This is a genomic window from Pseudomonas sp. ICMP 3272, assembly GCF_001466905.1.
GTDB lineage: Bacteria > Pseudomonadota > Gammaproteobacteria > Pseudomonadales > Pseudomonadaceae > Aquipseudomonas > Aquipseudomonas amygdali.
On the sequence record NZ_LKEK01000040.1, the window covers coordinates 55,862 to 113,532 of the forward strand.

General features: G+C 56.5%; 48 protein-coding genes, 1 tRNA gene and 6 pseudogenes (2 of these 55 running past the window's edge). 29 read left to right on the top strand and 26 right to left on the bottom strand.

Annotated elements, in window-relative coordinates; genetic code table 11:
• Together AO068_RS07360 and AO068_RS07365 are read left to right on the top strand one after the other, a co-directional pair.
• On the top strand, positions 1–335 hold the 3' portion of the coding sequence (locus tag AO068_RS07360; protein ID WP_058408008.1) for a GDP-mannose 4,6-dehydratase. The gene continues 562 nt to the left of window position 1, outside the view; only the last 335 of its 897 coding nucleotides appear in the window; its start codon lies off the left edge, out of view; it ends in the stop codon at positions 333–335.
• Positions 336–450: 115 nt separating this feature from the next.
• A complete protein-coding gene (locus AO068_RS07365) occupies positions 451–1,563 on the top strand; it encodes a glycosyltransferase family 4 protein (protein ID WP_080394949.1) in 1,113 nt (370 codons plus the stop codon).
• A 64-nt stretch (positions 1,564–1,627) separates the two neighbouring features.
• On the opposite strand, the gene AO068_RS07370 is transcribed toward AO068_RS07365, so the two are convergent.
• Positions 1,628–3,685 carry a methyl-accepting chemotaxis protein gene (locus AO068_RS07370; RefSeq protein ID WP_058408009.1) on the bottom strand — a complete coding sequence of 686 codons (2,058 nt, stop codon included), beginning with the start codon at positions 3,683–3,685 and terminating at the stop codon, positions 1,628–1,630.
• Positions 3,686–4,023: 338 nt separating this feature from the next.
• On the opposite strand from AO068_RS07370, the gene AO068_RS07375 reads away from it, so the two are divergent.
• The 6 genes and pseudogenes from AO068_RS07375 to AO068_RS07400 all read left to right on the top strand — a co-directional run bounded on the left by AO068_RS07375 (position 4,024) and on the right by AO068_RS07400 (position 8,028).
• Positions 4,024–5,184, top strand: coding sequence for a J domain-containing protein (locus tag AO068_RS07375; protein WP_058408010.1), 1,161 nt, complete (start codon positions 4,024–4,026; stop codon positions 5,182–5,184).
• Between the two features lie 117 nt (positions 5,185–5,301).
• A tRNA-Met gene (locus AO068_RS07380) sits at positions 5,302–5,378 on the top strand.
• A 140-nt stretch (positions 5,379–5,518) separates the two neighbouring features.
• A pseudogene (locus tag AO068_RS07385) lies at positions 5,519–6,410 on the top strand (DUF927 domain-containing protein); the annotation flags it as partial.
• A 92-nt stretch (positions 6,411–6,502) separates the two neighbouring features.
• Positions 6,503–7,446, top strand: a pseudogene (locus AO068_RS28740) (chromosome segregation protein SMC).
• On the top strand, positions 7,409–7,597 hold the full coding sequence (locus tag AO068_RS07395; protein WP_058408011.1) for a hypothetical protein: 189 nt from the start codon (positions 7,409–7,411) through the stop codon (positions 7,595–7,597). Before AO068_RS28740 ends, AO068_RS07395 begins: the two are co-directional and overlap by 38 nt.
• 65 nt (positions 7,598–7,662) lie before the next feature.
• Entirely contained in the window at positions 7,663–8,028 is a 366-nt protein-coding gene (locus tag AO068_RS07400; protein WP_058408012.1) for a histone-like nucleoid-structuring protein, MvaT/MvaU family, read from the top strand.
• A 414-nt stretch (positions 8,029–8,442) separates the two neighbouring features.
• Here the strand turns inward: AO068_RS07400 and AO068_RS07405 are convergent, their stop codons facing one another.
• From AO068_RS07405 to AO068_RS07415, 3 genes are all read right to left on the bottom strand, one after another.
• Positions 8,443–9,915, bottom strand: coding sequence for a DNA/RNA helicase domain-containing protein (locus tag AO068_RS07405; protein ID WP_058408013.1), 1,473 nt, complete (start codon positions 9,913–9,915; stop codon positions 8,443–8,445).
• Between the two features lie 77 nt (positions 9,916–9,992).
• The gene (locus AO068_RS07410) at positions 9,993–11,120 is read right to left on the bottom strand and encodes a DUF4238 domain-containing protein (protein WP_058408014.1); all 1,128 of its coding nucleotides are present in this window, start codon (positions 11,118–11,120) and stop codon (positions 9,993–9,995) included.
• Between the two features lie 252 nt (positions 11,121–11,372).
• Positions 11,373–13,985 (bottom strand): AAA family ATPase, encoded by a 2,613-nt coding sequence (locus AO068_RS07415; protein ID WP_058408015.1) that lies wholly within the window; start codon positions 13,983–13,985, stop codon positions 11,373–11,375.
• Positions 13,986–14,785: 800 nt separating this feature from the next.
• Here AO068_RS07415 and AO068_RS07420 point away from each other — a divergent pair.
• The gene (locus AO068_RS07420) at positions 14,786–15,748 is read left to right on the top strand and encodes an HNH endonuclease signature motif containing protein (protein ID WP_017704921.1); all 963 of its coding nucleotides are present in this window, start codon (positions 14,786–14,788) and stop codon (positions 15,746–15,748) included.
• Positions 15,749–16,173: 425 nt separating this feature from the next.
• On the opposite strand, the gene AO068_RS07425 is transcribed toward AO068_RS07420, so the two are convergent.
• Together AO068_RS07425 and AO068_RS07430 are read right to left on the bottom strand one after the other, a co-directional pair.
• Positions 16,174–18,258, bottom strand: coding sequence for a hybrid sensor histidine kinase/response regulator (locus tag AO068_RS07425; RefSeq protein WP_058408016.1), 2,085 nt, complete (start codon positions 18,256–18,258; stop codon positions 16,174–16,176).
• Positions 18,248–19,747, bottom strand: coding sequence for an ATPase domain-containing protein (locus AO068_RS07430; RefSeq protein WP_058408017.1), 1,500 nt, complete (start codon positions 19,745–19,747; stop codon positions 18,248–18,250). The genes AO068_RS07425 and AO068_RS07430 overlap by 11 nt, the downstream gene beginning before the upstream one ends.
• Positions 19,748–20,047: 300 nt before the next feature.
• Here AO068_RS07430 and AO068_RS07435 point away from each other — a divergent pair, with 300 nt between their 5' ends.
• The gene (locus AO068_RS07435; protein ID WP_058400541.1) at positions 20,048–20,311 is read left to right on the top strand and encodes a hypothetical protein; all 264 of its coding nucleotides are present in this window, start codon (positions 20,048–20,050) and stop codon (positions 20,309–20,311) included.
• Positions 20,312–20,462: 151 nt separating this feature from the next.
• Here AO068_RS07435 and AO068_RS29645 read toward each other — a convergent pair whose 3' ends face one another.
• Together AO068_RS29645 and AO068_RS29650 are read right to left on the bottom strand one after the other, a co-directional pair.
• Positions 20,463–21,323 (bottom strand): methyl-accepting chemotaxis protein, encoded by an 861-nt coding sequence (locus AO068_RS29645; RefSeq protein WP_369812069.1) that lies wholly within the window; start codon positions 21,321–21,323, stop codon positions 20,463–20,465.
• A 45-nt stretch (positions 21,324–21,368) separates the two neighbouring features.
• A pseudogene (locus AO068_RS29650) lies at positions 21,369–22,343 on the bottom strand (cache domain-containing protein); the annotation flags it as partial.
• A gap of 513 nt (positions 22,344–22,856) precedes the next feature.
• On the opposite strand from AO068_RS29650, the pseudogene AO068_RS29655 reads away from it, so the two are divergent.
• Positions 22,857–23,741: pseudogene (locus AO068_RS29655) on the top strand (methyl-accepting chemotaxis protein); the annotation flags it as partial.
• 198 nt (positions 23,742–23,939) lie between these two features.
• A complete protein-coding gene (locus AO068_RS29660; protein WP_404944461.1) occupies positions 23,940–24,644 on the top strand; it encodes a methyl-accepting chemotaxis protein in 705 nt (234 codons plus the stop codon).
• A 138-nt stretch (positions 24,645–24,782) separates the two neighbouring features.
• Here the strand turns inward: AO068_RS29660 and AO068_RS07450 are convergent, their stop codons facing one another.
• Positions 24,783–25,547 carry an SDR family NAD(P)-dependent oxidoreductase gene (locus tag AO068_RS07450; RefSeq protein WP_058408019.1) on the bottom strand — a complete coding sequence of 255 codons (765 nt, stop codon included), beginning with the start codon at positions 25,545–25,547 and terminating at the stop codon, positions 24,783–24,785.
• Between the two features lie 464 nt (positions 25,548–26,011).
• Between AO068_RS07450 and AO068_RS07455 the strand changes: the two genes are divergently transcribed.
• The 8 genes from AO068_RS07455 to AO068_RS07490 all read left to right on the top strand — a co-directional run bounded on the left by AO068_RS07455 (position 26,012) and on the right by AO068_RS07490 (position 34,116).
• Positions 26,012–27,280 carry an OprD family porin gene (locus AO068_RS07455; protein ID WP_058400537.1) on the top strand — a complete coding sequence of 423 codons (1,269 nt, stop codon included), beginning with the start codon at positions 26,012–26,014 and terminating at the stop codon, positions 27,278–27,280.
• A 191-nt stretch (positions 27,281–27,471) separates the two neighbouring features.
• Complete coding sequence (locus AO068_RS07460) at positions 27,472–28,299, top strand: NAD-dependent epimerase/dehydratase family protein (RefSeq protein WP_058408020.1); 828 nt, start codon at positions 27,472–27,474, stop codon at positions 28,297–28,299.
• Positions 28,300–28,354: 55 nt separating this feature from the next.
• Positions 28,355–29,254: a glucurono-1,5-lactonase gene (locus AO068_RS07465; RefSeq protein WP_058408021.1), complete on the top strand. Its 900-nt coding sequence runs from the start codon at positions 28,355–28,357 to the stop codon at positions 29,252–29,254.
• A 56-nt stretch (positions 29,255–29,310) separates the two neighbouring features.
• The gene (locus tag AO068_RS07470) at positions 29,311–30,336 is read left to right on the top strand and encodes a TRAP transporter substrate-binding protein (protein WP_058400534.1); all 1,026 of its coding nucleotides are present in this window, start codon (positions 29,311–29,313) and stop codon (positions 30,334–30,336) included.
• A gap of 61 nt (positions 30,337–30,397) precedes the next feature.
• Positions 30,398–30,925: a TRAP transporter small permease gene (locus AO068_RS07475; protein ID WP_058408022.1), complete on the top strand. Its 528-nt coding sequence runs from the start codon at positions 30,398–30,400 to the stop codon at positions 30,923–30,925.
• Positions 30,926–32,206, top strand: coding sequence for a TRAP transporter large permease (locus AO068_RS07480; RefSeq protein ID WP_058400532.1), 1,281 nt, complete (start codon positions 30,926–30,928; stop codon positions 32,204–32,206).
• 82 nt (positions 32,207–32,288) lie between these two features.
• Entirely contained in the window at positions 32,289–33,272 is a 984-nt protein-coding gene (locus AO068_RS07485) for an EamA family transporter (RefSeq protein ID WP_058408023.1), read from the top strand.
• The gene (locus tag AO068_RS07490; protein ID WP_058408045.1) at positions 33,247–34,116 is read left to right on the top strand and encodes an aldose 1-epimerase; all 870 of its coding nucleotides are present in this window, start codon (positions 33,247–33,249) and stop codon (positions 34,114–34,116) included. Before AO068_RS07485 ends, AO068_RS07490 begins: the two co-directional genes overlap by 26 nt.
• 33 nt (positions 34,117–34,149) lie before the next feature.
• On the opposite strand, the gene AO068_RS29205 is transcribed toward AO068_RS07490, so the two are convergent.
• Positions 34,150–34,719 carry a hypothetical protein gene (locus tag AO068_RS29205; protein ID WP_161936578.1) on the bottom strand — a complete coding sequence of 190 codons (570 nt, stop codon included), beginning with the start codon at positions 34,717–34,719 and terminating at the stop codon, positions 34,150–34,152.
• A 334-nt stretch (positions 34,720–35,053) separates the two neighbouring features.
• On the opposite strand from AO068_RS29205, the gene AO068_RS07495 reads away from it, so the two are divergent.
• Both AO068_RS07495 and AO068_RS07500 read left to right on the top strand, forming a co-directional pair.
• Positions 35,054–35,563: a sigma-70 family RNA polymerase sigma factor gene (locus AO068_RS07495; protein WP_031595881.1), complete on the top strand. Its 510-nt coding sequence runs from the start codon at positions 35,054–35,056 to the stop codon at positions 35,561–35,563.
• Between the two features lie 2 nt (positions 35,564–35,565).
• Entirely contained in the window at positions 35,566–36,228 is a 663-nt protein-coding gene (locus AO068_RS07500; RefSeq protein WP_058400528.1) for a ChrR family anti-sigma-E factor, read from the top strand.
• A gap of 21 nt (positions 36,229–36,249) precedes the next feature.
• Here the strand turns inward: AO068_RS07500 and aroA are convergent, their stop codons facing one another.
• The 3 genes from aroA to AO068_RS07515 all read right to left on the bottom strand — a co-directional run bounded on the left by aroA (position 36,250) and on the right by AO068_RS07515 (position 39,093).
• On the bottom strand, positions 36,250–37,506 hold the full coding sequence (gene aroA, locus AO068_RS07505; RefSeq protein ID WP_004663868.1) for a 3-phosphoshikimate 1-carboxyvinyltransferase: 1,257 nt from the start codon (positions 37,504–37,506) through the stop codon (positions 36,250–36,252).
• 96 nt (positions 37,507–37,602) lie between these two features.
• Positions 37,603–38,085, bottom strand: a complete 483-nt coding sequence (locus tag AO068_RS07510) for a PAS domain-containing protein (RefSeq protein ID WP_002556144.1) — start codon at positions 38,083–38,085, stop codon at positions 37,603–37,605.
• 3 nt (positions 38,086–38,088) lie between these two features.
• Positions 38,089–39,093: a response regulator gene (locus AO068_RS07515; RefSeq protein ID WP_011167792.1), complete on the bottom strand. Its 1,005-nt coding sequence runs from the start codon at positions 39,091–39,093 to the stop codon at positions 38,089–38,091.
• Between the two features lie 267 nt (positions 39,094–39,360).
• On the opposite strand from AO068_RS07515, the gene AO068_RS07520 reads away from it, so the two are divergent.
• Positions 39,361–39,810, top strand: a complete 450-nt coding sequence (locus AO068_RS07520; RefSeq protein ID WP_054071259.1) for a DUF2384 domain-containing protein — start codon at positions 39,361–39,363, stop codon at positions 39,808–39,810.
• Positions 39,807–40,268 carry an RES family NAD+ phosphorylase gene (locus tag AO068_RS07525; protein WP_058408024.1) on the top strand — a complete coding sequence of 154 codons (462 nt, stop codon included), beginning with the start codon at positions 39,807–39,809 and terminating at the stop codon, positions 40,266–40,268. Before AO068_RS07520 ends, AO068_RS07525 begins: the two co-directional genes overlap by 4 nt.
• A gap of 69 nt (positions 40,269–40,337) precedes the next feature.
• Here AO068_RS07525 and mltA read toward each other — a convergent pair whose 3' ends face one another.
• The 7 genes from mltA to AO068_RS07560 all read right to left on the bottom strand — a co-directional run bounded on the left by mltA (position 40,338) and on the right by AO068_RS07560 (position 47,772).
• Positions 40,338–41,540: a murein transglycosylase A gene (gene mltA / locus AO068_RS07530; RefSeq protein WP_058400527.1), complete on the bottom strand. Its 1,203-nt coding sequence runs from the start codon at positions 41,538–41,540 to the stop codon at positions 40,338–40,340.
• A 170-nt stretch (positions 41,541–41,710) separates the two neighbouring features.
• Positions 41,711–42,196: a GNAT family N-acetyltransferase gene (locus tag AO068_RS07535; protein ID WP_058400526.1), complete on the bottom strand. Its 486-nt coding sequence runs from the start codon at positions 42,194–42,196 to the stop codon at positions 41,711–41,713.
• A 114-nt stretch (positions 42,197–42,310) separates the two neighbouring features.
• On the bottom strand, positions 42,311–43,552 hold the full coding sequence (locus tag AO068_RS07540) for a phospholipase D-like domain-containing protein (protein WP_058408025.1): 1,242 nt from the start codon (positions 43,550–43,552) through the stop codon (positions 42,311–42,313).
• Positions 43,553–43,615: 63 nt separating this feature from the next.
• Positions 43,616–44,266: a MotA/TolQ/ExbB proton channel family protein gene (locus AO068_RS07545; RefSeq protein WP_058408026.1), complete on the bottom strand. Its 651-nt coding sequence runs from the start codon at positions 44,264–44,266 to the stop codon at positions 43,616–43,618.
• A 25-nt stretch (positions 44,267–44,291) separates the two neighbouring features.
• Positions 44,292–46,574: a TonB-dependent receptor gene (locus AO068_RS07550; protein WP_058408027.1), complete on the bottom strand. Its 2,283-nt coding sequence runs from the start codon at positions 46,572–46,574 to the stop codon at positions 44,292–44,294.
• A 20-nt stretch (positions 46,575–46,594) separates the two neighbouring features.
• Positions 46,595–47,362: an energy transducer TonB family protein gene (locus AO068_RS07555; protein WP_058408028.1), complete on the bottom strand. Its 768-nt coding sequence runs from the start codon at positions 47,360–47,362 to the stop codon at positions 46,595–46,597.
• A gap of 2 nt (positions 47,363–47,364) precedes the next feature.
• Positions 47,365–47,772, bottom strand: a complete 408-nt coding sequence (locus tag AO068_RS07560; RefSeq protein WP_002552107.1) for an ExbD/TolR family protein — start codon at positions 47,770–47,772, stop codon at positions 47,365–47,367.
• Positions 47,773–47,960: 188 nt separating this feature from the next.
• Between AO068_RS07560 and AO068_RS07565 the strand changes: the two genes are divergently transcribed.
• The 3 genes from AO068_RS07565 to ycaC all read left to right on the top strand — a co-directional run bounded on the left by AO068_RS07565 (position 47,961) and on the right by ycaC (position 50,874).
• Complete coding sequence (locus AO068_RS07565) at positions 47,961–48,524, top strand: GNAT family N-acetyltransferase (RefSeq protein WP_058408029.1); 564 nt, start codon at positions 47,961–47,963, stop codon at positions 48,522–48,524.
• A complete protein-coding gene (locus tag AO068_RS07570; protein ID WP_058408030.1) occupies positions 48,521–50,092 on the top strand; it encodes an alkaline phosphatase D family protein in 1,572 nt (523 codons plus the stop codon). The genes AO068_RS07565 and AO068_RS07570 overlap by 4 nt, the downstream gene beginning before the upstream one ends.
• 155 nt (positions 50,093–50,247) lie before the next feature.
• Positions 50,248–50,874, top strand: coding sequence for an isochorismate family cysteine hydrolase YcaC (gene ycaC / locus AO068_RS07575; protein ID WP_005746486.1), 627 nt, complete (start codon positions 50,248–50,250; stop codon positions 50,872–50,874).
• A 10-nt stretch (positions 50,875–50,884) separates the two neighbouring features.
• On the opposite strand, the gene AO068_RS07580 is transcribed toward ycaC, so the two are convergent.
• The 4 genes and pseudogenes from AO068_RS07580 to AO068_RS29670 all read right to left on the bottom strand — a co-directional run.
• Positions 50,885–51,745 (bottom strand): SH3 domain-containing protein, encoded by an 861-nt coding sequence (locus AO068_RS07580; RefSeq protein ID WP_058408031.1) that lies wholly within the window; start codon positions 51,743–51,745, stop codon positions 50,885–50,887.
• A 25-nt stretch (positions 51,746–51,770) separates the two neighbouring features.
• On the bottom strand, positions 51,771–53,036 hold the full coding sequence (locus AO068_RS07585; protein ID WP_058408032.1) for a hypothetical protein: 1,266 nt from the start codon (positions 53,034–53,036) through the stop codon (positions 51,771–51,773).
• A 174-nt stretch (positions 53,037–53,210) separates the two neighbouring features.
• Positions 53,211–53,765 carry a methyl-accepting chemotaxis protein gene (locus AO068_RS29665; protein WP_369812071.1) on the bottom strand — a complete coding sequence of 185 codons (555 nt, stop codon included), beginning with the start codon at positions 53,763–53,765 and terminating at the stop codon, positions 53,211–53,213.
• Positions 53,766–53,807: 42 nt separating this feature from the next.
• Positions 53,808–54,701 (bottom strand): annotated as a pseudogene (locus AO068_RS29670) (PAS domain-containing protein); the annotation flags it as partial.
• Positions 54,702–54,823: 122 nt separating this feature from the next.
• Between AO068_RS29670 and AO068_RS07595 the strand changes: the two are divergent.
• Together AO068_RS07595 and AO068_RS07600 are read left to right on the top strand one after the other, a co-directional pair.
• Positions 54,824–56,017, top strand: coding sequence for a GGDEF domain-containing protein (locus tag AO068_RS07595; protein WP_058408033.1), 1,194 nt, complete (start codon positions 54,824–54,826; stop codon positions 56,015–56,017).
• An 83-nt stretch (positions 56,018–56,100) separates the two neighbouring features.
• Positions 56,101–56,538, top strand: coding sequence for a GNAT family N-acetyltransferase (locus tag AO068_RS07600; protein ID WP_058400514.1), 438 nt, complete (start codon positions 56,101–56,103; stop codon positions 56,536–56,538).
• 8 nt (positions 56,539–56,546) lie between these two features.
• Here the strand turns inward: AO068_RS07600 and AO068_RS29675 are convergent, their stop codons facing one another.
• Both AO068_RS29675 and AO068_RS29680 read right to left on the bottom strand, forming a co-directional pair.
• Positions 56,547–57,431: a methyl-accepting chemotaxis protein gene (locus AO068_RS29675; protein ID WP_404944462.1), complete on the bottom strand. Its 885-nt coding sequence runs from the start codon at positions 57,429–57,431 to the stop codon at positions 56,547–56,549.
• Positions 57,405–57,671 (bottom strand): annotated as a pseudogene (locus tag AO068_RS29680) (MCP four helix bundle domain-containing protein) (its annotated part continues 516 nt past the right edge of the window); the annotation flags it as partial. The gene AO068_RS29675 and the pseudogene AO068_RS29680, both read right to left, overlap by 27 nt.

Consider the following 57,671-nt stretch of genomic DNA (forward strand, 5'->3'; position numbering starts at 1 on the left):
AGGCCAGCACTATCGAGCTGGGCAACCTTGATGTGTGGCGTGACTTCAGCGATGTGCGTGCGGTTGTCAGTGCCTACCGTGGCCTGCTGGAAGCCTGCCCGGTGGGACAGACGATCAACGTCAGTTCCGGTGTGACGCACTCGCTACGTGAGGTGATCGACATGTGCAGGGAGATCACTGGTCAGGATATCGACGTTCAGGTAAACCCTGCGTTTGTCCGGGCCAACGAGGTCAAAACCCTGTGTGGGAACAACGCTCGCCTGCGAGCGCTGGTCCACGACTGGGAGACCCCGCCGCTTCGCGACACCCTTGGCTGGATGTTGCGTGCCGATTGAATCGTTGGTAGTTACAAAATAAGGCCTGTCTACCCGGTAGACAGGCCTTTCCTTTTTACACACCCTTAAAGCCCGTGGTGAAAGACTCAGCACGCATGGCTGAATCAGGCAGACGATGATCAAGGTTCTTCACTTCTTCAAAACCTACTACCCGGACACGACAGGCGGGATAGAACAGGTCATTTTCCAGCTCGCACAAGGCTGCCGGGCTTTCGATGTGGAAAGTCAGGTGCTGACGCTAAGTCCGTCTCCCTCCCCCGCTCGCCTCCAGGTCGGCGACCATCAGGTCACGCGGGTGAAGGAGAACTTCAATCTGGCGTCTACCGGCTTTTCCGCCAGGGTCTTCAGTCAATTCAGGGAAATGGCCGGAGAGGCTGATCTGGTTCACTTTCATTTTCCGTGGCCATTGATGGATCTTGTGCATTTCGCCACTGGTCATGGCCGACCGACGGTGCTCAGTTATCACTCGGACATCATCAAGCAGCGCACATTGCTGAAGCTGTACGGCCCGCTGATGAACCAGTTTCTCAAGCGCATGGACCGCATTCTGGTGGCCTCGCCCAATTACTTGCGGACCAGCGAAACCCTGAAGCCTTTCGCTGACAAGACGGTGGTCGTTCCTTACGGGCTCGATCAGTCGGCGTATCCGCTGGTCCCGAGTCAGAAGCGAGCAGAATGGCAGCAGCGTGTGCCCGCCAGGTTCTTCCTGTTCGTCGGTGTGCTGCGTTATTACAAAGGCCTCCATACCTTGCTCAGTGCTCTGGAGGGCGTTGATTACCCGGTGGTTATTCTGGGTGGCGGGCCTCAGGAGGCAGAGCTCAAGGCGCAGGCCGAGAAGCTGCAGCTACGCAATGTGCTGTTTCTCGGCCGACTGGATGATGAAGACAAGGCGTGCCTGCTACAGATGTGTTACGCGCTGGTCTTCCCTTCCCACTTGCGCTCGGAAGCGTTCGGTATCTCGCTGCTTGAAGCGTCGATGTACGGCAAGCCGATGATCTCCTGCGAGATTGGCACGGGCACTACCTACGTGAACATTGACGAAGAAACCGGCCTGGCAGTACCACCAGAAAATCCGCTGGCCTTGCGCGAAGCGATGCGTCGCCTGTGGGAAGCCCCGGACGAAGCTTCAGGTTTCGGGGAAAACGCTTTTGCACGGTTCCAGCAGCTGTTCACTGCCGAGCGAATGTGCGCGTCAACCGTGCAGGTTTATCAAGACCTGCTGAAGTGAATGCCTCTCGCGCCATTCTATGAAAAGCCCCATCAATGGGGCTTTTCATTGATAGCGCGATGCATCACCCCAACCGGAACCGCGCCGTATTGTCATTCAACGCCCGGCTGCCCTGGCTCAGGGTATCCGCCGCCTGATTGACCGCTCGCGCACCTTCGAGCAAACGCCCGGCTGCCTGATCGACCTGCTGGATGTTGCTGCTGACCTCGTCGGCAGTCGAGGCCTGTTCTTCCACCGCCGTCGATATTTGCGCCAGCGTATCGGCAACGCCCTGCACTGCCGTGGCGATTTCACCCAGACGAACCCCCAGGCCGGTTACCGATTGCGCATCGTTGACGGCTTGTCCGCAGGCGGCTTCCATCAGGTTCACTGCCTGAGTCACGGTGGAGCGCAAGCTGTCGACCGTCCCGGCGATCTGAGCGGTCGAGGCCTGAGTACGTTGCGACAGGCTGCGCACTTCATCGGCAACCACCGCGAACCCGCGCCCTTGCTCACCTGCCCGCGCCGCTTCGATCGCTGCGTTGAGCGCCAGCAGGTTGGTCTGCTCAGCGATACCGCGAATGGCGTCCACCACCGATTGAATCTGTTGACCCTGCTCGCTGACCCGGCCCAGGGCAGCGGCGGTTTCGGTCAGGCGCTGATTGAGCTGCTGGATGCTGTCGGTGGTGCGCTGGCTGTCCTGGCTGCTTTGCTCGGCGATACGCCGGGTATGCCTTGCGCTTTCAGATGCCTGCTCACAGCTTCTGGCCACACCTTGAGAAGTAGCGGCCAGCTCGGTTGCTGCCGCAGCGATCTGGCTGATCTGCTGTTGCTGGTCTTCGACCTCGGTCAGCGTCCCGCTGGACTGGGCATTCAGCGTCAGCACTGCATCGCCGACGCGTACGGTCTCCTGATTGACGCCCAGCAGGCTGGTACGCAGTTGCACAACCGCGACATTGAGCGCCCTGCTGATAGCGGCAAGCTCGTCACGCCCCTGCACAGCCACTTCGACACACAGATTGCCGTCACGCATGGATTCAGCCAGCATGGTAATGCCGCTGGCGCTGTTACGAATCGAGGATTGCAGGCAGGCGAACAGATAGATAGCCATGATCACCAGAACACCGAAGATCACCGCCATCGGGATGAACTCCATATTGGAGGTTTCATGGTAGTAATCGAGGCGACCATTGAGCGCATCAAGCGACTGCCTGCGCAGATCCGCCGTACTGCCGGTCAGGGTGTCGATGCTTTTTTCAAACTCTTCCGGCTTGAGCTTGATGCTGCCGCCAAAAACCCCGTCATCAATGACCTTCAGTTCGGTTTCCAGCACTTGCTTGACCGCAGCGTACTTGTCGGCCCAAGGCTGCAACTGCTCGGGGAGTTTGGATAACAGCAGGCTGGCAGCCTTCTGCATCTGATCCTTGGAGTCATCGATACGACCGCGCAGATCGCGCATCTGCAAGCGGCTCTGCAGGCTGAACTGACCCGACGCCACCGACGTCTGGCCCACACTCGACAGGCGGCCGATACGCTCGATCAGATCCGGTACTTGCTGGGTGGAAAGCTGCATGAGCATGTAGGTTTCAAGCCACGGGTCGAGAATCAACCCGCTGTCCATTGCGATTTGCTCGCGCAGCGCCTGAACCAGGTTCAGCACCGTCGTGAAGCGCTCGTAACCATCGGGCCACCAGCCCACCGTACGCAATGACGCAGTGTCCAGACCGGTGACTGCCGCCTGAAGCGCCTTGAAACGGTTCATCGTGTCGGCAGGCGCGTTTTCCCGCTTCAATGCGGCATCAACGCCCTCCAGGGCTTTGGTGATACGCGGGATGCCTGCATCGACGTTGGCCATCGCAGCCTTCGCAGCCGGGGTCGGCTCGCGCAGAATGTCGGCAGCTTTCCAGCGTGCGGCATGGTCCCGCTGGGCAGCCAGTTCAATATTAAGATCGTCAAGCGCCAGCAACTGACGCACGCCCGATTGCTCTCCGGAAATGACATCGAGCTTGTTGCTGTACTCCTTGGTGATGACCCACGCGCTGCCCGCCAGCGGCAACATGAACAGCAGGAACAAGACCTGAAACTTGCGAGCAAAACCAAAATGTCCCATCAGGCGCATGCCTGGTGACAGAAGACTGTTCATGTCCTGCGACTCCCCGTGAACACCTGCCGGATCTGAGCAAACAGAGGCGATGCTTTTTTTAAAAAAACGCTAACAGCAAAATGCCATGTTCTTGTTTCAATGGCGATACGTGTCGCCTCACATTGGTACGAAAAGCACGGCCGATGATGGGTTTTCGTACCATATGACGCAGCAATTGACGTATCACCGACACTGAAGCAAGAACCGGACCGTACACGAGGCTGGAAAGGTTCTTTCAGGGCAGCACAATATTCATCCCGAACAGGGCACTGGAAACGTAAACTTCGGCAAACCGATTGAACCTGTCCTAGCGGTCCCCTCGTCAAGGAGGTCTTGCCATGACCACACCGCCCGCCTCACCGCGTATCGTCGCGCAACCGTCCAGGCCTCAACTGAGCGCCGGTCAGAAGAAATTCAACACGTTGATGGAAAAGCTCGAAGCCAGGCGCAAACTTCTGCAGCAATGGCTCGTTATTTCAACAACATGCGAAAAGCTCTGGGTCGAAGAGCTGGTCCCGATGCTCAGCGAGCAGGCCGAAAACGAAATTACCAAGCTGCGCTTGCTCGACGTGGCCTTCGATCAGTTCCGTCTGAGCAAGAAAGACAGAGCCACGTTACTGGAGATCATCTGTGTCATGACCATGTCGCTCATGGGCGGCGAACACGATGAAGAACTGAAGCAGCTCTACTTCAAATACACCGGCAGCGATTACGACGAGGATGAGCGCCTGCAAAACCAGTTGCTCAAGTCCTCACTGGAAGAAGAGCTAGGCGTGGAACTGGGAGACGATGTCGACCTGAACTCCATAGATGATGTGACCCAGCACATTGTCGACCTGAACTCCATAGATGATGTGACCCAGCACATTGAAGAGAAACTGCGCGAGCAGGCCGAACAGGCGCAAAGCACCCAAAAGCCGAGGAAACCCACTGCCAGCGAGATACGCCGTGAACAGGAAGAGGCAGAAGGCAGCCAGTCATTGCGCGAAATCTACCGCAAACTAGCCAGCGCACTGCACCCGGACCGCGAGCAGGATGCCGATGAGCGCGAGCGGAAAACGGCGCTCATGCAACGGGTCAACGAAGCGTACGAAAATGACAATCTGCTGGCGCTGCTGCAGATGCAAATGGAGATCGAGCAGATCGACCAGACGCATATCGATAACATCACCGACAAACGCCTGAAGCACTTCAACCGTATCCTGAGCGAACAACTCAGAGAGCTGGAAGACGAGATCCACGACCGCAAAATGCTGATCAGGGAACAATTCCTGATGGACCCCTATGAGGACATCAGGCCCAAGACGGTCAATGCAAAATGTGCGAAGCAGCTCAAGGCCATACGTGAACACCTCGACGACGCGCAGGATGAACTGGACGCACTGACTGACCCGAAAAGCCTTAAAGCCTGGCTCAGGGATCAGCGCGACATGGCAGAGATGCTGGAGCGGGTAGAAGAATTCGATGATCTGGAGCTGCTGGACACCCTGCTCCGGTAAAAGCCCGAAAAACGTGCCTTGCGCGAGGTCAGCCAGCTAACCGGTTGATCGCACGCAATTATTTTTCACAACAACGCTTGACACATATGCGTTCTCCGCGAATAATGCGCGCCACTTGGCTACATAGCTCAGTTGGTTAGAGCATAGCATTCATAATGCTGGGGTCCGGGGTTCAAGTCCCTGTGTAGCCACCAAGTACCGAATGACAGATTTCAGCTGAAATCTGTCATTCAACAAGAAGCCCGCCTCGTGCGGGCTTTCTTGTTTCTGGCTGTCCACCCCTGTCTCCCCCCATCCTTCCCAGCCGTGTATGCCAACGTGTGTGCTTCAATATCGAGGCCAGGCAGGTCAGCAGGTACAAGAGTCGCGTTGCTGTTCCTCTCCACCGGCGAGAAGACGCTGGCCCAACATATGGCCGAAGCGAACAAAAAGTGGGCATGGAAGTACGCATGCTCGCCGCTCTAGCCGATGCCAGCACAGGCTTAGGCATCTTAGACCCCCTAAGCAGCTTTGAAGATGCGGCAGCACTGTCCGACGCGCTCAAGGCGCGAGTTGCGAAATACTACGGCATGCCGCTCACTGCGTTTCTCACAGCCTTGTGCGAACCCGATAAACGTCACGCCTGGTCCGCCATCCTGCGCCGCACGCTGGAAGGTTTTATCGCCCAATCGTTACCCGCGTCGGCCAGCGGACAAGCTCACCGTGCCGCCGCAGTGGGTGAGCTGGTCACCGCGATGGGGATAACAGGCTGGCCCGACGGCACTGCCACCACCGCTACTCGGGTATGCCTTAACGCATGGATGAACGAGCGTGGCGGCGTCGGTAACTTCGAGGGTGACGCAATCGTGTCGCGACTGCGCCAGGTCATCGAGCGCTTCGGCGAGAGCCGATTTACCCGCTGGGAATCGGCAGCGGCAAAGATTGACGAACACGGTCCGCGCACCATCGACAGGCTTGGCTTTCGCAAGACGATAGAGCACGGCCTGGGCGACTCCCTGCACACCACAAACACGTATTACGTGCTGCCCGAGTCCTGGCGCTCGGAGATCTTCCGGGGTATGAACATTAATGCGGTGAACAAGGAGCTGCTGCAGCGCGGTGTCATTGAGCCGGGGAACGACGGCAAGGCATCGAGTCTGGTGCGCCTGCCCGGGCTGGGCACGCAACGCTGCTACATCGTGAAGACAATTCCGGGATTGGCTGAAAGCGAGGCTCGGGCTGCCTGAGTGCATCCCTGCTGATCGAGGTAGCGCCGGCTGATTCCCGGCCTCGCCAGCCGCTCAACCAACCCCAATCGAATTGAACAGAGATCAGACACATGAACGAGATCCAAGAACTGAAAGACCGCCGCGATCAACTGCTGAAAGAGGCTGACCAGTTGCATACCCAGATGCTGCCTTTTGAAGCCGCGCTGGAAAGTGAGCAGTCCATTGAGCCTGCCCAAGAGCGGGAATTGCGCGACAAGTACAACGAGCTGAAAAGGCGTTTCGATGCACGCAAACACGACGCTGACCTGTTGGATCGGAAGATCAATCGCCGCGAAACCCTCGCCAATTGCGATTCCCTGATGGCGGGTTACATCGAGGCCATGAACACCTGGAAAGCCGATGAGCAGGAGCTGAATGAAAAACGTCAGAGCCTCAGCATCCGTCTGGAACAGATCCAACAACAGGCGGTAGAGGACATGGCCAAAGCCCGGCAGGCGGAAACGGATGCGGCTACCGCATATGCACAGGCTGTCGCATGGGGCGACACCGAAGGTGAAAAGACCGCCAATGCCGATGCACAAAAAGCCGCAAAAAACCTGGCAACCGCCGCCGAGCATAATCGTCGGCAGGGCTGATCATATCCGCGCTCAAACAGGAGCTGGCCACCGTAGATCAATACATCGTCGAAGCTCAGGAAAAGCATAAGGGGATAGAGCGCGAAGCCCTGTGGCTTTCTCAGACAGTGCTTGAAGAGAAATGGAACGAGGCCGCTAAGACACTCTTCGATGTGGGCGGAAGGCTGTGGGCAAATTACAACCTGCTCGGCCTTGATCAAGTGAGCCTGTTGAAACTGGCGGTTCCGCAGGAAGGCGAAACCGTCGGGAACTGGACGTGGCATGAACTATCCGGCCGAGCGCGCAGATACAGCGCGCAGGACCTGCTCCAGCTCAACGATATTTCGACACCTCAACAGGCTGCACTCGTGAGCCAACTGGAGCAACGAAAGGATGAAAGCAGTGAACAAGCCACTACAAAACAGCACGAGCTGGGCTGACACGCTCAAGGCTCGGAAAGCTTATCTGGCTGCACTGCTGAAAACCATCAGCGGGACCTCAGCCAAAGTCAGTCAGATACAAATGCTGACGATCAAGGCAATTAAAGCGGAAATGGCGGACATTGAAAGTCAACTGATACGTCGGAAATAGTGCGAAACTTTTAATCGGCACTATCGATCTCAATAACACACGCAACTACAGATAAAGAGGACAGTATGTCCAAACTCGCAGAATACCGTCAGCTGGAAAAACACCTCGCCGAGCAACTCCAGGCGCTGGAAAAGATGAAAGGTGATGATGGACTGAAGAAAGAGATCGAGTTCGAGACGAAGCTACGCAAGCTACTTGAGCACTATGGCTTCAGCCTGAAGCACATCGTCAATCTGCTGGACCCACAGGCATCGGCCCGAGGTCAGATCTCTGACAAGCCTGCAGGCACACGCAAACCGCGCGAGCTCAAGGTGTACAAAAATCCGAATACCGGTGAAGTGATCGAAACCAAAGGTGGGAATCACAGAGCCTTAAAGGAATGGAAGACAGAATACGGTGCAGACGTCGTCGATGGATGGCTGAAGAAATAAAGCCTCTACACCTGAAAGAGGGCCCAGACGGGCCCTTTTTGCTGCTGGCCTATAACCAACCAAATCACCAAATAGCTCCAAGCTGGAGTGACGAACAACCTGCACATTCGTGAGTTTTTATAGCAAAATTGGAAAACCGCTTTAGCTCAAGAGCAGCCACTGACGAACGCTCGCTCCCGACCGAGAGCCAGTCGACAAGGACACAGCCATAATCTATCAGGCTACTCAAGATGACGCGTCCCCTTCTAAAGTAAAACGTATTAAAAAGCCCCATATAAATCGGCAAACGCGCACGCTAAAACGCGCTACTGTATGAACAAGGCAGGGATACTGATCTTGCTGACCTGCTTGAGTTTGCCCCGAACCGACGATCAGGCGGTAGGTTATTACCACATCTCGCGACAGCGGGCATTACTACCGCAGTACTTCTATGCATCTATTCAACACTTGTTCATTATCAATTATCACAATATTTAACCGTTTCCGCGCACGCGTAATGTTTTGGAATAGCATTTTAGAAGCATGATAATACGTACCACCCTTGTAGCTCAGCTCACCCTTTGCGTCGTAAGAAAAAAACCGATCAATTGTAATAGCCACATTATCAAATTCTTGACCAATCACCTCATGCGAAGTTTTATTGGGTTGTGCAAAGTACTCAGAGTGATGCTCCTTATTATATTGAGAAGGGGTAAACCTTATAACCTCCCACCCAGAAAAACTCAACCCGGAAAGATAAAACCTAGCATCCTCCAAATTTTTGAAATAGCTCACTTCGATATTACTTTTGCTCGAAAGATCGACTTTCCTGAAATTATTAAATAGAGCCTTAATGAAGTTGGCGATCTCTTTGTTGGTGCGAATCTTTTCTGATAATCTGTGAGGGATCAGCCCCTTGACGGAGCTTATTTTTCCATCTAAGTCCGCGATCACCTCGGAATTCGATAGTGTTTGCATTTTGTCATAAGAAAAAATGCATCCACCAAATGCAGCATTATTTTTGGCAACAATGTCATTAAACTGCCACTCCATTAGACGTTGCGCCTCATCAACAATGACCAGATCATAGTCCTCCAAATTGTAGTGGCGGTATTGCTTAATTGGAACAATGGTCCAACCATTTCCGTTTAATTCGTGCTGCCCTGCATTCAAATACCCGCAGTGTATGAGAAGGGTTTTTTTTGCATTGTTAATAAGCTGCTTTGCAATATCGTATATAAGCAAGGTTTTTCCTGTGCCCGCACTACCAACCACACTAAAAAATCTTGCAGCCTTAGGAACAGCCAAGCTCTGTAGAATCAGCTTTTTGACCTCTTCCTGCTGATGAGTCAAAAAATACTCATTATTTAAAAACCTGCGAGTAGAGTTAAAAGGAGAAACCAAATAATCTGAGGGCTCGAACAGATCATCAACCACCACCGACCGATTGATCTCTTGCTGACTTATAACGTTCCTCAGTTCAACAGGGTCTACTCTGACAAGAACTTCATCGTCTTGGAGGTAATACAAAGCAGACACATCCGATACGTATGAAAAGTTATATACCTGCCTTCCTGTACCAGCCAAATAATATTTATTTCTAATAAGCTGATCCCTTACTTTTTCTTCTGAGCAACTACTTTTCAGCTCGATATTGACGATGAAGTTTGTTCCAAACCTCAGCAAATCAAACTCTTTCCCTATCTGAGGTATCTTATAACCAACATAAAAAGCATCAAGCATGCTTATGGTGCATGGTAAAGCATAAAGAGCTTTCAAAAGGTTCTTCAGGTCCGTTATTTCGGCCATTTTTATCTTTATGTCATGAAAACTCAAAAGGCTATTAAAGCTCAATGGCGCCAACGAGTCACTTGCCTGAACCAACGACATGAGATTGATATGCTTCATGCTATGTCCCTATTCAATTCCCAGCAAATATTCTGTACAACATCTGCGCAATGTCTCTTAGTTGCCCAGATCTAGTACTAGCCCAATTCGTCGCTTTTTAAGAACTCAAAAAAACTCACATTTTTCTTACCTTCTTTTAGCGATTTACGGTATTTGAGATCAAGTTCCATTAACGCTGGATCTCTTACAATTAATGCCGGGTGAGTTTTTTGCTGTGACAGATCCTTTACAAAGGCCCGCGCTTTGTCCAGAATTTTTACGCAGTCTAATGATAGACTTGTCTTATTTGATTTTTTTGATGACACCCAGAGCTCGGATCGCTGAGTATCTGTCTCCCAGTTAACGTGGCTCGAAATATTTGTTTTACTGATTGGGCGTAAAGAAGACGCAGCCTTCAACATGGAAACACGAGACTTTTGCGCGTCCGAGAAATATATATTTTCGCTCGCATTTACCAACTGAAGCAGGTTAAGGCTGTCCATATCACGGAGTTCTGTGATGCGAACTGCGTTGGATTTTCGATCCCCAAGCTTATAACAATCAGAGTCGTAGTAATGTAGTAGGATGGTTGGCGATATAGGTAGAAAAACTTGCAACCCTTTACACGACAGACCAATAGCACTCATATAATCAATACTTTCAAATAGTTGATTATACAATACTGCTGGATTGTCGGACGTTATAAACTCCGCCCCCTCTTTCGCTATCAGAATTTTGCACTTAAGATCGAGAACAAAGTGCAGCCCTGAAGTTGCAGTAGCTACCGAGAATACACCTGCGTCAGTAATTGACACTTTGATCCTATCAAGGTCTTGTAAGTCCAGTGATTTTTCAGTGGCTAGCATTTTTTTTGCAAACTTGTCTGTCATTTCGTTCAGAACATCTACTGCGTGCGTAGTTCTACTGTGCTGAATTAAGACAAACAAAATCAATTGCATATATTCTTTGGTCAAAGGCGGTGGCGCTGATTGATTTCTTATTATTTCTCTGAATATTTCAGATGCGGCACCTTCGATTCCCCCTAGAGCCTTTTCGACTTTGTCGTCCCTTCCATAAAAATAATCTTTGTAACACTGATTTTTCAGATTTGCATTATTTATAGTTTTATCACGAGAAATATTGTAAATATTTATTGATAGGGAGTTTTGCGAAAAGTTTTTTAGATAGAATTTTGGCACATAATGGTGCTTTTTATTAGCGGGCATAAATAAGGCCTTAGTGTTGTCGCGCGTTTATTTTACCATTAGCAGGTAAGCGCTGAAGACGACATGAAATTATCTTAGTCATACAGTTTCCATATAAACACATAAAAAAGACTGTTATAGCCATCACATCATTACTTAGCCGACAGGTAGCTAATGGTCGGCTGTAGTCGGTAGCGACGGGCAGAAGTCGGCCAATAGCCGTCATTTGTCGACGCTCGCTCTGGCCCTCCCGTCGCTCGAAGATGTTTCAATTCAGCCCCTAGCTTTGGCTGTTTCTTTCAAGCGTTTTTCCAAAGCCGTTCTCCATGTGGCCAAACTCTCGATGTCCTGTTCTAGCTCATCAGGCTCTGGCGTCGGTAGCCTTCCAACGGCCGTCGCCGCGTCATGCTCGAACTTGGAGCACTTGGTCATGCCGATATCAATCTCTCGACAATCGTCATCAGTCACAACTACAGACTTGAGACGCTGTGTCGATACACCCTCGCCGAATCGCTGGACCGCACCGTTCAACAGCACTTCCTCTACACACCGCTCCCAGGCAAGACGTAGTTTACCGTAACATGTAGCGGTCAAACGACGATGCTCATCGTCGTCTCCGTCCTTCTGCGCTCTACGAACCTCTACCAACGCTTGTCGAAGTCTGGCTAGACGGTCCTTGGTGCCCACGACGTCGAATGGTAGATCCTGCGAGTGGACACCATAGCCTTGCGCGGTTCGGCGAATGTAGTTCTTGGTCAGTGCATCCCCGAGCTCCTCAACCTTCTGCTCCAGAATGCAGAGGAAATAGATGTCGTGGGTGAAGATGATCACCTGCCGAGTGAGCGACTCAATAGCTAAACGCTCCGCCACCTCCCAACGACGGCGGTGATCTAGCGATGAAACGGGGTCATCCAAAACAACTCCACCACGCCCCTTGCCAAGCTTGATCTCCGCAAGGAAAGAGGCGATAGCAATAGCTCTCTGCTCCCCCTCACTGAGAATGGCTCCAGGGGTTCCCCCTCCAGGCAGTTGCAAGACCAGCTTGAATTGAGCCTTGCCCGCAGGAGACTCTGGCTTCATCACCACCTGAAGCTGATGCACCTTGAGGCGTTTGAGTTCTTCGTTGAGAGCGTCCGCCAAGTCTTGGCTGGCCGTCGTCCGTGAGAGCTCGGTTGACTTTCTCGAAATAGCTCTCGTGTCCAAACCATCAATGCATGCCTGAAGTTTGCGACAGACCTCATGCTTGGCGATTGCTTCCAAAACAGCGTCCTTAACCTCGCCCAGGCGTAACCGTGCATCAAGCTCTCGCTTCTCCGTAGCCATTTCAGCCCGGACTGTCTCATCAGCAGTGGCCTCTAGCGCTGCAGCTTGATTTTGTAGACCTTCAGTGATGACCGCTAAGTTCGGTCGTGGGTCGGCCGGCAACGCCAACACCTCCTCCCACCGAAGTTCGGCCGCAGCGGCCCGCAGAATCAAATTCTGACGAGTGTGCAGGCATTCCTGCATTGATGAGCATTCGGCCGCGAGCACCGGATCAATGTCCGTCAACTCCTCAACCAAACCATCGCGGAACATTACGTCCAAGGCGGCGCTTTGAACCGCCCTGTATGCTGTCGCTGCAGTGTCGCGAGCGTCCTTCGCAGCCCTCTCAGCAGCTTGCTTGATGAAGGTGTCAAACTGAACCAGTCGCTTGGCCCCTTCCTCGCCAAGTCGGTTCTGACAAAGTGGGCATTCGGCGTCTTCAGGAACTGTCGGGAACTCATGATCAGGATGGCAAACTTCGGCAAAAGCTCGGGCCGCCTCAAACAGAGCTTTCCACTCTTCACCACCAGTGCCAGCAAGTTGACCTGGAGTCTTTTTGAACTCGCCAGCAGCTAGCTGCGCTACGGCTTTTGCCGCTTTCGAATTATCAATTAGCTCTCTGAGCTGATTGACCTTTTCATCGCCGATCAACGCAATTGCTGACGCGATACGGTTCTTCAATCCTGAGAGGCGCGTTGCCTTTTGGCGCAATGCTTGGGCTTTTTGCTTCGGATCAGCTTCGGCAAGGGTTTGGGTCAACAGGATAAGTCGATCTTGCTCAGCCAAGCTGAGCGTGGCCAAGGCCTCGATGTGCTCATGATTAGTCTTGGTTGGAATACCTAGCAACGTGGCGGCTACCGTTGTCTGCTCTTTCGCAAGTGCGGCATACGCTGCGTCACTTGGAGCATTCGCGGTCTTCTCTTGTGTCGCACGCAACTTGAGCTTGTTACAGGCGCCGGCCAATCCCTCCAAGATATCCAACCCGTATGGGGCGTAAGCGAAGTCGCCATGGTTATCGATGTAAGCACGGGCACAGTGGGTATCAAAGATTGAGATATCCGAAAGCGGCTCAGGTGCCGCTACACCGTATTGCCAAGGGAGGTCGGTAGTAACACCGTCGATTAGAACCTCGAATACCGCTTGGGCGACACCGGCAGTCTTGGGGTCCAAGTTTGCGTTAGGAAGTATGGGCTCGCGCCGATCTCTCGCACGACACGCATGCTTGAATACCCTGGAGTAGCCCGACTTACCAGCGCCGTTCTCCCCATAGATGACAGTCAGGCCCGTCAATGCGATCGGAACGCTGCCGCCGTTAGCTAAGGCATTAACGTTCACGAGATTCTTGATCGCAGCTAGTTGAACTAATCGAGCTGGATCAACGGGCGGAGCGACTTGTGCGTCCTCAAGCTTCTTGGGTTTCCGGTCATTTGGATCTGAGATGCCCGCCTCGGCCTTGGCCAACGCATAGAGGTCGTCCAAGTCAGCAGCAGTGAGCGTGCGATCTTGATAGAGCCGAGCAATCGCATCTTGCTGCCACGCAGTTAATCCTTTAGACCATGCGTGGATTTCCTGAATAATTGCCATCCTGCCTCTTCCTTGGCGTAGCGCTACGCATATCTATCAACACTGCACAGAGTGGCAATTTGCTACCTATATGTCTAGTGAAAATCAGGAAGATGCGCAACCTTGCCCTACTGCTAGTCGGTAGGGCGGTCCATGAGAGACAGCTATTGGCCGAAAGCAGACATTCGTGGGTGGCAGCCACTGGCGTTAACGGGCCCACTTGCACCGTTCTGTCCGCCTGTTGGCGCGCCCTGCTTGACTCAGCAGAAGTGCCGAAAACGTTACACTATTCGTAAATGCTACACCTCAAAGCTTGGAAAAGCTCAGGCAGTGTAGCGCGATATTTATTCAACAAAATCAATAGCTTGACTGGTAGCGTTACACTTGTAACACTGGTTACACACTATTTTTTTATAAAGTCTGCCCCACCCCCCGTGGGCATTGAGTTCCCCCAGCGGAGAGACTCAAGCGCGAGCCGGGGGACCCTGAGCAAATGAGACGTATACGGGGTAGGGAACCCGCGCATCTCGAGTAGTCGAAGGTTTCACAGCTTAGTGAACTCATCCCATCGGATGGTGAACACGTGTATTCATTCCTTGAGCTACTGACCCGCGGCTCAAAATGTCAACTCTCAACCAACGCGGACCGATCAGCAGCTGCCGAATCTACACAAATCTCCGCCCCATGCGATGATCGGAGCTGTAGCATCGCTACTGATTCTTTTGCCTTTTCAGGTGTAGAGAAATGCTATATTTTTCTGGTGACACAGGACGAAGATAGTGCTATGCCTCAGCAAACGAAAAACAGAGTGATAGTCAAAAATGACAAGGAAGAAAAAAAGAATACCCATCCCTACGGATCTTGCAGCGCAGGTGTTGTTCTTATCTGATCGAACTTGTTGCGTCTGCAGAACAAAGGGTAAACCTGTACAGATTCACCACATAGATGAAAACCCATCTAACAATCTGGCACTTAACCTTTCGACTCTCTGCTTTGATTGCCATCGTGAAACCCAGATTCGCGGAGGCTTCGATCGAAAATTAGATGCAGACCAAGTAATACTATATAGAAACGATTGGTTACGAATAGTCGCTACCGACCGAGCGACCTCTGAAGCAAACCGAGAATTACAGCCAGGCGGTCATGCGATAGACCTTGAACTTATCACGAGCATTGCTGAAATATACCGTGAAACTGGCCAACTAGAGCTCTTGGCAATTCATTACAATGGTATTGGCAATACAGAACTCAGGGATAAATACATAGATCTTGCAATAAGCGAAGGAGCATCTCCCGACTCTATTTTCTTCTTACGCGGCAACTTACAGGAACGGCCAGACCTTGTACCAGAAGAAATAATTGACGATCACTTGGCAGCTTTTATAGGCAGGGATGATTATGAGCAACATGCCAGAGCACTACGGGCTGTAGGACGTAGACTAGAGGCAGCTCAGAAGTACATTCAAGGTATCAATGACTCGCTGCAAAATAAGAGCTGGTTCTCTGCTGCCTTTTACATAAAGGAGTTCATGGAAGAGAATCTAATTGAGGATTTACTCAAAGCCGCCTACAGAGAGTCAACCGAGCAGGGAGAGACGTGGTGGCAGGTTAGGGCATTGCAGGAGCTGGGCTGGTTCACAGAGTTGAATGATCTACTTTTCAGCAAAAAAGACGAGATAGGTAAATCTGGCAACTTGATGCTTATGGCGCTGCTTGCCGATGCGGAGGGCGACTTTGCACTGGCTTGCGATTTACGAAAAGAAATCGCAAGGTCTTCGTCCTGAGACTGAGGTAAAGCACCCTATGCTTATCCGACGAAAATTACGGACTCAGCGCCGCCTGAAAGCCTAGTTCTGTGATCATCTGATGATGAATGCACTAATCACAAGGATGCAGCGTGTATGCCCACCTGTATGCCCGCCCGAAAAAAATGGAATAAAACTCTTTAAAAACAAAAGCTTAAAAACCAGGTTCAAATGACTGTGTAACCAAGTACCGAATGACAGATTTCAGCTGAAGCCTGTCATTCAACAAGAAGCCCGCCCGTGCGGGCTTTCTTGTTTTCGGGATTCCACCCGGACCTGCCCCTAGCCATCGCTACCGTGTATGCCCTCTCCAATGCTTCAATAAAAATTGAACCGGGAAGTGGGTAACAGGTTAACGACACGAAGCATGTTCACCGACTGGCTACAGACGTATGCCGGAACGCCTACTCCAGAACCGCACTCACATCGCCTTCCAGCATGCTCGCCACCCTGATGGCAAGCGACTCCAGTGTGAAGGGCTTCGTCAGGAGCTGCATATAGGGGCCGAGAAAGTCAGCCCTGGTCAACGCGCCCTCCGCATACCCTGTCAGAAATAAAACCGGCAGGCGCGGCCTGAATTGTTGGAGAATTTCGGCCAGTTGACGACCGTTCATTCCTGGCAACCCGACATCCGTGAGCAGAAAGTCGACCTTTTCCAGGTCGTTGAAAACCCTCAAGGCCTCTTCGCCGTCACGTGCGACGTGAACCCGGTATCCAAGCTCCTCCAGAACCTCCTGGTTGATCAAACGCACAGAGTCGTCATCTTCGACCAGAAGAATAACCTGGCCCTGCCCCGTGCTGAATTCCGGGGAAGTAAACGGTGGGTCCGATTCAACTTGCTTATGTTTGGGCAAACAGATTGAAACGGTCGTCCCGACTCCGACTGTGCTTTCGATTGAAAGACGTCCATTACTTTGATTGGCAAACCCATAAACCATCGATAGCCCCAAGCCGGTACCTTGACCAATAGGCTTGGTTGTGAAGAAAGGCTCGGTTACCTTATCCAGCATATCCTTGGGAATACCATGCCCTGTATCGCGCACCTGCACGCACACATGCCGTAAAGGGTCGTACTGATCGTCCTGTTCCACGCACGTAGCAATGGTTAACTCACCGCCATGCGGCATGGCGTCTCGCGCGTTGATCACCAAATTGAGTACGGCGTTTTCCAATTGGTTGGCATCTGCAAAAATCCAGGGATCTTCGCGACTCAAATCGAACCTGATAATGATTTTTTCATTGACTGTTTTCTGCAGCAGGTCGGCAAGAGCATTGATGAGTTTATTGACCGACACCGCTTTTTCATCAAGGGACTGGCGTCGGGAGAACGCCAGCAATCTATGAGTGAGTGACGCGGCCCTTTGGGCTGAAACGAGTGCGGCGTCCATGAATCGCTCAACGCCCTCAAATCGCCCCCGGGCCATTCGGAGCTTGATCAGATCAAGCGAGCCGATCACCCCGGTCAGCATATTATTGAAGTCGTGAGCGATTCCGCCGGTCAATTGACCTACGGCTTCCATCTTCAAGGACTGTCGTAACTGCTCTTCGGCGCGGGCTCGCTCTTCACTCTCGGCCTTGAGCTGCTCAACCGCAGCGTTCAGCTCTTGCGTTCTGGCTTTGACTTGAACCTCTAGTTCTTCATTGAACCTGCGTAAATTCAGCTCAGCCTGTTTTTCGTCGTTGATATCGACGATGACGGAGGCCGCACCAATTATGTGGTGCTTTTCGTCATACAGAGGCACAGCACTGACACGCATCCATGACTCCCCACCTCCATCCTGGCGATGATAAAAGTCCACGCCGGTTGCCGCATCCCCTCTCAATGCCCTGGCACCAGGGAACATGACGGGCTCCAGGCGCTGACCTTGCGCATCGAGCCCTACCCAGCGTGCGGCACCATCTGGCTGCCTGGAAGGGATCACATTCTCCGGCACATATTGGCGATACAAAGGATTGCTTACCAGGGAGGTCCCTTGAGTGTCCATGAAGCACACTCCAACCGGGATGTTTTCGAGCAGGATCTGCAACCGGGTTCGTTCTTCAGCCAATTGAATGAGACTTTGGCGCATCTCGAACTGACGCTCACGTGCTCGCCAGGCTGCGGCGATCGCGCTCAATAACGAGGCCGAGCTGAGAGGGCGCTCCAGAACGATTACATGTCCTGCCGATTTTGGCAGCCTGCGCCTGGCCATCTCGGTGTCTCGCCCAGAACGCCCTTTATTCGACGCGAGCAAGATGACAGGGATCTCCGACCATCCCGGTTGCAGGTCCAAAGCGTTTCCGAAACTCAGCACATCCCCGGAAAGGCTCTCTTCCGTGAGTATCACCAGGCCGGTGCTTTCACCCAGGGCAATTGAAAGCGAGGTCAGGTCGTGGTGGGCTTGAACGGGGTAAATATCGCCAAGCAGTTTACCAAGGCTGATCGCATCGCCCTTGAACGGCGCCACAACCATCAGGGTCTTGCTTTCAGATAATTGTTCAGTCGCCACGCTTTCGCTCTTCCATCAGCGGAAGGTTGGCACCGAAATACTCTGGAGTACCCGTCAAGACGCCGCGAAAATCGACTAATGGTGCACCGACACGAATACCCTTGGAATCAATCCGGAGTTCGCGAATCGCGTCCTCATGGGCTCCGGTGCGGTGTTTCAGAACAGAGATGGCTTTGCGCAGACGCCCTTGCGCCTCGAAGAAGCGAATGAGGATGACAGAGTCCGCGACATAGGAAATATTCAGGTTGGTTGACATCGACCCTACCAGACCATGCTGAGGGTTGATCAAGAAAGTAACGACACCCAGTTGGCTCAGGTATGAAAGCAACTCGTGCATCTGCAAGATCAGTTGCTGTTCCTGCGGCATCGCCGCCATGTAGCCGTTAAGGCTATCAACAACGATCATGGTACTCCCGCGCTCTTCGACCTCTGTGCGAACCCGCCACGCAAATTCCCCGGGAGAAATCTCGGCAGGATCGATTTGTTGAATGATCAACTGACCGCTCGATACGTGGCGACTTAGCTCCATGCCCATGCTGTCCGCCCGGGAGATCAAAGTAGCGATGCGCTCATCGAATTCGTAGATGGTGCATTTTTCACCTCGTGCGCAGGCTGCCGCCAGATAGGCAAGGGTTACGGTGGTCTTTCCAGAGCCAGCAGGCCCTGTGACCAAGGTACTGGTTCCCCTGAGCGGGCCACCGACCAACAAGTCATCCAGTTCCTTCACGCCGCTAGGCACAGGCTCCGCTTTGAATGGGACATGGTGAGTGGCCGCAATCAACCTCGGATACACCTCCAACCCGCCTCTGCGAATCGTGAAGTCGTGAAAGCCTGCAACGAAGTCAACGCCTCGTAGTTTTTGCACCTGAAGTCGTCTGCGGGCAGCACCGAAATCCAGCGTCAGCCTCTCAAGCGTGATCACTCCGTGGCATAAGCTGTGAAGATGGTTATCTCGTTCACCCGTGGAAGCCGTGAGATCGTCCACAAGCAGGACCGTGATGTCCCGACCTGCAAAATATTGCTTGAGCGCCAACACCTGGCGACGATAACGCAGAGGATCCTGAGCCAGGAGCCGCATCTCGGAAAGACTGTCGAAGACTAGCCGCCTGGGCTGAAGCTTATCGACTCGCTGCTGAATAAGCTTGATGGTATCGCCCAGCTCCGCCTCCCACGGATGCAGGATAGACTGCTCGTACTCATCGCCCAGCACTTCCTCCGTTGAGGAAAACTCGAACAAATCAATGCCGTTTAATGACCAGCCATGTGAGTGAGCGACGCTTTCAAGCTCTTCGCTGGTTTCTGAAAGCGTGATGTACAAGACAGGCTCGCCGGCCTTGACCCCATCGAGCAAGAACTGGAGACCCAGCGTCGTCTTGCCTGCTCCAGGCGTGCCCTCGAGTAAATAAAGCCTGTTGTTTGGCAGACCACCTTTAAGGATCGAGTCAAATCCGGCATTGCCAGTTGAGACAATCGGGCGAGGTAGCTTCATTTTAGCCTCAAGGAATAATGTGAGAGCACGTGCAGGCCCTGCAGTATGGGGCTCCCCTCAAAGCTGCGCCATTGGCAGATGAACCTTTTTCAAAATAAATTGAACTTTAAGCGAAAAAAGATTTCGTCAATTAAAATCGATAGCTCTCGTGAATATGCAATGACGCTATATTCCGCAGTTTATTCGCACTGTCGGTGCTTAAGCTGGAAAGCTGAATCAGCGCCTTCAACGTCGTCTGCCTGGTCTATGCTCGAAAATGATGGTTCATGAGGGGCCAGCATTTTTCACAAGGAGCAAAGCATGCGCAAACTCGTACTCTCAATGACTGCCGCTCTCTTCCTCGCTGGCGCTGTGGTGCCCGCGGCCTTTGCAGAGAGTGAGCTGGAAAAGGGCGTCCGACACGATAACCGTGAGCTGGATAAAGGTGTTGATCATGACGCCAAACAAGTGGACAAGGGCGTCAAGCACGATGCTGACGAGGTCGACAAAGGTGCAAAGCATGATGACAAGGAGCGTCACAAGGCTGACAAGCACGTCGATAAAGAGGTTAAAAAAGATCTGTAAAAAAAGCCTGCCACTGAGCAGGCTTTTATAGTCGGACGATGTGGGGCGGTTCAGCGAACCCGCTAAAACACTCACACTATCGCTTGCAGATTACCTGCCGCAAAAGCCGGGCCCCGTATAAAGGGCCCGGCCTCTGTCACTGGATGTACGGTCAGATCTTGAAGCTGTCGACCAGTTGCTTCAAACGACCTGCTTGTTGCGAAAGCGCAGCACAATCCTTGAGGGTTTCATTAAGATTGGCCACACCTTGCTGATTAAGTGTGTTGATCTGGTTGATATCGATATTGAGTGTTTCCACAACCGCGGTCTGCTCTTCCGTGGCCGCGGCAACTGACTGGTTCATGCCATCGATATCACCGATGCGGCGCGTTACATCGCGCAGACGACTGCCCGCCTGATTGGCAACTTCGACACTTTCCTGACTCGACACCTGGCTTTCGTTCATGTTGAGCACGGCATGCTGAGACCCTGTCTGCAGGCCGCCGATCATCTTGTGAATTTCATCGGCCGATGTCTGCGTGCGATGCGCAAGGTTGCGCACTTCGTCGGCCACCACGGCAAAACCGCGTCCGGCTTCACCCGCGCGGGCCGCTTCGATGGCAGCGTTGAGCGCCAGCAGGTTGGTTTGCTGGGAGATGCCTTTGATCACATCCAGAATGTGGCCGATGTTGTCGGTACTGGCGTTGAGCTGCTCGATCTGTGTGCACGAGTCACTGATTTTGGCGGACAACGTACTCATGGCGTGGATGGTTTTTTCGACCACCACCTGACCGTCTTCAGCCTGGGTGCGGGCCTCACTGGCCTGAATCGAAGCGTCCGAGGCGTTGCGAGCAATCTCCTGAGTGGCCGCACCCAGTTCGTTGATCGCAGCGGCAACGCTGTTGGTACGGGCGCTCTGCTCGTCAAAGCCGACGATTGAAGAGTTGGAGGAGTTGACCACTCGCTGCGACAGGTCATGCACCTGCAGCGTTGCGGAGGAGACTTCCGCAATGGACGCGTGCACGCGCTCCACGAACTGATTGAACGAGCCACCCAGCTCGGCGAACTCGTCCTTGCCCTGAATGCGCAGACGGCGGGTCAGATCACCCTCGCCCTGGGCGATGTCCTGCATCGCACGGCCCATGTCGGTCAACGGCCGCATCAGCGCACGGATCAACAGGCTCAACAGCAAGGCAATCACGGCCACCGCAATCAGCACGGCGACCATCGCGGAGCTGCGGAACTGGCTCAACGGTGCGTAAGCCTTGTCCTTGTCGATCGACAGTCCAATGTACCAGTCGGCCGAAGGCAGCCCGGTGATCGGGGTAAACGACAGCAGCCTCTGCTGGCCATTGAGCGTAACCTCACGCAGGCGCGCGTCCAGGCTGAGGGTCTGGCCTGGGTAGACGTCCTTGAGGTTTTTCATCACCTGTTCCTTGTCCGGGCTGACAATGATCTGCCCGTCCCCGCTGACCAGAAAGGCGTAACCGAGCCCGCCGAACTCCACCGAGTTGATGATCTTGACCAGCGTGTCCAGACTCAGGTCACCACCGACCACGCCGGTTATCTGGCCTGCAGTCTTGACCGGGCTGGCGATAGTCACCACCAGGCCGCCCACGGAAGCCAGATAAGGCGGGCTGAGAATGGTTTTACCGGCGTCGACGGTGGACTTGTACCAAGGCCGCTGACGCGGATCGTAACCCGCCGGCATATCGACATTGGGCCGCTGGGTGAACGCACCTTTGCTGTCACCGACGTAGGTGAACTGAAAGGTCGACACCAGCGAAGACTGCGACACCAGCCCGCTCAGATCGGAGTTTACGCCCTGGAAGGCTACGTTCTGGGTGAGGTTTTCCAGCACCAGAATGCGTCCGCTCAGCCAGTTCTGCACGCTGCTGGCTGTCAACTGACCCGCCTGGCTCACCGAGGACTCAAGGTTCTGATTGATGGTGGTGCGTTGCAGGTAGTCGTTGTACAGGGTGAACAAGGCAAAGGCCAACACCACAACACCGGCCGCAGCCAGAAGAATTTTATGACGAAACTTCAAATTCATGACAAGGCATCTCAACGTGACGGGAAGAAGGTTCAGAGGCCAGAGCAACTTGTGACATAAAAATGTCACGCACTGCAAAAAGCAATGAACCTGAAGCGGATAAGGTTTCCACTGTCGCGAGCATAGACAATATTTTGCCGCACCCTATGAAAGGCGGCGCTCTATTTCAGTCTTTTCAGCGGTTCTTTATAGCGGTTCGTCTCCGCAGACGATAGGGCTTGAAAACGTATTTCAAGCGTCTTGAAACTTTCTCTTTTTTTTATTTCAGCTTGGCCACCACCTGCCGATAGTGTCTGTATAACACACCCCGCCCCTGACCTGTATGCCATGCCTTTCAGGGGCTCTACTGCTTTTAAATGGCTGTTGTTGGAGAATTCAATGAGTAGCTGGTTTGCAAACATCAGCGTCAATATGAAACTGGCCCTCGGTTTCGGTCTAGTACTTGTTTTTACTGCGATTCTTGCGCTGACTGGCTGGACCAGCATGAGCGGACTGATCAATCGCAGCAACTGGATGAGTGACATTACTTCGCTCAACTCCCAGTTGACCAAGCTGCGTGTTACCCGTCTGCAATACATGGTCGCTGACGGTGACGAGAAAGTCGCCGAAACCGTTCAGGTCTCGCTGGACGGCTTCAAGAACTATCAGCAAAAGCTGCTGACCTCGTTCAAAAGCCCCGAAAACGTAAAAATGCTCGAGCAACTGGGAGTGGTGATTGCTGACTACCAGAAGTCCCTGAACAACATGCGCGGCGGGTACAAGGCAAGCATTGTGGCGCGTGACGAGCTGGCCACGTATGCCGGCAAAAGCGTTGATGTGTTTGAGCTGCTTCAGGCTGAAGTGAAAAAAATGGACCCTGCCGATGCCAATCGGTTCGAGCAATACCAGATCGTCACCGACGCAAAGGAAAACCTCAGGCTCGCGCGTTATGAGGTGCGTGGCTACACCACCAACCCTACGGCCGAAACTGAACAGACCGCCGTTGCAAGGCTGGATTCTGCCATCAAGGATCTGGATACGCTGAAAACGACGTTCAGCGGCACCCAGGCTGATCAGCTCAAGCAGCTGGAAACCTCGCTGGCCGCGTACCGAAAAGCCCTGCAAAGCTTCAAGGCCGCAACTGCCGACATCGCTCAGGCTCGCAAGGAGATGACCGTACAGGGCCAGGATATCGTCAAGATCAGCGAAGCCATGTACCAACTGCAACTGGATCGTCGCGATCAAGAAAGCGCACAGGCTCGCACCACGCAGATCACCTGTACGCTGCTGGCAATTATTCTGGGCATGATTGCAGCAGTGATCATCACCCGGCAGATTACCCGCCCCCTGCAGGAAACCCTGGCAGTGGTCGACCGTATTGCATCCGGCGACCTGACCCAGACTCTGGCAGTCACTCGTCGTGACGAGTTGGGCGTTCTGCAGCAAGGCATTCAACGCATGGGCAGCACCTTGCGCGAGCTGATTGGCGGTATCCGCGACAGCGTTGTGCAGATCGCCAGTGCTGCCGAAGAGCTGTCAGCGGTTACCGAGCAGACCAGCGCCGGCGTCAACAGCCAGAAAGTCGAAACCGACCAGGTGGCGACCGCCATGCATGAGATGTCGGCCACGGTTGCAGAAGTGGCGCGTAACGCCGAACAGGCTTCGCAGGCAGCGTCCAACGCCGACCGCGAAGCGCGCGACGGTGACAAGGTCGTGGGCGAAGCGATTGTGCAGATCGAGCGTCTGGCCAACGAAGTGGGTCGCTCGGCCGATGCCATGAACCAGCTGGAGCAGGAAAGCGACAAGATCGGCAAGGTCATGGACGTCATCAAGGCTGTGGCCGAACAAACCAACCTGCTGGCCCTTAACGCAGCCATCGAAGCGGCCCGCGCCGGGGAAGCCGGACGTGGTTTTGCCGTAGTTGCCGACGAAGTCCGCGGCCTGGCACAACGCACGCAGCAGTCCACAGTCGAGATTGAAACGCTGGTTGCAGCCCTGCAAAGCGGTACGCGTCAGGTTTCCAGCATCATGCTGAGCAGCCGCGAACTGACCGTCAGCAGCGTACAGCTCAGCCGTCAGGCAGGTACATCGCTGGGCAGCATCACCGAGACAGTCTCCAACATTCAGGCAATGAACCAGCAGATCGCTGCCGCAGCCGAAGAGCAGAGTGCTGTAGCCGAGGAAATCAGCCGCAGCATCATCAATGTCCGCGATGTGTCCGAGCAAACCGCCTCGGCCAGCGAAGAAACCGCTGCCTCCAGCGTCGAACTGGCACGCCTTGGCGGGCAGTTGCAGACGATGGTCAGCCACTTCCGGATCTGATATTCCGCAACAACCTTCAAGCCCGGCTTTTGCCGGGCTTGTTTGTTTCAGGCAGGTGTAAAAACAGGTTTGAATTCAACATAGCGAAGCAGCCCGGAACGTTTCCGGGCTGCGGGCATATGACCTTCGTCGACGGCATCAAGCCTGCGGCGGCTGTCCGTTGGACGCTGACAATCCGCCATCCACCGGCAAATTCACGCCAGTCACGAAGCGTGCGTCTTCACTTGCCAGAAAGGCGATGACATCGCCGACATCTTCAGCTTCGCCTGGACGTCCCAGCGGGATGCGCTCCATGAATTTGGCCATCAGTGCCTTGTCGCCGAGCATGTCTTCAGTCAGCTCGCTGCGAGTCAGTGACGGGCAGACGGCGTTGACGCGCACACCGTCGGCACCGTGGTCCATCGCCAGCGCACGGGTGAAATTGGTGATTGCGCCTTTGGCCGCGTTGTAGAAGCTCATGCCCCAGTCGCCGCCCAGGCCGGAAACCGACGAGACGTTGATGATGTTGCCTTTACTGGCGATCAGCGCCGGCATGGCGGTACGGGTGCAATAGAACACGCCATCCAGGTCCACTGACATCAGTTCTTTCCAGTCGTCTACGCCCAACTCGGTGACTTTGCCGGATTTGACGATACCGGCGTTATTGACCAGCACATCCAGACGCCCAAAGTGCGTGGCGACTTCCTTGAACAGCGCTTCCACATCGCTTGGGTCCGCCACATCGGTAGCACGGACCAAATGACCTTCGCCCGACAGTTGCGCGGCGACTTTTTCCAGCTTGTCGCGATTACGGCCTACCAGTACAACGCTTGCACCTTCCTGGGCAAAACGCTTGGCGGTAGCTTCGCCGATCCCGGAACCGGCCCCGGTCACGACAACAACTTTCTGGGTAAAACGATTCATGCAGCAGCTCCAAAAAAATAATGGGGTTATGAGGTGGACTGCCCGGTTGCACGCAGCGTTCAGTCAAAATCATTCACTGCTTTATGAGGGGTTAAAATCAGGTGAATCGGTAAACCTCGACTAGCAGCGCGTTGACAAATCGAGACTGCGCTGCAAATATCACTGCGGTTGTACGACAACCTATAACGCCAAAAATAAAAACAAGACTGGGCCAACCATGAAAACTCTCGTCTGTACGTCTGCGCCACCGATTATCAAAGCCTCATCTATTCCGGCCGTTTCGCAGCACCCGACATCCTTTCAGATTCACAACATTCGCTGATACATGGCGAACGGTACTCGGCCGTCTGTCGGTCGAGGCCATGCCTGGCAACAGGCATCACGTAATCCTCAAAGGTGTCGGCTGCTGCTTGCGCGTGGCCAGAAAAGAGGACGGTTTCGATAAACGAGGGAGCAAAACAATAATGACATCTCACACTTCCCGCTCACGCATCCTGCTGGGTGTTGGCGGCATGGCACTGATTTTCCCGATGCTCGGCATGGCAGAAGGGTTCGTCGACGATACCAAAGCCACACTTACGCTGCGTAATGCGTACTTCAACCGCAACTTCACCAACCCGGCCTTTCCCAACAGCGCAGCGCCGCAGAACAAAGCCGAGGAATGGACACAAAGCTTCATTCTCGACGCCAAGTCGGGCTTCACCCAGGGCGTGGTCGGTTTCGGGGTTGACGTGCTGGGCCTGTATTCGCTCAAGCTCGATGGCGGCAAAGGCACCGGGGGCACTCAGTTGCTGCCGATCCACAGCGACGGTCGCCCAGCCGATGATTTCGGCCGTCTGGGCGTTGCAGGCAAAGCGCGGGTTTCCAAAACCGAACTGAAAGTCGGCGAATGGATGCCGGTGCTGCCGATTCTGCGCTCCGATGACGGTCGTTCGTTGCCGCAGACGTTCCGCGGTGGCCAGGTGACGTCCAAGGAGATCGACGGCCTGACGCTGTATGGCGGGCAATTCCGTGGCAATAGCCCGCGCAACGATGCCAGCATGGAAGACATGTCGATGAACGGACGAGGCGCGTTCACCTCCGATCGCTTCAACTTCGGCGGTGGCGAGTATGTCTTCAACGACAAGCGTACCCAGGTAGGTGTCTGGTACTCGGAGCTGCAGGACATCTATCAGCAGCAGTTTTTCAACCTGCTGCATAGCCAGCCGCTCGGCGACTGGACCCTGGGGGCTAACCTGGGTTACTTCATCGGCAAGGAAGACGGAAACAAACTGGCCGGCGACCTCGACAACAAGACCGCCTACGCACTGCTCTCGGCCCGCTATGGCGGCAGCACGTTCTATGTCGGCCTGCAAAAGCTCACCGGCGATACCGCATGGATGCGCGTCAACGGCACCAGCGGCGGCACGCTGGCCAACGACAGTTATAACTCCAGCTACGACAACGCCAGGGAGAAGTCCTGGCAGTTGCGCCATGACTATAACTTCGCGGTGCTCGGCGTACCCGGCCTGACCCTGATGAACCGCTATATCAGCGGCGACAATGTGCATACCGGCAACATCACCGACGGCAAGGAATGGGGACGGGAGTCTGAACTGGCGTATACCGTACAAAGCGGTGCGCTCAAGAACCTGAACGTCAAATGGCGCAACTCCAGCCTGCGTCGCGACTTCAGCACCAACGAGTTCGACGAGAACCGCGTGTTCATCAGCTACCCTATTTCGCTGCTCTGATACCTGTGGCAAAGCCTGCCTGAAAGCTCGTCTGCAGGGGCAGGTTTTGCCTTGTTACAAATGTGTTCGCACAGGCGGGCATACAGGTCTTTTTTATACTTTGGCCGCGTTGACAATCAGCGTATGCGGTGCCGATAATTCGGCAAGTCATACGACAACAGATGACAAAAATAACAATCGGGACTTTTCTCATGGCATCGGCTCATACCACTCAAACTCCCTTCAATCGCCTCCTGCTGACCGGTGCGGCAGGTGGCTTGGGCAAGGTCTTGCGCGAAACACTGCGCCCTTACACAAAAGTGCTGCGACTGTCCGACATTGTCGAGATGGTACCGGCAGTCGACGACAGTGAAGAAGTTCAGGTCTGCGATCTGGCCGACAAGAACGCCGTGCACCAACTGGTCGAAGGCGTCGACGCGATCGTGCACTTCGGCGGTGTGTCAGTCGAACGCCCCTTCGAGGAGATCCTCGGTGCCAACATCTGCGGTGTGTTCCACATCTACGAAGCGGCCCGTCGTCATGGCGTAAAACGCGTGATCTTCGCCAGCTCCAACCACGTAATCGGTTTCTACAAGCAGACCGAGACCATCGACGCACACTCCCCTCGCCGCCCGGACAGCTACTACGGTCTATCCAAGTCATACGGCGAAGACATGGCCAGCTTCTACTTCGATCGCTACGGCATCGAAACCGTCAGCATCCGCATCGGCTCGTCGTTTCCTGAACCGCAGAACCGTCGAATGATGAGCACCTGGCTGAGCTATGGCGACCTGACCCAGTTGATCGAGCGCTCCCTGTACGCGCCAGACGTTGGCCATACCGTGATCTACGGTGTTTCGGACAACAAAACCGTATGGTGGGACAACCGCTTCGCCAGCAAACTGGACTACGCCCCCAAGGACAGCTCGGAAGTTTTCCGCGCCAAGGTTGAAGCCCAGCCGGAGCCTGCGGCCGACGACCCGGCGATGGTTTATCAGGGCGGTGCGTTTGTGGCCTCAGGCCCCTTCGGCGATCAATAAACAGCCCCTACCTGTTGAAGAACTCTGCTTGCAGACGTTGGAGATACGACCTGTCATGGATGCCGAACTGATTGTCGATGCACAAAACGCCACAGGCGAAAGCCCGGTCTGGAGCGCACGTGACCAGGCGTTGTACTGGGTAGATATTCCGAAAGGCACGCTGCAGCGCTGGAGTTTCGCCGACGGCAGCATACGCACCTGGAAAGCGCCGCAGATGCTGGCCTGCATCGCGGCCGACAGCCGCGGCGGCTGGATAGCCGGGATGGAAGACGGCATTTATCATCTGCAGCCCATAGAAGACGGCAACCAGAAAAACGGCAGCCTGATCAGTACTCTTCTGGCTAGCGTCGAACACGCACAGACAGGCATGCGCTTCAACGATGGCCGATGCGACCGGCAAGGACGCTTCTGGGCCGGCACCATGCTGATGGACATGGCAGCAGGCGCAGTGGTAGGTGCGATGTATCGCTACAGCGCCGGGCAGAAGACACTCGATGCCCATTTAAAGGACTTCATTGTCCCCAACGGCCTGGCGTTCAGCCCGGACGGCAAGACCATGTACCTGTCCGACTCGCATCCCAGCGTGCAGCAGATCTGGGCTTTCGATTACGACACCGATAGCGGTACGCCGCACAACCGTCGCCTGTTCGTGGACATGAACCACCACCTGGGCCGCCCCGACGGTGCAGCAATCGACACCGATGGCTGCTACTGGATCTGCGGCAACGACGCGGGCCTGATCCACCGTTTTACGCCCAACGGCAAACTCGACCGCTCGCTGGTCGTGCCGGTCAGAAAACCGGCCATGTGCGCCTTTGGCGGCCCCGATCTCGAGACCTTGTTCGTAACGTCCATTCGCCCGGGTGGCGATATCAGCGACCAGCCATTCGCCGGTGGTCTGTTCGCTTTGCGCCCTGGTGTCAAAGGCCTGGAGGAACCCGTGTTTCAGGGCTGACAGTGCCCACCGAAAATCCCATAGCTCGACCAAAAATAACAACATCGGAGATATCCATGGATTTCAAACGCAAGCTTCTCATCGCTGCACTTCCGTTGGCCTTCTGCGTGTCAGGCATGGCCCAGGCAGAAGTCAAAATCAAGTTCGCCGAGGTTCACCCCGCAGGCTACGCGCCGGTCGTGGCGGAGCAGAACATGGGCAAGAAACTCGAAGAACAGTCCAAGGGCGAGATCAGTTTCAAGATGTACGCGGGTGGCGTGCTCGGTTCCGAGAAGGAAGTCGTTGAACAGGTCCAGAGTGGTGCCGTGCAGATGACTCGCGTCAGCCTGGGCATCGTCGGCCCGGTCGTACCGGACGTCAACGTCTTCAACCTGCCGTTCGTGTTCCGTGATCAAGCGCACATGCGCACGATTATCGACGGCGAGATCGGCCAGGAAATTCTCGACAAGATCACCAACTCGCAATTCAACATGGTCGCGCTGGCCTGGATGGATGGCGGCACACGCAACCTGTACACGAAGAAACCGGTACGCCAGATTTCCGACCTCAAAGGCATGAAAATCCGCGTACAGGGCAACCCGGTATTCATCGAAACCATCAACGACATGGGCGGCAACGGCATCGCCATGGCCACCGGCGAAATCTTCAGCGCGCTGCAGACCGGCGTGATCGATGGCGCGGAAAACAATCCGCCGACCTATTACCAGCATAACCACTACCAGAACGCGAAGTTCTTCACGATTACCGAGCACTTGATTCTGCCCGAGCCCATCGTGATGGCGAAAGCCACTTGGGAGAAGCTCAAGCCGGAGCAACAGGCTCTGGTGAAAAAGCTCGCGCGTGAAGCTCAGATGGAAGAGCGCGCTCTGTGGGACAAGTCGTCAGCCGATGCCGAAACCAAGCTCAAGGCAGCAGGCGTGGAGTTCATCACCCTGACGCCGGAGCAGAAGAAAGCCTTCTACGACGCCACCCAGCCGGTGCGTGACAAATTCGGTGCGCCCTACAAGGATTTGATCAGCCGCATCGAAGCGGTCCAGACCAATCCGGCACTGGCTGCACCGAGCACCCAAGCGGCCCAATAAGCCTGTCCGATTATGCTGCGCGAATGAGGGAAAGCTCGTTCGCCGCCGCAGTGGTGAGCCCATGAAAAATACGCTATTGCGCATCAACGACACGATCTATCGGGTCTGCATCGGCATTGCCGGTCTGTCCGTGCTGATCATGACCCTGATCATCCCCTGGGGCATCTTTGCCCGTTACATACTCGGCAGCGGCTCCAGTTGGCCGGAACCCACGGCCATTCTGCTGATGGTGGTATTTACCTTCTTCGGAGCCGCAGCCAGCTATCGCGCCGGTGCGCACATGGCCGTTTCTATGGCCGTGGACCGTATGCCGCAACAGGTACGCCGCAGCGCTTCAGTGCTCGTGCAGATCCTGATGGCGATCGTGGCCCTGTTCATGATCTTCAAGGGTTTCAAGCTGTGCGCCACCACGTGGAATCAGTTTGTCGGCGAGCTGCCGTTTCTGCGCGTTGGCATCTCCTATCTGCCAATCCCCATTGGCGGCATCGTAACCCTGATTTTCGTGTTGGAAAGACTGTTTCTGGGCGACCAGAGTCATCGCGCGGTGATGCGCTTCGATGTCATTGAAGAAAGCGAAGGTGCCGCATAAATGGACGCTTTTATACTGCTGGGCAGCTTCATCGCATTGATCCTCATCGGCATGCCTGTCGCCTATGCGCTGGGGCTTTCGGCCCTGATAGGCGCCTGGTGGATCGATATTCCGGCCGATGCGCTGATGATCCAGATTGCGGGCGGCGTGAACAAGTTTTCGCTGTTGGCGATTCCATTCTTCGTGCTGGCCGGGGCAATCATGGCCGAAGGCGGCATGTCCCGACGGCTGGTCGCCTTTGCCGCTGTGCTGGTGGGTTTCGTGCGCGGCGGGCTATCGCTGGTCAACATTGTGGCCTCGACCTTCTTCGGCGCGATTTCGGGCTCTTCGGTGGCCGATACCGCGTCGGTAGGCTCGGTGCTGATCCCGGAAATGGAACGCAACGGCTATCCTCGGGACTTCTCGACGGCAGTGACCGTCAGCGGTTCGGTTCAGGCCCTGCTGACGCCACCCAGTCATAACTCGGTGCTCTATTCCCTGGCGGCGGGCGGCACGGTATCGATTGCTTCGCTGTTCATGGCCGGGATCATGCCTGGGCTGTTGCTCAGCGCAGTGATGATGGGCCTGTGCATGATCTTCGCGCGCAAGCGCAATTACCCCAAGGGTGAAGTGATTCCGCTGCGCCAGGCACTGAAAATTGCCGGTGAAGCGCTCTGGGGCATGATGGCCATGGTCATCATTCTCGGCGGCATTCTGTCGGGGATCTTCACCGCCACCGAGTCGGCTGCCATTGCTGTGCTCTGGTCATTCTTCGTCACCATGTTCATCTACCGCGACTACAAATGGCGCGATCTGCCCAAACTGATGCACCGGGCTGCACGAACCATTTCCATCGTGATGATTCTGATCGGTTTTGCCGCCAGCTTCGGTTACATCCTGACGCTGATGGAAATCCCGATGAAGATCACCACGGCGTTCCTGACCCTGTCGGACAACCGCTACGTGATCCTGATGTGCATCAACGTCATGTTGCTGCTGCTGGGCACCGTGATGGACATGGCTCCGCTGATTCTGATCCTGACTCCGATCCTGTTGCCGGTCATCGTCGGTGTCGGCGTTGACCCAGTGCATTTCGGCATGATCATGCTGGTCAATCTGGGGATCGGGCTCATAACACCGCCGGTGGGTGCGGTGCTGTTCGTCGGTGCCGCGGTGGGCAAAGTCACTATCGAAGCCACCGTGAAAGCTTTGCTGCCGTTCTACGTCGCGCTGTTTGTGGTGCTGATGCTGGTCACCTACATCCCCGCCATCTCGCTGTGGCTGCCGAGCGTCGTGCTCTAACGTCATCCGTTGCAACGCTACCGGAGCGCTCAAACCGCTCCGGTATGCACCTCTGTTGTCCAGCCAAGGAGGCTGGTTGCGTATGTCTGCCCCTGCTCTGTTTCCCCGCCACATTGCCGTGCTGATCCTGGCATTGCTGGCCTGCTCGTTTGCCGGCAACCACATTGCGGCACGCATCGCTTTCGATCATGACACCGGCTTGCTGCTGGCCATTCTTTGCCGCTCCGGCGTCACCCTGCTGGTGCTGGTCAGTCTGGTGCTCTGGCAACGTGAAAAGCTCAGTCTTCCTGCCAGCACCTGGCGCTGGCAATTGCTTCTGGGCTTGCTGATCGCGACTCAGAGTTTTTGCATCTACTCGGCGGTGGCCCGTATTCCGGTGGCGCTGGCATTGCTGGTGGTCAACGTCTCGCCGATTCTGCTGGCGCTGTTGACCTGGGCACTCGGCGGTGCCAGGCCCACGCGACGTGCCGCTGGCCTGATGGCACTGATTCTGTTCGGCCTGACGCTGGCGCTGGATGTGCCGCAGCGGCTTTCAAACCCAGGCAGCAGCGAACCGCAGTGGCTGGAAGGTATCGCCTATGCGTTTACCGCAGCGGTGGTATTCGCCTTTGCGCTGTGGATCACCGACAACAAACTGGCCAGCATGCGCGGCACGGTGCGCAGTATGCTGACCATGGTCGTGGTGTTCGCGGCGGCTGCGCTGGCCGGTGCCAGTGGCCTGTTGCCCGGTGGCGTGGATCTGCCGTCAAGTCGCATCGGCTGGACTGCGCTGGCCAGTCTGGTGGTGTTGTACGGGTTGGGCTTTTCGCTGCTGTTCATCTGCATGGCGCGGCTGGACATCGCCCGCAATGCGCCGGTAATGAACATCGAGCCGGTGGCGAGCCTGCTGTTCGGCTGGCTGATTCTCGATCAGTTGCTCAGCAGCGGCCAGGTCATCGGCGGGCTGATCGTCGTCAGCGGTATCGTCCTTCTGACCTGGCGGCGCGCCACGCCACCTGCCTCTCAATCATCCGGCCCGTCATCCACGAAGGTTTTGCATCATGCCCGCGAACGTACTGACCCTTGAAGATGGTCTGACCCGCCTCACTCTGGCCCCCGACATCGGCGGCAGTATCGTCAACTGGACCATATTGGCCAGCGGGCACCCCTTGCTGCGCCCGAGCGACGAACAGGCACTGGCTGCCGGTACACCTCGCCGACTGGCCTGCTACCCGCTGGCGCCCTGGTCGAACCGGATAGGCAACGGCGGTTTCGACACCCCGGATGGCTGGCTCGCACTGGCCCCCAACAGCGCCAACGACCCATTACCGATTCATGGCAGCGCCTGGCAACAGGTCTGGAGTGTTACCGAGCAGACCGCAGAGCAGGTCTGCCTGCAACTCGACAGCCAGACGCCGTTCGCCTACCGCGCGCAACTGCGCTACACCCTGCAAGACGGCAAGCTGGGCATCGAACTGACCACTACCCACCTGGACAGTCGTGCCGCCTGGCACGGGCTGGGCTTGCACCCTTACCTGCCGCGCACGCCCCACACACGCCTGCAGGCCAAGGCTGCGCAGGTATGGCTGTGCGACGAAGCCGGTTTGCCCAGCGCCTTGCAGGACCTGCCAGCAGAATGGGATTTCCGACACGGCAACGCGCTACCCGACACACGTCTGGACAACGGTTTCACCGGTTGGGATGGCGGCAGCCTCATCAGCCAGCCGGACCTGGGCTATGAACTGCACTGCCAGGCTACCGGCAGCGACTACTTTCTGGTGTTCTGCCCGCCAGGGTTGGATTTCTTCTGCTTCGAGCCGGTCAGCCACCCAGTCAACGCACATCATTTGCCCGGGCGGCCGGGATTGAGCCTATTACGTCAGGGGGAGTCGATGGAGTTAACGATCAGTCTGCATTACAAGCCCTTGTAGCAGGCTTTATGCGTGCATGCTCCATGCCTTTCGTTACGGGGTAATCAACAGTGTTGAAAGACCGCTGACGCGGGTAACGCCGGTGGCGGTGTCGCAGCTGTCGTTCAACGTTGACTGAAGATTGCCAAGTAAAAATGTACTTGTCGCATTGGCGCCTTTATAACGGCCATCCACAATTGCCCCGACACCAACAATGGTCGTGTTCAAAGTACCAATATTATTGATCGTCGCGTTGAACTTGTAAGTGCTGGTGACTCCATCGCTCCAGCTAATGACCCATGTTCTGCTGGATGTTGGTAGCAGCAACGACTCGCAGGAAAACGTAGACTGGAAGCTTTCGCTGGACGAAGCGCTGGCAGCCAAAGGGAATGAGAGCGAAACACACGGGTTCCAACTGCTCGTCGTCGATACAACAATCGTCTGACTGGTGTTGGTCAATCCTGGCGACCAGTTTGTAGTATGGGTTCCTTTACAGGTAACCAGATTTACAGCCTCAGCCTGAGCTCGCCAAGGTGCAAAAAGAAGCCCCATACAAATGATAACCAGCAGTACACAGGCCAGCTTGGCCAGCGTAGATGAAGCACGTGCAACGTGAGTGTCCATAATGGTCTCCCTGACCTTGATAGCATCCAGATCACAGGTTAAGCAGCCAGCTGCTCATAGCGCTACTGGCAGAAATGACAGCGACTGTCTGCATGACTGGACCGTGGTCATTGTCATGGCCGCACCTGTAAAATTCCTCCACGCCGCTCGTCATATCCTGTGATCCACTCCCCATCCCGTTGCGTAACACCTCTGCATTGCGAACCAAAACCAGACAATGGTGATCAGAAGGTGGATCATGCGCACTACTGCCAGTCTCAGGATCTTCTGTCACTTGTCCCCCCCTCACAGCGAATCGACAATAACCCGACTTTGGATTGATGAAGTCACCGCCGTGGCCCGCCAGAGGGACCGCGAAAGCTTCATGCGCATCTACGATTACTTTGCGCCGCGCTTATTGCGTTATCTGACCGGGCTGAATGTGCCGGAGGGGCAGGCTGAAGAATTGGTGCAGGAAGTGCTGCTCAAGCTGTGGCACAAGGCCGACTCCTTCGACCCGACCAAGGCCAGCCTGGGAACATGGCTGTTTCGCATTGCCCGCAATCTGTACATCGACAGCGTGCGCAAGGACCGCGGCTGGGTGCAGGTGCAGAATTCGCTGGAACAACTCGAGCGCCTGGAGGCCCCGGTAGATCGAACGCTCGATTATAGCCAGCGTCAGGAGCAACAACTGAACATTGCCATTCAGAACCTGCCTCCCGATCAGGCCCGGGTGTTGCGCATGTCGTATTTCGAAGCGCTCAGCCATCGGGAAATTTCCGAACGCCTTGGTATGCCACTGGGCACGGTGAAATCGTGCCTGCGCCTGGCGTTTCAAAAATTGCGTTCGCGGATAGAGGAATAATGATGAGCCCACGACATCATCCGGATGACGCGACTCTGGTCAGCTATGCAGCGGGAGCGCTGTCGCAGGTCCTCGCAGTGGTGACTGCGGCGCACCTTGAACGCTGTGCCGAGTGCCGTGCGCGACTCAGGCAGGCCGAAGAGATTGGCGGTGTGTTGATGCAGCAGCACATCAGCAGCGTGGTGCCACTCAAGGGCAGGTCGGCAATGCTCGCGCGTCTCGATGAACAGCAAACGGGCGCTGAACCGTCAATGTATTCGATGCCGGCAGCCAATCAGGACCCGGACTTGCTACCTGCCTGCCTGCACGCGCATTTCGGTCGACAGCTGAGCACACTGAAATGGAAGACACTGGTTCCTGGCGTGCAACGAGTGCGTGCGCAAGGTATTGAACAAGGCAAGTTGATGCTGCTGAAAATCGCCCCCGGCGTCAGCATGCCGGTGCACAGCCACGACAGCGGCGAGATGACCATGGTGCTCAAGGGCGCGTACCACGACATACAGGGAGCGTTCGGGCTCAATGACGTAGCCGATCTGGACAGCCACATCCAGCATCAGCCCGTCGCCTACCCTGACCGGGAATGCATCTGCGTACTGGCGACGGAATCAAGGCTGCGCTTTCACGGGCTGCTGGCGCGGATGATGCAGCCGTTCTTCGGGATCTGAAAAACGGCTCCATAGTTGCTCTCAGCGCTGGACACTCACCCCCAGCGAAGCCAGTGCATCCCAGTAACCCGGGTAGGTCTTGCCGACGCAATCGGGGTCGAGAATGCGGATACCGGCGATCTTCAAGCCTGCCAGCGCAAAACACATGGCGATGCGATGGTCGGAGTGGGTGTCTATCAATGCATCTACCGTAGTGCCTGCCAGCGCCGGGTTGGCGTGCACCAGCAGATCGTCACCCTCTTCTACCGCAAGGCCCGGTGCGATGGCGCACAGGCCGTGGGACAGTGCTGAAATACGGTCACATTCCTTGACCCGCAGGTTGGCAATGCCGACAAAGCGCACTGGCTGACGGTTGAAAGCGGCGAGTACCGCCAGCGTCGGAATCGCGTCCTGCATTTGCGAACCGTCGATCACGGCAGGCATGTTCGGGAAGCTAGCGATGATCTGACTGGCCAGGGCATCAGGCTGAGTGAATGCGTCGCTGGCCACGCCGAGGTCGATATCGCCCTCGGTCAGTGCTTGCGCGGCCCACAGGTAGGTGGCCGCAGATGCATCCGGCTCGATATGGAAGTCCGTAGCGCGATAACCAGTGGCCGAGACTTTCCAAGCGGTTTCGCCGATGGCCTGAACCTCGGCACCGAAGGCCTGCATGGCCGCCAGAGTCAGGTCGACGTAACCACGTGCGCCAATCTCGCTGCCGGTCAAGGCGACTTCGACCGGGCCCTTGCCGCAGGCTCCGGCCATCAGCAACGCCGACACGTACTGGCTGGACAGATTGCCGTCGATTTCAATACGTCCGGCTTCCAGGCCGCCCTTGCCCTTGATCGCCACCGGCGGGCAGCCGCTGGGCGCACTGACTTCCACACCCATGCGCTGCAAGGCATCGACCAGCGGGCCGATCGGGCGCTTGCGCATGTACTCGTCGCCGTCGACCACAAAGTCGCCTTCGAAGTTGGCAAGTGCAGCGGTCAGAAAGCGCGTTGCGGTCCCGGCGTTGCCGAGAAACAGAGCCTGCTGCGGTGCCTGCCAGTGCCCGCTGCTGGTGACCACAAAGGTGCTGTCATCCGGCTCGTCGACCTGCACACCCATCAGACGCAGTGCTTCGGACATCACGCGGGTGTCGTCACTCTTCAACGCGCCGGTCAGGCGGCTGGTGCCTTTGGCCAGCCCGGCGAGCAACAATGCGCGGTTGGTGATCGACTTGGAGCCCGGCGGGCTGACGCGCCCGACCAGCGGGCGCTCGACAGGCAAAACAGTGAGGGTGGCTTGAGGTCGCATGATGTCCCTGAGCGTCAGCGGAAAAATCGCGATCCTAGCACGAGCGGGATCAAGCCCGCAGTGCGGTTTTGCTGCCCCGACGAGCCAGACAGCCGTTTACTTTTGTTCAGCACCCGACAGTTGCTGCAGCTTGTCATTGGCTGCCTGCAATTGATTGCGGTTGGCTGCCACGTCGGTGACGTCATAGATCACCAGGCACACATGGCTGATCGCCCCGGTGGTTGAACGCAGCGGAAACAGCGTGGTGTTCTGGTACATGAACTCTTCGTGCCCGGTGATCGGCTGGTAATTCTTGAAGCGCACCAGATACGGCCGCTGTTCCCAGATGGTGAACGCCGGTGTGCCAAGGGTCACGACGTTATCGATTTTCTTGCTCAGCCATTGGCGGTTAACCTCCGGAAACAACTCGAAGAAGGTCTTGTCGATGGCCACATAGGGCACCACACCGGAGCGGTTTTCCATGAAGGTATTCCAGACCGTCACCCGGTAGTTCAGGTCCAGCACCACAATGCCTACGTCAATGTTCTGCGTGACGGCCAGCAACCAATGAAGCTCGTTGATTTCGATAGCGTTGCTCATGGGTCAGCTCATCATGTAGGCGAGTTTTTTGGTAAGCAGCTCGACCGAATCTTCGGTGAACAGCATCAACAGATCGAAATGAATGTTGTGGCCTTCCACGCTGTAACTGATTTCAACCGCCAGGGTCTTTTTCCAGCGCTGCTGATTGATGCGGATAAGCTCGTCGATGCCACCCTGCGCGCCCAGCAACTGTGGGTGACCTTGCGAAAACGCGATGTCGATCTGCTCGGCAATACCGCTCAGGCAGGCACCGATCAGGATCGTGGACAGGTCCAGAAGCATCTCCATGTTGGAGCTGTCGGAGTTATCGTCGCCCATCAGTTTCGACATGCCGGAGATTTCCGAGTCATGGAAAATCAGCAGCGCTTCACCTGCAATGCCGCCACCGATGTAGCCCTGACACACCGCCGTCAAACGCTGATCAGCGTGGGCATCGGCCAGCGCCATGTGCAACTCGCCGACCTCAAGCATGTTGACGTTGGGCACCGGCAACTGCACGAACACCCCCAGCACCTTGGCCAGCAACGCCGCAGCGCGGCCCATGGCAACGTTGATGGTTTCGCGGAAGGCATCCTGAAAGCTGATCACCCCGCCCTTATTGTTGAGGGCCGGCAGCGCAACAGGTGACACCGCCGGCTTGCCCAGCAGGCCCAGGCGTTCCAGCGTGCTCTTGAGTTCGTCCGGGTCGGCAGGTTTTTTCAGAAACGCCAGCGCGCCCAGTTCCATGACCCGGCGCACCGCTTCGTCCTGCACGTCGCCCGACACCACAATGACCTTGGTGTCGAGGTTTTCGGCACGAATCGCCGTCAAGGTCTGGTAACCGTCCATCACCGGCATGGTCAGATCGAGCAGCACCACCTGGCCCTGGCCTTTACGGATGGCCTCAAGACCTTCCTGCCCCTGGGTAGCGAGCGTTACCGATACATCCCAATCAGCAGGCAGGGCGCGCAACAGTTGCTTTCGCGCCATGTTCGAGTCATCGCATATCAATAGTGCAAGCGTGGACATCGTGTGGTTCTCACTGCAAAAAAATCAGGCTGACAACGGCGGACAGCACGTATACGTTCGACAGCACTATCGAAATCGACTGACACTGAGCCTATAACGCTCGATCAGCAACATTCAAACTAAACCTATAGCCTTAAGTCGGCGATGTTTGCAGTTTCTGTAATTTAAGTCGCTTTCTGTTGCTGCAAATCACTACCGCGACCATCCAAACCAGCCTATTATCAAGTGATAGATTTAATAGCAATCACTCGATAGACAGGTGTGTCCATGTCTCTGCCTATAAGCGACTACCATCCGGCCCTGCCCCGGCAGGACGATTTCTGGCAGCATCTGGGTATTCCGGCCCGTGGCACGCGGCTGTACTCGGCGCTGCACGACGGTTTGCCGTATGAAGTCTTCGAACGTCTGGCGCATTACACCGACCTGAACCGCTCGACCCTGGCCGAGCACTTGGGCATCGCTCCCGCCACCTTGCAGCGACGCCTCAAGGTGCGCCGCTTCAATGCCGAGGAAAGCGATCGGCTGTTCCGCCTGGCAGCGGTTTACAAAGCGGCGCTGGACCTGTTCGAAGACGATACCGAAGCGACCCGCCTGTGGCTGGCCAACCCGGTCTATGGGCTGGGTAATCGCAGGCCGCTGGAAATGCTCGCTACCTCAGCCGAGGCGCAGGCAGTGCTCGACCTGATCGGTCGGCTGGAACACGGTGTCGTGGCGTGATTGCAGTCTATCGACTGGTAAAGCGCAAATGGCTGGCTCAGGCGTTCGACGGTGAAGGCGCCAAGCTCTATGGCGGACGCTGGAACAGCAAAGGCAACGCCTGTGTGTACTGCGCAGGCAGCGAATCGCTGGCGCTGCTGGAAGTGCTGGTGCACCTGGGCAACGCTGGCGTGGCCCGGCATTACGCGATGCTTGAGCTGCAGATTGGCGAAGAGCACATCCTCAATGCACGGCCGGACACCCTGCCCCCCGACTGGCGAGAAGAGCCCGCACCACCGGCAACCGCCTCGTTCGGCGACGACTGGCTTGCCTCGGGTCAAAGCCTGGCACTGGCCGTGCCCAGCGTGATCATTCCGCGTGAGTCCAACTACCTGCTCAACGTCCGGCACCCGGAATTCCTGGCCGTTGTGGCAACGGCCAGGGAGCTGGAGTTTGTGGTTGATCCGCGCCTTGGTTAAACGGGCCAGATAACTGCAAAGCGGCTCGTTGAATACACAGTTACATGCCGGACGAGCGTGCGGACCGGGTCAGTGGCTGGCAGGCGCAGTGGTCGTTGCAGGCGTTGTTTCTGCTGTCTGCGGCAACGCCATACCCTTGGGCCACAGCAACCAGATATTGCCTTTCTGTTTCATGTCACCTGCCAGCTTCCCGGCCTCATCGCCAGTGCCCCAGAACAGATCAGCGCGGACTTCACCGGCAATCGCACCGCCCGTGTCCTGCGCAGCAACCGGGCGCACCACGCTGCTGCCATCCGGCCGCGTGGTAGAGAGCCAGAGCAGGCTGCCCAGAGGAATCACCTTGCGATCGATGGCTACGCTGTAGCCCGGTGTCAGCGGCACGTTGAGCGAGCCGCGCGGGCCTTCATTGCTGTCGGGGTTACGGGCAAAAAACACATAGCTGGGGTTGCTGGCCAGCAACTCGCTGACCCGTTCCGGATGCGCTTTGGCCCAGGCAGCGATGCTGCCCATGGTCACGTCTTCCTTCTTCAACTGGCCCTGCTCCACCAGCCAGCGACCAATCGCGCGATACGGGCGGCCGTTCTGATCGGCATAGCCCAGACGCAGCTGCGAGCCATCCTCCAGACTCACGCGCCCGGAGCCCTGAATCTGCAGGAACTGCACATCCATCGGGTCGGTCAGCCAGGCAATCACCGGCGCATTCAACCCCTGCGCGTTGATCGTCGCGGCATCGTCGTAAGGCTTGAGCACCCGCCCTTCGAGCCGACCGCGCAATCGCTTGCCCTTGAGTTCGGGATAAATGCTGTCCAGATTGACCACAATCAGATCATCCGGAATACCGTAAACCGGCACGTTAGCCGTGGCGGTCTGAGTCAGGCTGCCGGGGTAGACAGGCTCGTAATAACCGGTGATCAGGCCATCGGCACTGCCGCCGTCAGCGCGCAGGCTGTAGACCTGCAACTGACTCTGCAAAAACGTGCGGATCTGCGCCGCATCCGGAGCCGCCACGAGGCTGCCTGCCGCCGCACAGGTCGGTCCCCACACGGCATCAGCCTTCAGACGAACACACGCACTGCGCCATGAGGCAAACCCGGCTTGCAAGTCGGCGTCCGACACGGCTGGCAGCGCGTCCCAACCAGCCTGGCTATAAGTGGTGTGCGGCGGCGCAGGCGGCGTCACCGGCTTATCGGACTTGTCACACGCGGTCAGCAGGGCAGCCAGCGGCAAAGCGAGCGCCAGCCCCCGAAACCATGGCTTGAAAGAGAGCATCATCAGCAGCAATCCTTTTACAGCCCACAGCAGGCTGGAGGGTAAAAGGCGTCATTGTGGCTGAAGCGGGCAGAGGGGCCTAGTGGGGAGCTTCATTCATCAGCAGAGCCGGGCATAGTGCCATCAAGAGCGGGTCTATCGAAGGCAGCTCCTGTCACGCCATTCAGAAAACCTCAGTAGACTGCCGCCATACTGAAAGCATCTATGTATTCACCATCCCGATAGGCAAACTTGCGGTGTGTACCCTCTATGACGAAGCCATTCTTTTTATAAAGCGCAATAGCAGGCTCGTTATCAACGAAGACTGTAAGCTCCAGGCGTTTTACATTCATCCATCGACAGGCGGTTGCAGTCAGTTCTTTCAATAATTCGTCGCCAATGCCCTGGCGATGATGACCGTCTGCGACCCCCATCCAGAAATCAGCTACGTGCTGCCTTCTTCCCTGAAAGCGATAGAGCATGGCGCACCCGACAACGATGCCATCGCGCTCGGCAACCAGGGAAAGGCCTGAAGCGCTGCGACCTTCAACAAGTTTTTTTATGTCGTTGACTGACTGGTATGGCATCCGAAGCGTCCACCAACGGAACACCGGCTGTTCAAAAATCTGAGCCAGCGAAGACCAGTCACTGTCTGCCATCGCACGAACGATCAAACTCATTTCAGACTCCTCGCCAGACCTGTTCCGTCCGGACCCAGACGCATTCTGATTGTCGATACAACCCGCCATGCTTAACGCCCGGCGTTGCCCTTCCGGCTGCCCGTCTGTTTACTGTCAAGGCCGGCCCGGATGCGGTTCCGGATAGTCGCGGTTGATGTCGATTGGTTTGGCATACGGCCCATCCCATAGCTGCTCATGCAGAGCGCCGATGCGCTTGGCCATTGTGCTGTCGTGCATCACCACTTCCAGGTTGCGCGAGTTGTCGAGATAACCGCCGAGCCAGTTGCTGGTGCCAACCCATGCGACCTGATCATCAATGTCCATGGTCTTGCTATGGATCACGCGTGCATACGGGATGAACCCGTCGGCGGCTACGGGCAGTGTGACGATGCGCACCTGCACGTTGGGCACCAGGGCCAGACTCTTCAAATAGGCAACTTCGGGTATGCCTGTGTTCCAGTCCGACACCATGAGCTTGATCGAAACGCCACGAGCGGCGGCGCTACGGATGGCGTTATCGATGACCGCATAGTAAGGCCGGGTTTTGTCAGGCCCGTAGGACAAGGGCGCGTAATCCAGTAACTGGACGCGAACCTCGCGGCTGGCTTGCGCCAGTAAACGCGGCAGCTCGGCCTGGGAGTCGAGTACCCCGGGCGGGTTATAGCGCTGCGGACTGGCGACCAGATAGTTGCCAGCGGGCAAAGCATTCTTGTTCGAGTGTGGCACTGGAATCGGCTTGCCTTCGGCGATGGCTGCCTGGGCAAGCCAGTCCTGATCGAACACCGCCTGCGTCTGGCGCACGACATTCGGCTCGTCAATACGCAGGCCGGTTTCATGGATGTGCTCCAGAGAGCGCCAATCGAAATTCTGACTGCCTATGAACGCCTGCCGGCCATCCACGACGATGAATTTGGCGTGAATGATGCCGCTGCCCGTGAGTTTGGCGTATGGCAGTACGCGCAAGGTGAGGTTGGGTATCGCCCGCAACCGTTCAAGGGTCTGCGGATCGGACATTTTCAGGCCTTTTTCCTCCAGCAGAAAACGGATTTTCACGCCGCGCTGCCCCGCTGCAGTCAGGCTTTCAAGCACCTTGTCCATCACCGAGCCGGGCTGGTCTGCGACATAGAACTGCTCGATATCGATACCCTTGCGGGCACCATCGAACAGCTCGCGCCAGACCTCGCCGGGCGCTCGCAGGTCAGGTGTCTGCAGGTCGGTTCCGAGCGGAACGGTGTGTACCAGCTCGAAACCTGGAATAGCGAAGTCGGCCTGAGCAAACGAGCTCGTCAGCAGTAACGCTACGATCACGGCACGGGAGCGTACAAGTACCCTACGACCTGGAAGATTAAAGAACATGCGGGCCTCATCGCTGGACGCAGGCAGGAAGGCGCATGCCAAGGGCACACGCCGGCAGGTTGATCAGGCAGTGCGGTATTTCGGTTGGACCGGGGCAGCCGAATGCTCGGTTTCATCCTGCACCCGTGCGCCGCTGGAAGCGCGGATCAACAGGATCTTGAGTTGATCGTTGATGCGTTCCAGGCTGTCCTGAAAGTAGTTGTGGAAGACCACGCAGAACAAGGCGATGGCAATACCCAGCCCGGTCGCGAACAGCGCCGTGCCGATACCGGCAGAAATCTGCCCGGGATCGGACACCCCGGCACTGGCCAGCGCCTTGAACGTGTCGATGATGCCCAGAATGGTGCCCAGCAACCCCAACAGAGGTGCAGCGGTAGTGATGGTCTCGATCAGCCAGAGGCTGCGGGCCAGCGGCGCGCGAGTGCTCAGGTACTGGGTTTCGATGACATCGTCCAGATCCCTGCGCGAGCCCTGAGCATTTTTTTGCGCAAGCACCGGCAGGACCATGCTCAGCGGCAAACCGGCCCGGCGTATCAGCGCCTCCGGCAGGTCCTTTTCACTGTGCACCGAAGCACTGAGTGCCGTTTGCAGCGCCCGTGCCTGACGGCGTACGTAAGCAAAGTAGATACCCCGTTCGATCGCGACAAAGATCGCTATCGCGATGGCGGCGTACATCACATAGAAGGTGATGTCGTGAAGCTGATTCATGTCCATGGCACAGACCTCTGGTCAATGAAGATTAGAAATTGGCTTCAAGAGAAACGGTAACGGTACGCTCGACGCCGACGATGTAGGCCGGGTCGCCGTCGCGGAAACCGCTGTAAGTGCCCGCGTTGGTTTTGGTGGTGTACACGCCGTCCAGGTACTCCTTGTCGAACAGGTTGTCGACGTTCAGACGCAAGGTGGCGTCCTTGACGATTTTCTTGTCCACCGGCAGATAGATGCCCGCGCCCAGATTGAAGATGGTGCGCCCCGGAATGCTTTCGTCGTTGGTCAGGTCGCCATACAGCTTGCTGGTGAGCTTGGCTCCGAAGGTCCCGTAATAACTGCCGTCGTCGTAGCCGATGTTGGCGGCCAGCATGTTCTTCGGCACGTTGGCAAACTGCTTGCCGCTGGTAGGCAGCTCGATGGCGGCACCGTTATTGAAAACGGTCAGGTCATCCTTCTGTTTGGCACGGGTGTAGGTGTACGAGGTGTAGTAATTGAAATGGTGCGGCAGCAGGCCGCTCCACTCCAGTTCCAGCCCGCTGTTATCGACTGCACCGGCATTGATGTCAGCAAAGTCACCATTGATGTCTCTTGATGACACCTGACGGTCCTTGAACTGCATGTAGAACAGGGTGGCGGCCAGCGTCATGTCCTGTTCGGTAAAGCGCCAGCCCAGTTCGTGGTTCCAGCTGGTCTCGGGCTTGCTGTTGATGGAACCAGTGCCTGGGTCATAAAGGACGTAGTTCTGCGGTATGCGCATGTTGCGCGACAGGCTGTAGAACAACTGGTCACGCTCATCCAGCTGATACTTGAGGCCTACGTTCGGCAGCAGTTTGTTGTAGGTCTGGTCACGTTTTTCCGGCCGCTCGGTAAGGCTGCCGTGGTTATTGCCTTCACGCTCGACATTCATGTAGGCCAGGCCGCCGACCAGCGTCCAGTCCGGGGCGAAATACCAGGTGTCCTGAGCCCATACTTTTTGTGCAGGCGTCACGGTATAGCGATCACGGCCCTGGATCTCATTGCCGTTGGCATCGACCATGTAATCCGAGTCTGGCCAGATGCTTTCCGGCTTGCCGTTGCTCTTCAGGCGAATGAAAGGCTGAGTCTGCAACTGACGCGCGCGCTCATACCAGTAGCCGACTTGCACGCTGTGCTCGTCGTTGACATCCCAATTGAGCTTGGTGGTGATCCCCGGACGCCAGGTCTGCGTCCGCGAAGGCCGGTAATACACGCCAGTGGTCGATGAACCATCAGCGTTATAAGCGGCAGCCGTCGGCAAGTTGCTCAGGTCGAATACACCGTTCTGGTTCGAACCGCGGTTGAGCGCATAGGAAGAACTGTTTACTCCGCTGCCGTTACCCCAGAAGTAATAGGGGATGACTGAAAGTGCCAGATTGTCGGCCAGTTTGAATTGGGTGTTGAGCACGGCGGTGAAGGTCTGGAACGGGTTTTGCGCCAGCTCGTAGTAGCTGGACAATTTGCCGTTGCTGCCCCGCGCGGGAGTCGAAGGATAAGGGTCAAACTTGCGCCCGTTCTGCTGGAACTGGCTCTTGGTGAGCTGGCTGTAGCTGTTGTTGTCCTGCTCGTGATACTTGAGGATCAGGTTAGCCGTATTGCCCGAGCCCATGTCGAAGAAGCTGTTCCACTCCACCTTGTCAGCGCGCACGGCACCGTCGCCGCGCCATTTCTGGCCTTCGGTGTGGGACATCGACAGCCAGTTGCTCAGCCCGTTGATTTCGCCGGTATTGAGCCGCGCAAAGGTCTTGTAAGTGCCATTGCTGCCTGCACTTTGTTTGACGAATGCGCCGGTTTCCTTGGTGGGCCGAATGGTGACAATACCGATGTTGCCACCGCTGGAACCGATGTGCGGGCCGTCACTCTCGGCAGAGCCCTGGGTGACGAAGATCTGATCGATGTTTTCCGGGTCGCCCAGCAGGTTGGAATACAGTGCATAGTTGCCGGAGTCGTTGATCGGCATGCCATCTACCGACATGCCGACCTGATCGGAGTTGAGGCCGCGCATGGTAAAGCGAAAGCCCGACAGGCCGGTGGCATCTTCACTGGAGATATTAAGGCCCGGGGTGTACTTGAGTTTATCGATCGCGTTACCTGTTGCGGTCTGCTTGTCGAGCGCCTCCTTGGTTACCGTGGAGCGCGCCTTGATGCTCTCCTCCTGAACCATGTAGCCACCGCCAACCGTCGCCTTCCCTTGTACGCCAATGGTGCCGACGTCACTGGCACTCGAATCAGCCATGGCCATGCCGTGGCTCATGCCAGCGGCGACCAACGCAAGGTGAATTCTGGAAAACTTCATCACTCTGTTCCTTGTCAGTGCTATTGCACGCTGTAGTTGAAGGTGGCGGTGAAGCGCTGTTCGCTACGCCCGCCGAAGGCTTGTTCGGGAAACGGTTTGACTTGCTTGATGCGTCGCAGACTGTTGGCTGCCGCGCGGTTGAGCAGCATGCTGGACGCCTGGGTCTGAATGCCGGAGTCCAGCACTCGCCCCTGGCGATCAACCAATAACCACACCACGACTTCGCCGCTCGGACGCTCCAGTGAGGCTTGGCGTCCGGTCGGGTACTGTTTGTAGCCATCCAGATCGTTACGCAGCCCTTTGAGGTAGCCGCCTTCGAGGCCCTGCGTATCTACTTTCGGCTGCGCCGGTGGCTGAGGCGGCGCGACGGCAGCGCTGGCCACGGGCTTACTGGGGGCCTGGACCGGCTCGGCGGGCTTTACTACCGCCGGGGCTGGCTTGGGTACAGGTTCCGGGCGCGGCTTGGGTTCCGGCTTGGGCTTGGGCACGGGCTTGGGGACAGGTTTAGGCACAGGCTTGGGCGGTGGCGGAGCCGGCTCGGCGTCTTCGCTTTCCACCACGGGCGGCGGCGGTGGCGGCTCTTCAGGCTGAACCGGAAGCGGCTCGGGCGGCACCACGGGCTCTGGCGCTGGAGGCTCGGGCTCGATCAACGCCAGCTCCACGGCTGACTCGTCGTAAACCGGCTCGACCTTCAGGGCCCGCGTTTGCACGCCCATCACAATCACGATGAGCGCCACCAGCGCTGGCAGGCCTGCGAGCCACTGACGTACACGAAACAGGACATACATGGTCAGGATTTACGCGTGGCAATGGAAACCGAGGTAAAGCCACCCAGACGCAAGGTGTCCATGATCTCGACCAGACGTGCGACCTCAACACCCTTGTCACTGTTGACGATAATGGTGGTTTTAGTATCGGGCTTTTCCAGCGCCTTCAAGGCAGGCACCAGAGCCTCGACTGTGGTCGCCTTGCCATCAAGCTGTAATTCGCCGTTAAGGCCCAGGGTCAGGATCGATTTGTTCTGCGGCTTGAGCTGCTGTGAACTGCTGGCGCTCGGCAACTGGGTTTTCATCCCCAGAGCCGGAATCACGTTCAGGCTGACCAGTACGAAAAAAACCAGCAGGAACATCATCACGTCGATCATCGGGATCAGTTCGATGTGCGCCTTGCGTTTTTTAGGTTCGTCCCACGTTCTCATACCGTCCGCCCTTCTTGTCAGAGGCCGAGAATCTAGCAACCGAATATGACCGATCAGTTAGGTTTACATGACTGTTACATGGCCTTTGTAAGCACTTTTGATGGCACTAAAATGTTTCTCGCGGCTGTCACACAACCGCCATGGAAACGCGGCAACTCTTGAGCATTCAACTCAACGGAAAACCCGGGATGCGTCTCGATATGCCCAGTATCCGCACCTCACGACTATTGCTCTGCCCGTTGCAAGCCGAACAGGCCAGCGCCTTGTCGCGACTGGCTGACGACCCCGTGATTGCGAGCATGACGGCCACAGTCCCCTCGCCCTATACCCTGGAGCATGCACAGGCGTTCATTGCCGATGCACCGGAACAATTCGCCGCCGGACGAACATTGAGCCTGGGGGTTCATGCCCAGGAAACCGGGGAACTGACCGGGGTCGTCTCACTGCGCCTGTCGACCTCGCATCGTAGCGGCAACCTGGGTTACTGGATCGGTGCCGATTACCGAAAGCAGGGCTACACCAGCGAGGCGGTGCAGGGTTTGCTGATGCATGGCTTCACCGTCATGAACCTCAACCGCATCGCCGGTCAGTGCTTTGCCGACAACATGGCCAGCGCCAGGGTGCTGGAGAAGTGCGGACTGTCGTATGAAGGCTGTATGAAAGAAGCATTTTTGAAGAACGGTGTTTTCAAAGACATGTTGCTGTTCGGGCTGTTGCGCTCGCAGTACGAACGATCAGAGGCCGCGCAATGACTGACTTCAACCCGGATCGCCGACGCATCATTACCGGCGTAGCCGGTGCCACGCTGTTATCGATCCTCAGCCCGTTTGCCCGCAGCGCGGGTGTCGATTATCCGTTCACGCTGGGCGTGGCATCCGGCGACCCGCTACCTGACGGCTTCGTGATCTGGACACGCCTGGCGCCACAGGTGATGACAGCCACGGGCGATGGCGGACTGAAAAAACCCGTCGAAGTGCGCTGGAAAATCGCCAGCGATGCAGCGATGACTCGTGTAGTACGTACAGGACAAGTAACCGCCCAACCGCGCTTTGCCCATTCGGTGCATGTTGAAGTAGGCGGTTTGCAGCCTGGACGCCCCTATTGGTATCAGTTCGAAGGTCTGGGCGCGCAAAGCGCCGTGGGTCAGGCCTGCACTGCGCCTCTGGCAACCGCCATGGTCTCGGCACGGTTCGGCTTCGTGTCATGTTCGCATTGGGAGGCGGGATATTTCAGCGCTTACAGGCACCTGGCTGCAGAGCGACCTGACATGGTGTTCTTTCTCGGCGACTACATCTATGAAATGAACGTCTCTCCCACAAACATACAGTTCCCGCGCCGCCATGCCACCTCAGACCCGATGGACCTGGCGGGCTATCGCAACCGATACGCCCAGTACAAGACCGACCCGGACCTGCAAGCGCTGCATGCCTGCGCGCCGAGCATCGTCACCTGGGACGATCACGAAGTACAGAATGACTACGCCGCGCAGTGGTCCCAGGACCCGAACGTTCCGGTGGACAGCTTTCTGCGTCGCAGAGCCGCCGCTTATCAGGCGTTTTACGAGCACATGCCCTTGCGCGCCAGCAGCCTGCCCAAAGGACCGGACATGCGTATTTACCGGAACCTGGATTATGGCCGCCTGGCACGCTTTCATGTGCTGGACGGTCGACAATACCGCTCCGAACAGGCGTGCATCCAGGCCAACGGCAGCCGTCGAGGCTACGTAGCGCCCAGCGACTGCCCGGATCTGAGTGACCCGAAACGCACCATGCTCGGCTGGGAACAGGAAGCCTGGCTGGACCGCAGCTTCGCTGAGTCACCTGGACAATGGAATGTCATTGCTCAGGACTTGCTGGTCGCTCCACTGGAACAGCGCAATCTCAAAACACAGGCGCTGGGCCACTGGACCGACGGCTGGGACGGCTACGCGGCGACCCGCGAGCGCATGCTGGCATCCCTGCAACGCCAGCAGACCCGCAACCCGGTGTTCTGGGGTGGCGATATCCATTCGTTCTGGACCACCGACCTGCACGCCGATGCGGGCAATCCGGACTCAGCCGTCGTCGCCACTGAATTCGTCGGCACCTCGGTGACATCCAGCGGACCGCCATTCGACGCCTTCAACAGCATTCTGGGGCTCAACCCCCACGTGAAATTCTTTGACAGCCGCCAGCGTGGCTATGTGGCGGTGGACCTCAGCGAACAGCAGATGCTGACGCGCTTCCAAGTGGTGTCGGATGTGCTCGACCCTGCTGCCAGTGTGTCGACGCTCAAACGCTTTGCGGTGGAGGCTGGCAAGGCCGGGGCGGTTTCTGGGTAGGCGATTCTTGGGGAGGGCAGCACTTGGGACAGTTATTGTCCACTGTGAAGAGACAGTAAAACGCACTTCAGGCGCTTTTTCCGTTTCCGGTGAACTACTAATCTGAGCCCACGTTGAACGCCACACCTTACCTACCCAAACGAAAGGACTTGACCATGAAAAACGCCCCTTACAGCCGCCTGAACAAAGATGACGCCATCGTGCTGCTGATCGATCATCAGACAGGCCTGATCTCGCTGGTACAGGACTTCTCGCCGAACGAGTTCAAGAATAACGTCCTGGCCCTGGCTGACCTGGCCCGCTTCTTCGAACTGCCGACGATCCTCACCACCAGTTTTGAACAAGGCCCCAACGGCCCTCTGGTGCCGGAACTCAAGGCCATGTTCCCCGATGCGCCATACATCGCCCGTCCGGGCCAGATCAACGCCTGGGATAACGAAGATTTTGTAAAGGCGATCAAGGCGACCGGCCGCAAGCAGTTAATCATCGCCGGGGTCGTGACTGATGTGTGCGTGACCTTTCCGACCCTGTCGGCACTGGCTGAAGGCTTTGAAGTGTTCGTGGTCACCGATGCCTCCGGCACCTTCAACACCACTGTCCAGCAAGCCGCCTGGTCGCGTATGACCCAGGCAGGTGCGCAGTTGATGAACTGGTTCTCGGTGGCCTGTGAGCTGCAAGGTGACTGGCGCAACGATATCGAAGGGCTGGGCAACCTGCTGTCCGAGCGGATCCCGAACTACCGTAACCTGATGAACAGTTATTCGGCACTGACTGCTCGGTAGAGGCCCTGCGTCAAATCAACTCCCACGTATCATTGGCCTGCCTGCAGAATGTGTTCTCCTGCTTTTCAGTGGTGCCACCGTTGGCTTCCAGGCTTACAGAAAGCGGTCGACAAGTAGTCTCGGCCGCTGTTTTGCCGGAGGGCAAGGAAGAGATTGAGCCCAGATCGAATGCTTCAGTCTCTTTGCTGGCCGACACATTCATATCATCGAACCTGACTGCAGCAAGCCTCTTTCTGGTGTCGGCATCGGACTGCGTCATCACGTAGTCCTTGTGCACGTAGCCCACGGTCACGCCCTTGCGCCCTACCAGAATCCAGTCACCGGTAGAGCCCACGGCAGTGAATTGCGTATTGCCCGGCAGGCTGCCTACCTTGTCAGCGTTCATGTTCGGTGCAGAGCGCACGTTGAGGGTAGACCGGGTGACATAGGGTTGATTGATCAGCCTCATCGACGGCACGCCCTGAATGTTGGGCGTACGTTTGACATCGATGGTCCGGACCGCCTTGAACTCCGGGCCTGGCGTGATCCGGGCGCTTGCATTGGAGTGATCGGAACGCCAGATGGCAGTGGGCTGTGCCACAGGGGTTGCGGGCTGACTCAGAATTTCCTGAGTGCGCAACGCCAGTGCCTGCTTATCCCTGTCGTCGAGTAACTGACCGATGCGGTTACCGATATAGCCGCCGATGCCTGCAACGATCAGCGCGGCTGCGATCTGGCCGTTGCCCTTGCCCATCGTTGCACCGACCGCCAGACCGGCAATACCGCCGATCACAGTGCCCGCCTGTTCCTTGCTGATGCCCATCTGCGCGCATCCGGTGACTGAGGTGGCGATGCTTACCGCCAGAATTGATGCAACGAGCTTCTTGCGCACGGGGCTTACTCCCTTTTGAAACGTTTCACTCGGCGTTGAGCAGAGGTCTGGTCAAGTTGTACAGCATGGCTTCTGCAGACATTGCCCAATGAAAGACACCGGCCATAAGGGTCGGGCCAGCCTCGATGTCCTTGAACGCAGTGCGATAGCCTGGCGATTGAATGATTGCGTTGCCGGCGAGCAGTGGAACCACCACGATCAGGACCACCGATGCTGCTCTGACGGCGAAAAGCCTCTTCTGCATGAAGGCGCGCTGCTCGACGGTCGACAACAGCAGCCCGACGATATTGAGCGCTCCCATGAAAAGACCGCTCAGCAACGACCAGGGTACGAACCACATGTTTTTGAGGACGCTCAGGCTCTGAGCGCCATGCACATCAGTGCGCGCGACGTCGCTGGCCATGTTGCTGGCGATGCCATTGAGGTACGTGTTGAACTGACTGGGCGTGGCAAGCAGGTCCATTCCCTCTACGTAGAGCGGGCCCAGGACCTGACGCGCCATGCCGCGCACCTGCGCAGTGTTGGCCATCGCCTGACGGCTACGCAGACCTGAAGGCATCGCCAACGCGTAGTCTTCAGCGCTCGGCTGATCCTGTTGCAGGGCTGCGTTCGGGACGGCAAGCGGCTTGCGTTTATTGCCCGCTACGCCAGAGCGCCGCAAAGCTTCTACCTTTGCGTACTCTCGGGCGATATCGTCAAAGACCGGGATGACTTCCGCTTGCAAACGGCTGTAGAGCCTATCGGCATTGCGTCGGGTATAGCCCTTGAAAACGGTTTGGGCGAAGCCCTGGAAATTGTGGCCAATCTGCTCGACGTACGAGCCCTGAACACTCATGAGTACGCCAAGGTTGGCGATGAAGGCCTTGCCCTCGCCCTTGTCGCGATATTCCTGATAGGGAATGCCGGGTATCTGCACCGAATCGTAGAGCAGACCTTTTTTCGTCACGTAGGCGTAAAGGCTGTAAACCCGCAGATCGGCTGGAAACGCTTCAGCAATCGCGTCCGGGACCACACCCTGGACCCACCAGGTCAGCGGGGCCAGTACCAGGGTACTGAGCAGGATGGAGCGCATGAGATGCTGCTGATGTCCCCATTTCCCATGAGCCCAAATACACAGGCGCCAGGCGGCCAGGCACACGCTCACAGCAGCAAGGCTCTGCCCGTATATTTCCAGCGCCTGCAGGTTTTTGAGGGGAATATCGGCGCCGGCCTTGTTCAACAACTCTGCGTTGAACAGCAAGCCACCGATCAGGCAAAGGGCATTGAGAACCGTAAGTACAGCAAGCAGCATCCAACCAATCCTTGTCAGAGTGGAACCAGTGATTCACAACACTTGAGTGCGAAGGTGACCACTGACCAACTGCGGGGCATTCTGCCTGCCGTCCAAAAATGATGCCAGAGCTATCAGGTGTTGCCGGTCGTCCGTGCCCTGCAACACCTGAAATACCGCCAGTGACGTCAGCCGCTACTTCAACTGATTGGCAAACCGACCCACGGCGCCCACCACCTGTTTGGCCCCCTCCTGAATCTCGACGATCACAGCGCCTGCCTCATTGGCCAGCAAAAGACCCTGTTCCGCTTGAGTGCGGCTGTTGGCCATGCCGCGTACCGCCTCATCGGCCAGCGACTGGTTTTGCTGCACGACGCTGACGATCTCTTCGGTCGCAGCGCTGGTGCGGCCGGCCAGTTGGCGGACTTCATCAGCAACCACGGCAAAGCCCCTGCCCTGCTCACCGGCACGTGCGGCCTCGATGGCGGCGTTGAGTGCCAGCAGATTGGTCTGCTGGGCGATGCCGCCGATGGTCTGCACGATGGAGCTGATCAACAGGGACTGCTTGCCCAGTGCTTCGATGCCCGACGATGCCGACTGCATCTCTTCGGATATCTTGCGCATGGTCTGCACAGTGTTCTGCACCACATCCGCGCCGCGCTGGGCGCTGACGTCGGTCTGCTGGGAGATTTCGAACGCCACGCTCGCGGCCTGGCTGACTTCATCTTCGCGGGCCACTTGATCGGTCACCAGCGTGGCGAACTTGACGACCTTGTAGAGTTTGCCCTGAGCATCATGAACCGGGTTGTAAGTAGCCTCCAGCCAGACCTCACGCCCGCTGCTGTCGATACGCTTGAAGCGCCCTGCGACGAACTCGCCGCGGTTGAGCATCGCCCAGAACTCCCGGTACGGAGCCAGTGAAGTTTCTGCCGGATCACAGAACATGCTGTGGTGCTTGCCCTTGATCTGCGCCAGGTTGTAACCCATGCCACGCAGAAACTGGTCATTGGCCGTGAGCACGTGGCCGCCAAGATCGAACTCGATCACTGCGGTTGAGCGCAGCAATGCCTGAATGAACGCAGAGTTCTCGGCAGCGGTCTCGACGGTCTGGGTGATGTCCGACCCGTAGCATTGCAACGTCACCAATTTGCCCTGGTCATCCAGAACCGGCTGCCACATGGCACGAATCCACACCAGACTGCCGTTGGCGTGCAGAAAACGGTAGTTGTCGATCACCGACTCACCTTTCTGCACCGCCAGCTTGAGGTTACGGTAGCAATCGAGTTGTTTGACGTAGGACGGCACCATCTGGTCCAGATCCTTGCCCAGCAACTGCTCGGCAGTGTAGCCGAGTGCCCTGAGGAAGTTGTCATTGGCATGGGCAATGCGATTGTTGGCGTCCAGACTCAACGACACCATACGCGCGTCCATCCCTTTCTGCATTTGCCGATACATCGATAATTCGGCGTGTTGTGCCTGTAATTCCTTTTTCAAGCGAGTGTTGAACATGGCGGCACCAGTAGTGAGTTGTACTTGTGTATCGGCATAAGCGTAGACGGGATTAATGCGTTTCGTCTGATGATGGCAGATTGAATTGATGTGGGTTGCCCAGCACATATACCCGCCTCCAGGCCCCCTCATGCGGCTTGCCAATGAATGCCTAAAGCGGCTTGAGCCTGCTGCCATCGCTCAGTCAGCAACAACAGGAACCGCCGGTCGACTTCAAGACCCACACACCACACACTGATAGCACTAAGACATCATTCATGATGTCCTAATATCTCTCGATGTTAATGTACCGGTGTCACATGCTCGTTTCTGCCCTTGAACGCCCCAGCCCTGAAGACGCACGACTCCTTGCGGAGGTAGAGCAGACGATTACTTCAGGTGTGGGTGCGTTGCGCTTCAGCCGGGTGCTTGAGCGACGCTACCAGGCGGAAACCAGGCCACAGCGGCGCGAATTCCTGACGGCGGTGGGGATTGGTGGCAGCCTGATCTACAACCTGTTTCTGATCAGTGACTGGTTGATTCTGCGGGATGTATTTGTCTATGTGGCGCTGGGGCGTCTGTGCCTGATCACGCCGATGTTTATTGTGCTGTTAGTGCTGGCGCAGCGCTTTTCCACTCGCTGGGCAATGGAAACGACCGCTGCGACCGCGACGGTACTGTGCTCGCTCATGCCCATGCTGGTGATGATTCACAGCCAGAGCCCGTATCAAATCTTTTATCAACTGGGCATGCTGTTGATCATGGTCTATTGCACCATGATCCAGCAATTGCCCCTGCGCCATGCAGCCGTCGCGATGTCATGCATGCTGATCATCCAGCTGGTGACAACCTACATTGCCAATTTCGCAGACTTTGTGATCTGGCAGGCCAATGCAGTGCTGTTCGTCTCCACGGCAGCGCTGCTGTTGATGGCTTCGTATTTTCTGGAGCGCGCCAGCCGCATGAGCTATCTGTTCGCGCTTCGCGGACGCCTGCTGCAAGTGCAGTTGATGGAGTTCGCACGCACCGATGGTTTGACCCGCCTGTTCAATCGACGCTATCAGGACGAAGTGATGACCTCGGTCTGGGAACGCGCGCGTAAAACACCGGCGAATGTGGCAATCATCCTGCTGGACATCGATCACTTCAAATCCTACAACGACAACTATGGGCACCCACAAGGTGATACCTGCCTCAAGTTGCTCTGTCAGAAAATTCAACAAAGCGCACATGAAAACGGTGCCGTGGCGTTTCGTTTTGGCGGTGAAGAGGTTCTGGTTCTGATGAATGGCGATGCCGGACAGGCCAGAGAAATGGCCGACGCCCTGCAGGCCGCTGTCGCGGCGCTCAAGTTGCCGCACCCGGTGCTGGGCGAAAGCGCGTTCGTGACTGTCAGCCTGGGGGTCGCTTGTGCAACCGCGCCGCAGACCACTGCCGACCATCTGATCAGCGCTGCTGACAATGCCCTCTACGCAGCTAAACGCGCAGGGCGTAACTGCGTGTGCTTTGCGTGAAATGACGCTTTGCAGGGCCTGGCTTTACCCCACATCCTTGCCGCTTTAAGCTCGTCGCGCAAACCAAGGCCAGGAGCCAGCGCATGAGCGTTCACATTGATGTCAATAACAACCCTACAGAAGAAGATCGCCTGGCGATTCTGGAACCCCTGAAGCGCTTTAACGCCGAGCAGGCGGGTGACGGCAAGGCCGAGAAAGTGGCGATGTTCATTCGCGATGATCAGACCCGGGAAATTCTCGGTGGCCTGCACGCACGCATTCTCTATCAATGGTTGTTCATCGAGCTGCTGGTGGTGCCGGAGCAAACCCGGGGGCAAGGTATGGGCTCGCGTTTGATGCAGATGGCTGAGGACCTTGCGGTCGAGAAAGGCTGTGCGGGAATCTGGCTGGATACCTTCGACTTCCAGGCTCCGGATTTCTATCGCCGCCACGGTTACACCGAGTTCGGGCAGATTGACGACTATCCGCCCGGCAGCAAGCGCTTCTTTTTCCAGAAGCGCCTGCCGGTATCAGCGTCCTGACGCTTGCGTCAGACCTTGAACTTGCCTACCAGGTTGTTGAAGGAAATCGCCAGACGAGACAGCTCCTGACTTGAAGCGCTGGTCTGGTGAGCGCCAGCAGCGGTCTGGGTGGAGAGGTCCTGAATGTTGATCAGATTGCGATCCACCTCGCGCGCAACGTGGGACTGTTCTTCGGACGCGGTAGCAATCAGCATGTTGCGATCGTTGATTTCAGCAATGCTCTGCGCAATGCGCTCCAGCGACTGGCCGGTGGCCTGAGCCAGAGATTGAGTATTGCTGGCAAGGGTACGGCTGTTGCCCATGGCCCGCACAGCCTGATCGGCACTGGCCTGCACGCTGCCTATCATGGTTTCGATTTCGCCTGTGGACGCCTGCGTACGAGCGGCAAGCGCACGTACTTCGTCGGCCACCACGGCAAAGCCGCGGCCCTGCTCACCGGCGCGCGCAGCCTCGATGGCGGCGTTGAGGGCCAGCAGGTTGGTCTGTTCGGCGATACCACGGATCACGTCCAGCACCTGGCCAATCTCACGAACCCGCCCGGCAAGCTCTTCAACCATTGAGGTGGAGCTGCTGATCTCGGCGCTGACGTTGTTGATCGCACTGACCGCATCACGCGCCTGATCACGCCCGGTAGCCGCTTCGGTACTGGTCCGCTTTGAGGCGTCAGAGGTAGACATGGCGTTACGCGCGACTTCTTCGACCGCAGCGGTCATTTCGGTGACCGCCGTGGCAGCCAATTGAATCTCGTCGTTCTGTCGCGTCAGGCCACGGCTGCCTTCTTCGGTAACGGCATTGAGTTCTTCAGCAGCCGAAGCAAGCTGGTCGGCAGCGCTGGAGATCTGTCCGATGGTGCTCTTCAGGCTGTTCTGCATGTCACTGAGCGCCGTAAGCATCAGGCCTGCTTCATCCCGGTGAGTGCTGACGATCGGCTGGGTCAGATCGCCACCGGCAATGCGCTGCGCACTGACAAGGGCAGAGGAAATGGGCGAACTGATCACACGACTGATAAACAGTGCCAAAAGGAAGGCGGCTACGAAGGCAATGCCGATCCCCATATACAGATTGAGATTGGCCGCTGATTCTGTTTTTCCAGCGGCGATTGCACCTTCGCCTATCTGACGGTTGTTGGAGCC

Excerpts from the sequence above, each read along its gene's own strand:
- AO068_RS07475 (WP_058408022.1), top strand. The coding sequence starts at position 30,398 with ATGAAAAATACGCTATTGCGCATCAACGACACGATCTATCGGGTCTGC.
- AO068_RS07455 (WP_058400537.1), top strand. The coding sequence starts at position 26,012 with ATGACATCTCACACTTCCCGCTCACGCATCCTGCTGGGTGTTGGCGGC.
- AO068_RS07560 (WP_002552107.1), bottom strand. The coding sequence starts at position 47,772 with ATGAGAACGTGGGACGAACCTAAAAAACGCAAGGCGCACATCGAACTG.
- AO068_RS07415 (WP_058408015.1), bottom strand. The coding sequence starts at position 13,985 with ATGGCAATTATTCAGGAAATCCACGCATGGTCTAAAGGATTAACTGCG.
- AO068_RS07545 (WP_058408026.1), bottom strand. The coding sequence starts at position 44,266 with ATGGACATGAATCAGCTTCACGACATCACCTTCTATGTGATGTACGCC.
- AO068_RS07365 (WP_080394949.1), top strand. The coding sequence starts at position 451 with ATGATCAAGGTTCTTCACTTCTTCAAAACCTACTACCCGGACACGACA.
- AO068_RS07370 (WP_058408009.1), bottom strand. The coding sequence starts at position 3,685 with ATGAACAGTCTTCTGTCACCAGGCATGCGCCTGATGGGACATTTTGGT.
- AO068_RS29205 (WP_161936578.1), bottom strand. The coding sequence starts at position 34,719 with ATGGACACTCACGTTGCACGTGCTTCATCTACGCTGGCCAAGCTGGCC.
- AO068_RS07485 (WP_058408023.1), top strand. The coding sequence starts at position 32,289 with ATGTCTGCCCCTGCTCTGTTTCCCCGCCACATTGCCGTGCTGATCCTG.
- AO068_RS07375 (WP_058408010.1), top strand. The coding sequence starts at position 4,024 with ATGACCACACCGCCCGCCTCACCGCGTATCGTCGCGCAACCGTCCAGG.
- AO068_RS07450 (WP_058408019.1), bottom strand. The coding sequence starts at position 25,547 with ATGAATCGTTTTACCCAGAAAGTTGTTGTCGTGACCGGGGCCGGTTCC.
- AO068_RS07540 (WP_058408025.1), bottom strand. The coding sequence starts at position 43,552 with ATGTTCTTTAATCTTCCAGGTCGTAGGGTACTTGTACGCTCCCGTGCC.
- AO068_RS29675 (WP_404944462.1), bottom strand. The coding sequence starts at position 57,431 with ATGCTTACGGCGCTCAGTGACATGCAGAACAGCCTGAAGAGCACCATC.
- AO068_RS07500 (WP_058400528.1), top strand. The coding sequence starts at position 35,566 with ATGAGCCCACGACATCATCCGGATGACGCGACTCTGGTCAGCTATGCA.
- AO068_RS07550 (WP_058408027.1), bottom strand. The coding sequence starts at position 46,574 with ATGAAGTTTTCCAGAATTCACCTTGCGTTGGTCGCCGCTGGCATGAGC.
- AO068_RS29660 (WP_404944461.1), top strand. The coding sequence starts at position 23,940 with ATGTCGGCCACGGTTGCAGAAGTGGCGCGTAACGCCGAACAGGCTTCG.
- AO068_RS07595 (WP_058408033.1), top strand. The coding sequence starts at position 54,824 with ATGCTCGTTTCTGCCCTTGAACGCCCCAGCCCTGAAGACGCACGACTC.
- AO068_RS07435 (WP_058400541.1), top strand. The coding sequence starts at position 20,048 with ATGCGCAAACTCGTACTCTCAATGACTGCCGCTCTCTTCCTCGCTGGC.
- AO068_RS07600 (WP_058400514.1), top strand. The coding sequence starts at position 56,101 with ATGAGCGTTCACATTGATGTCAATAACAACCCTACAGAAGAAGATCGC.
- AO068_RS07430 (WP_058408017.1), bottom strand. The coding sequence starts at position 19,747 with ATGAAGCTACCTCGCCCGATTGTCTCAACTGGCAATGCCGGATTTGAC.
- AO068_RS07565 (WP_058408029.1), top strand. The coding sequence starts at position 47,961 with ATGCGTCTCGATATGCCCAGTATCCGCACCTCACGACTATTGCTCTGC.
- AO068_RS07420 (WP_017704921.1), top strand. The coding sequence starts at position 14,786 with ATGACAAGGAAGAAAAAAAGAATACCCATCCCTACGGATCTTGCAGCG.
- AO068_RS07555 (WP_058408028.1), bottom strand. The coding sequence starts at position 47,362 with ATGTATGTCCTGTTTCGTGTACGTCAGTGGCTCGCAGGCCTGCCAGCG.
- AO068_RS07465 (WP_058408021.1), top strand. The coding sequence starts at position 28,355 with ATGGATGCCGAACTGATTGTCGATGCACAAAACGCCACAGGCGAAAGC.
- ycaC (WP_005746486.1), top strand. The coding sequence starts at position 50,248 with ATGAAAAACGCCCCTTACAGCCGCCTGAACAAAGATGACGCCATCGTG.
- AO068_RS07410 (WP_058408014.1), bottom strand. The coding sequence starts at position 11,120 with ATGCCCGCTAATAAAAAGCACCATTATGTGCCAAAATTCTATCTAAAA.
- AO068_RS07480 (WP_058400532.1), top strand. The coding sequence starts at position 30,926 with ATGGACGCTTTTATACTGCTGGGCAGCTTCATCGCATTGATCCTCATC.
- aroA (WP_004663868.1), bottom strand. The coding sequence starts at position 37,506 with ATGCGACCTCAAGCCACCCTCACTGTTTTGCCTGTCGAGCGCCCGCTG.
- AO068_RS07400 (WP_058408012.1), top strand. The coding sequence starts at position 7,663 with ATGTCCAAACTCGCAGAATACCGTCAGCTGGAAAAACACCTCGCCGAG.
- AO068_RS07585 (WP_058408032.1), bottom strand. The coding sequence starts at position 53,036 with ATGCTGCTTGCTGTACTTACGGTTCTCAATGCCCTTTGCCTGATCGGT.
- AO068_RS07515 (WP_011167792.1), bottom strand. The coding sequence starts at position 39,093 with ATGTCCACGCTTGCACTATTGATATGCGATGACTCGAACATGGCGCGA.
- AO068_RS07535 (WP_058400526.1), bottom strand. The coding sequence starts at position 42,196 with ATGAGTTTGATCGTTCGTGCGATGGCAGACAGTGACTGGTCTTCGCTG.
- AO068_RS07520 (WP_054071259.1), top strand. The coding sequence starts at position 39,361 with ATGTCTCTGCCTATAAGCGACTACCATCCGGCCCTGCCCCGGCAGGAC.
- AO068_RS07490 (WP_058408045.1), top strand. The coding sequence starts at position 33,247 with ATGCCCGCGAACGTACTGACCCTTGAAGATGGTCTGACCCGCCTCACT.
- AO068_RS07510 (WP_002556144.1), bottom strand. The coding sequence starts at position 38,085 with ATGAGCAACGCTATCGAAATCAACGAGCTTCATTGGTTGCTGGCCGTC.
- AO068_RS07405 (WP_058408013.1), bottom strand. The coding sequence starts at position 9,915 with ATGAAGCATATCAATCTCATGTCGTTGGTTCAGGCAAGTGACTCGTTG.
- AO068_RS07570 (WP_058408030.1), top strand. The coding sequence starts at position 48,521 with ATGACTGACTTCAACCCGGATCGCCGACGCATCATTACCGGCGTAGCC.
- AO068_RS07460 (WP_058408020.1), top strand. The coding sequence starts at position 27,472 with ATGGCATCGGCTCATACCACTCAAACTCCCTTCAATCGCCTCCTGCTG.
- AO068_RS07470 (WP_058400534.1), top strand. The coding sequence starts at position 29,311 with ATGGATTTCAAACGCAAGCTTCTCATCGCTGCACTTCCGTTGGCCTTC.
- mltA (WP_058400527.1), bottom strand. The coding sequence starts at position 41,540 with ATGATGCTCTCTTTCAAGCCATGGTTTCGGGGGCTGGCGCTCGCTTTG.